Raw genomic sequence first — 52,250 nt, 5'->3', positions numbered from 1 at the left:
CTTCCGCAGCAGCTCCTTCGCCTCTTCCGCCGCGTTGGCGTTCGACTGCGTCTGGTCCTGCTGCTGAGCACTGGCCTGCGTCATCTGCCGACCGGTGGCCCACTGCGTGCGGTATGCCTCGCACTTCGCCAGCAGCGCGCCCAGGTCGTGCATGTTCTGCACCACGTAGCGCTCGTTGACGGTCAGGAACCACGCGGCCACCAGCGGGGCTTCGCCGTGGCCGAGGCGCTGCACGATTTGCCGGACGTTGCTGTTCACCTTGGCGTTGCGCACCGGTGCCACACCGTGGCGGTCACGGTAGGCACTGGCGTAGGCCGCCCAGGTAGCACGGCACGCAGCCTGTAGGTCGGTCTCGGAAACCACCTCCAGCGGCGCGGCCGGCAGGCCCGCCGGAAATGACGGTTCTCCTGACGGTTCATTGAGGGTTATATGACGGTTAGGCGGCACGGGGCGCACCCCTAGACCTGCGCCCGGTGCATCCCCCCCTGCATGGGGCGCATCCCCGCCTGCAGCGGGCGCACCCCCTGCATGGGGCGCAGCCCATGCGCCCGGTGCAGTACCTGCTTTTCCAGACTTACGGCCAGCCTTCGACGGCGCAGCGGCCTTGTCGAAGTTGGCCGGAGTGACCTTGTAGACCGTGCTGCTGTTGAACCGGCGGTCACGGGTCAGCAGGCCGACGGCCTCCAGGTGATCCATTGCCGTACGCACAGCGCGCGCCGACATGCAGCAGCGCGCGGCGATGGTTCCCACCGCCGGCCAGCACACACCGTCGTCGTTGGCCTGATCAGCCAGCGAGATCAGCACAGCCTTCTGCGTGACGCTCAGCCCCTGCAGCGGCCAGCACTGCGACATGATGATGGTCGACATGTCAAAGCCCCAGCGTCAGGTTCTCGCCCGGCGCAACCGGCCACCAGGTGCATGCGGGCTTGCCGGTGGTTGCGCACGGCGCGGTTGGGCCGCGCCAAATGCGTCCCTCGCGGGCCAGCTCAGGCAGTCGGCGACCCAACATGTGGCGATCAAGGCCAGTCAGCGTCGACAGGTGCAGGCTGCTCTGGCCAGGATGGCGGATCACCGCAGCCTCGGTCTTGGCATGCTGGACACGAAGCGCGCCGCTGGCGACGAGGTCGGCAGCGGCGGCATGGCTGGTGTGCGGATCGGTGGAGCGCGCGAGCGTGCTGCTCATCGGTACTACCTCGTGGAGTCTTCGGGACGTTTCAGGCCCTGAAAAGGGACAACTTCGCCGTTACTTCGCGGAAGCCGGTAGCGGCGCCCAAGTTCGCCTCGCGCCAGCTCTGTGGCTGCCTCTTCGGGGGTGATGCCGCGAGAGGCCGCGTATTGCTCAAGCTGCTTTTGCTGATCGCGCGACAGCTGGATTTCCATGGACCCTCCCCGGGGACTCGTTGGGTCCTTCAGGCCGCATCACGGTCGGGGCTACGCTGTTCCAACGCGGCGAGGCCGGCCAGCACCAGGTCGCGCACGAAAACCGCAGGCTGGCGACCGTTGAAGTTCGCCGCCGCATCGATCAATGCCTTTTCCGTGTCGTTGAACCGGACCTTGATCGGGTTGTCACGAAGGTTCGAAGGATCTGCGTACATATCCGTATGAGAAGTTCAGGAGGGAGTGGTGGAACGAACTGCTACAGCGCGCGGCACGTCAGGCCGCATCGACCGGGACAATGCGGTCGTGGTCGAAATCGGTGGGTGCTACGGGATCGGGTGGCTTGGCCTCGCCGCCGAGCAGGCGCTGGATCTGCGGGAGAGCAGGCAAGACGCTCTCCTCCGGCCAGCCCTCGACCTGCGCTGCGGGGAGCTGCAGCAAGGTCGCCAGGTGCTTGTCGCTTGCGAGGCCGAGTCGGGCGCGCAGCGCGCGCTTGCTCATGCGGCTGTCGATCTCCTCACGCATGGAATCCGCAGAAACTGCAATCGCCCGCGGCTTCATTGCGGCAAGGCGAAAAGCAGCGTCAGCGCGCGGAGAGCGCGTCCGGCCAGCCCTGATCTCGCGGACGGCGTTGGCAGTTACGCCCATCCCGGCGGCCAACTCATTCACCGTCGCGCCAGCGCTCAACAACTCTTCGATGTGAGATTTCCAGTCCATGGATAGCAAAACTACAGGATTCTGTTACGTGAATCAACAGCATTCTGCCACAGAATTCTGTGACCATGAGGGCATGGAGACAATCGGTGATCGCGTCAAGAAAGCGCGCCAGGCGGCCAACATGAGCCGCCATGAATTAGCCGCTGCGACCGGTGTGGGCTACAGCACCCTGTCGGAGCTGGAGCGCGGCGGCATGCGGACGAGCACCAAGCTGAGGCTCATCGCAGATGCACTGGCAGTTTCCCAGTCCTGGCTCGAGACTGGTCAAGGCGACCCTGGGAACATAGGCACCGCAGGTGCGGGACCGCACCCCAAATCAATCTCACAAGTCGCGGAGACTGAGACGACACCTGGCTATGTTCGCTTCGACCTGTTTGAAGGAGAGGCGGGGATGGGACCAGGGCTAGTCAACCAAGACTTTCCGGAAGTGGTCAAGACGATCGAAATCGCGGAATGGGAAGTCCGCCGCAAGCTGGGCTACCTCCCCAGGGCTGGCCGCATTCAGATCATCACGGGCCGAGGGCCGTCCATGCGCCCGAAGCTGGAGGATGGTGACATTGTCTGGATTGACACAGGATGCGACTACTTTGACGGCGACGACTACTACCTGATCAACATCGGCGGCGAGACGCAGATCAAGATGCTGCAAAAGCGCGGCGATGGCATGTATGTCGTGAGTATCAACACGGAGTTCCCGACTTACCGACCTGACCCTGGCGACGTAACCATCCTCGGCAAGGCGCTGATCCATGCAGGGCTGCGGCGTTTTTAACCATGGGCTGCCAACTTATCGGAGAACGGATGCGGATGAAGAAGAATCTAATGGTGCTGCTGGGGACGATTGCGCTGGCAGGTTGCGCGATGCCGACCAAACAACCAGTGGCGAGTGAGATAACCGAGGTCCCACGGGAGCGAGTGGAGAGGATCAACGAACAGGTGGCCCCACTCGGTCGCATCAGTGTCACGCGTGATGTTGGGCTTCTGGGGAGCGGTTGCTACCTTGGCCTTATGGTCGATGGCCAGCTCGCAGCCAAGCTCGATCCAGGTGAACGCTATTCCGTTGACTTGTCGGCCGGCCGACACCTGCTGACAGCAACATTCGTCAAGGGTCGCGGACTCTGCGGGATTGGTAGCGAGAAGCAGGCCGCCGCTCAGAGGCGAAGCACCGAGATTTTTGTCGACGCTGGGCAGAATCGCCCCTACCGAATCCGCACCGGCGAGACCGACGTGACGATTGAGCCAGCGTTCTAAGTGTCCAGGACCCGAAGCACCGATACCCCCGCACTGCGGGGGTTTTTTTTGGGGCGCCGGCCACTACGGCCAAAGAAATCACAGAATCCTGTTGACTGCGAAATACAGAATGCTGTAATTTTCTCCTGCCGCCAGTTGAGGCCCTATTTCGGGGCCGGGCGCAGGAGACCACGCAATGGCTACCCTTTCTCTTGGCGTCAGCAAGGCGCCGCCCACCGTCGTCGCGATGCCCTCCATCGGAGTGGTCGCCATCAAGGTGGGCGCTGCCAGCCTCTACATTGAACTGGAAGAGGCCGACCACCTCTCGGTGGAGATCCAGCACGCCGCACATCAGCTGCGCGGCGAAAGCCAGGACGCCGCCGCATGAGCGCCGTCGTCCTCCACTTCCCCATCGCCAGCCTGCGCGCCAACAGCGTCGCCGACGCCGTGCGCCTCGCAGCCCGACGCCTCGGCTACCACCAGCACAACGCAGACTTCGCCGCCAACCTCGCCCGCCAAGACTTCCTCTCTGGCCGATACAGCGCAGCGCGCGCCGTCAGCGAAATGGTCGACCAGCTCAGCACCGCCATGCGCCTGATGCGCGCACAAGGCGGTGCTGCATGAGCGCCAACAAGATGACCGTTCCCCTTCCCGTTCAAAGCACGGCTGGGTTGAACTCTTCACCCTCGAACCAATTATCACCACTCCGGCGCAGGACTCGCTTGACCTGCGAGTCCACGACACGAGCATTGAGCCCTGAAATCAACAGGGCCACCAGTGCAAGGCAACTGCCCCGGTCCGAGAAAGTCTCTTGTGCGTCGATTAACGTCACGCCGTCGAATGTGCGCAGGCGCCATCGCCAGCCAACAGTGCCAGTCAGTTGGGCCCATAACCCTGAGCGGCGGTACACCTCGACGTACATCCAAGCTCCTCAGGAGACGATCAGCACGCAATCGTACTGTCAAATTCGCGTGAAGCAACAGGCTGCCGAGGCTAAGGCAGGCCAACAACTGAATTACTCAAGGACCGCTGTCCGTGCGACGGCTCAGGGGGATCGCTGATGCGCCACCTGGCCCTGCCCTTCTACTGCGCCTTCGTCGTGTTCCTGCTGCTCGCCCTCCTGGCGCGCGCCATCTACACCGACGCCGGCTCCTTCCTGCCGCCCGTGCTGTTCGGCATCGGCTACTTCGCCTGGCGCGGCATCAAGGATGCCCGGCAGTCATGGCCGGAGTTCAAGGCCGATCGGCAGCGCGACGCAGACCGGCGCCGCCGCGAGGCACAGCGCAATCGCCATCCGATCACCGACACCGACTACTGACCCCCTGCCCTGCGCTCTCCCCCTGTAGCGCAGGGAACCCGCGCCGGCCGGGTTCCACCAGCCGGCAATCCCTTCCAGGAGTCCAGCGTGCGTAATCAGCTCGACATCTTCGATCACGACCCAGCCCGCATGGCCGCGGCAAACCGCGCCGCCGCCGAGCGCGCACTGAGCGATGTGCAGTTCACCGCCACCGTGCGGCAGGAACCCCACCAGTACTACCTGGGCGAAGCCGAACGCTGGGAACACCTCGCCGCGCACAGCGCGCGCTCCACCAACAGCAAGGACATGCAGGCATGAGCAACGACAACAAGACCCTGGCGGACGTGCAGCCTGGTGGGGGGGTGAGGCTGGGGGATGCGCGCGCACTGATTCAGCGGTACGACGCGGCGGGCGCAAAGTTCCGTGAATCCCTGATGGACGACCGCTACAGCGATGCGCAGCGCGTGGAACTGCGTCGTGAACTGACTGCGGTGCAGGACGAGCTGCTGACAGCCCTCGCCGCCCGCCAGCCGGTGGGGGAGCCGGTGGGTACGGTCCACTCCGGGAAGTACGCGAGTGGCATGCCGTGGTGCGAGGTTGAGTGGCACATCCCACAGCCTGCTGGAACCAAGCTCTACGCCGCTCAGCCCGCGCAGGCAGTGGACTTGGGTGAAATGCGTAAGTGTGCCGACGAGGCAGTGGAGTTCATCAACCACGGTTATGGCGGCCACGCCCGTCGCAAAATTCAGAAACTGCTGGCCCTGATCGACAGCCAGGCGGTGGGCAAATGATCCCCGCGCATCCATATGCTTCCCGACCGGAGGCAGCCACTCACACGTGGCTGACCCCTCCAGAGATCATCGCGGCACTCGGCGCGTTTGACCTGGACCCGTGCGCTGCGCCATCGCCGCGTCCGTGGCCGACCGCCATCCGACACATTGAACTGCCGGAAGATGGCCTGACTGCGGAGTGGCATGGCCGGGTGTGGTGCAACCCGCCGTTCGGGCGTCACACCGAGGCGTGGCTGGCGCGCATGGCGGACCACGGAAACGGGATCGCGCTGGCCTTCGCTCGAACCGAGACGGCCATGTTCCAGCGTTACGTGTGGCGTCGCGCCAGTGCCGTCCTGATGCTGGCGAACCGGCCTCATTTCCACCGGCCAGACGGCACCCGTGCACGTGGCAACAGCGGAGGCCCTATCTGCCTGATCGCATATGGCGAGGCAAACCGCCGAGCCTTGATCGGCAGCGGCCTGTCCGGCGCAGTCATAGTCGTGCATCACTTCCAGCAGAAGGACCAGCCCAATGGCTGAACAGCTGCTCACCACGGCTTCTACCGGCGCGCCGTCAGCGCTTGGGGGCGAGACCCGCCACGTGGCGCTCAACCGCTGCCATGCCGAGCTGCATAGCGTCGCCCTTGCTCCTGATCACGCCCTCCGATCGCAACTCGACTGCGATGCCGTCGACTTCGGCTGTGTACGAGAAAACGTCATCCACGCTGCTGGTGATGGTCAGCACGAAATGGTAGCCATCGTGGAAACCGCGCAGGGTTCGATGAAAGCCACGGGTAGTCATGGGCCGAGCGCGGTAGGGTACTTGCAGCACTGTACAGCTGAATGCGGCAAGGCGACAGCATCCAGTCTGGCGGCTGGGCCGCTCCCCATCGCCGCACCGACGCGCGCCGTCTCCAGCGCGCGCTTCATCACCTCTCCCGGCACCAGCGTGCTGGCAGCCCGATTCCAGTGCCTGCTGGACTGCGGTCACGTCGTCATCCGACCAGCTGAGCACGTCCGCGGCACGAGGTTCTCCCTGCGTGCCCCATTCACCGCCCCTTGCAACCAATGCCCGAAGGAACCCACCCGTGGCTGACGGCTCGCGCGCTTTCAACTTCCCCATGCCGCAGCGCTCCCGCCTGCGCCCCGGCGAGATCGTCGTGGATCTGTTCGCCGGCGGTGGCGGCGCATCGGAAGGGCTCAAGCAGGCCCTTGGCATCGATCCCGCCCTGGCCTACAACCACGACGAGCTGGCCATCGGCATGCACGCCGCCAACCACCCGCTGACCCAGCACCACCGCGAGGATATCTGGCACGCAGACCCACGCGTGGACGTGGCCGGCCGGCCCATCGGTTGGTTCCATGCCTCGCCGGACTGCACGCACTTCAGCCAAGCCAAGGGCGGCCAGCCGCGCAGCCGCAAGACCCGCGCATTGTCGTGGGTAGTGCTGAAGTGGGTTGGCCAGCTGCTGCGTGCTGATCGTCTGCACGGAACCAACACCGCGCCGCGCATCATCTCCATGGAGAACGTGTGGCAGATCCTGACCTGGGGTCCGCTGGTGGCAAAGCGATGCTCCAAGACCGGCCGGGTGATCACCCTAGACTTGGTCCAGGCCGTGCATCCGGAGTCGGGAAAGCCGCTGTTCCGGCGCGGCAAGCCGGTCATGGTCAACCGAGTCGCCGACAAGGGCGAGCGGGTGCCCGTCGAGCGCCAGGCTCTCGTCCCCCATAAACGCTACAGCGGCCGCACCTGGCGGCAGTTCGTCGCAGCACTGCGGGCACTGGGCTACGCGGTGGAGTGGCGGAAGCTGGTGGCCAGCGATTACGGCGCCGGCACCAGCCGCGAACGTCTGTTCCTGCTCGGCCGCCGCGATGGCCAGCCCATCGTGTGGCCTGAGCCGACCCATGGCACAGCTCCGGGACAGAAGCCGCGCGTGACTGCTGCTGACTGCCTGGACTTCTCGATTCCCTGCCCTTCCATCTTTACTCGGGACCGGCCGCTGGCCGACGCCACCATGCGCCGCATCGCCAAGGGCGTCATGCGGCACGTCATCAACTCGGCCGATCCCTTCATCGTCCCTGCAACGCACCAAGGCGGCGATCGCGTGCATAGCGTGCGCGACCCCATGCGCACCATCACCGCCGCCAATCGCGGCGAGCTGATGCTGGTGGCGCCCGAGCTGGCGCCGTTCCTCACCGAGCATGCCAACGCCAGCAATCAGCGCACGATGCCGGCTGATGAGCCGCTGCGCACCGTCTGCGCCGGGGTGAAGGGTGGGCACTTCTCGGTGGTATCCCCGACACTTGTCCAGACCGGCTATGGCGAGCGCGAGGGCCAGGCCCCTCGTGCGCTGGATCTGCAGCAGCCGCTGGGCACGATTGTCGCGGGTGGTGTGAAGCATGCCGTGGCCGCGCCGCACCTGGTGAAGTTCCGGGGCAACAGCATCGGCACGGCCGCCACCGAGCCGGTGCCGACGATCACTTCTGGTGCTGGTGCCGCACGGCCGGCCGGCGCCGCGCATGCCCTCGGCGTGGCCGCTGCGTCACTGATCACCCTGCGCAACAACATGGCGGGTGACGATGCGCGCGAGGCGATAGCGACCATCGCTGCCCAAGGCAACCACCATGGGTTAGCGACCGCATTTCTGGAACAGGCCAACGGCGGGTTCTATGACGGCGCCGGCAACGATGCTCGCGACCCGGTCAGCACCATCACTGCCAGCGGCAGCCAGCAGCGCCTGGTCGCTGCACACCTGACGGCGATGGCACAGAACGTGGTGGGGAACGATCTGCGGGTGCCTCTTCCGACCGTGCTCGCCGGTGCTACGCGCTTCGCGGAAGTGGAATGCACCCTGAGCCCCGAACAGGAAGCAGGCGCCCTGCGCGTCGCCGCCTTCTTGGTGAAGTATTACGGCAGCGGCATCGCCGTGGGGCTGCATGACCCCGTGGACACGGTCACCACCAAGGACCGCTTGGCGCTGGTCACCGTGGTCATCAAGGGCACACCCTACGTGATCGTGGATATCGGCCTGCGCATGCTCAAGCCGCATGAGCTGTTCCGCGCGCAGGGCTTCCCGCGGACCTACATCATCGACCGCACCGCCGACGGCACCGTTCTCAAGACCACGGCCCAGGTGCGCATGTGCGGGAACAGCGTCAGCCCCCCACCCATGTTCGCGATCGCTGAGGCGAACCTGGACCGGGTCCCGACGGACATGGCGGTGGCAGCATGACCGCACCACTGCCCGTTTCCCCGGCCACCGTTGTCGAGGCCAGCAAGGCATCGTCGCCTGTCGCAGCGGTCGTCACCACCATGCGCCGCCTGGGCGCTGCCGGCGCGCCAATCTCCGCCGATCAGGTCCGCGAGTGGAGCGACACCCTCCTGCAGGAGCTGTACTCGCAACCGCCCGTGCGCTGGGAGTACCGCAACAAGAACGACGTGGGGCCCGGGTGCTGGGTGACTGCCACCTCTGAGCACTTCTATCACGCCGCGAAGCGCGGCTGGGTCGTGCGAGCCCTCTGGGAAACCCCGCGTGTCATCCAGCCGGAGCGCGACCACGCGTTCAAGGCAGGCGTGTGCACCAGGTGCGGCGATCCCGAGGACTGGGCCGGCCCCGATTGTTCCCCGCTGGTCGAGAAGGTCGACCCGCGAACCCTGCTTCCGTTCGACCCGCAGTGGCTGGTCGAGCCGCTGGAATGGCTCAGGGACGCCCGCCCAACTCTCAATCCGTACGAACGCCGCAGGCGCGCCGAGCAAGCCGCCTTCCTGCTGGAAAAGCTGGTCCCCCACATCGAGGAGTGCAAGAAGCCATGACCCAGGAACATATCAGCCACCGGGAAGGGTTGCCGAACTGCGCCGCCGGCCACCGCGCGCGCCATATCCACGACAAGCGCTGTGCGTCCGCCGGCGGTGGCCACCTCGTGGAATGCGCCTGCAGGTCGACCAGCAAGCATGCCGACCCCGACAAGGCTATCGCGGCGTGGCGCCGGCTTAACCGGCCCGCGCGCAGCGCCCGGCCCGCAGCGGTGCCTGAGGCGAGCGACAACGTTCTGCAGTTCCAGCTCGGCCTAGCCGAGCGCAAACCAAAAGCCCAGCGCGCGGCGCTGGCGGCGAGCTGAAGGAGGACCCGATGGGAGCTGCTGAAAAGCTGGACATCGTCGGAAAGGACTGGCTGACCGTGGACGAGGCCGCGCACTACTGCGGGGTGTCACGAAGCCAGTTCGATTCGAACATCGCCGACTACGGCATCGAACCACGAAATTTCATGGGCAGGAAGCTCTACGAGAAGGCTGCCCTCTACTCTGCAATCTACGGCTCCAAGCAATGGTCAAGGTCACAATCTTCTGGCGCGATGGCGCCGCGTACCTCAACTGGCGGGAAGGCGGCAAGCGAAGCCGTGTCGCCATTGGTCGCGTCAGCCCACGCGAAGCTGAGGGCGTACGAGCAGCGAAAGAAGCGGAACTGACCCATGGAGTGCGAATCCTTCCCCGGCTGCCCACGGTCCGCGACTTCCTAGAGCCCTACCTGGAGTGGTACAAGGCCGAGCATCCCACCACGCACGGCAAGGCCAAAAGCGAGGTTCGGCTGTTCATGGCCCGCTTCGGCCACCGCCCCATCGATACGCTGCGCCCGATGGAAATGGAGTCCTATAAGACGGACCGCCTGACCAAGGACAAGGTGTCACCGGAGACTGTTGGGAAGGAAGTGCGCAGGCTGCAGGCCGCGTTCAGGCGTGGCGTGCAGTGGAAAGAACTGGACTTCAACCCGCTGGAGGAAACCCGGGCACCGCGAGGCGTTCGGAGCGTGGCGGTGCGGTTCTACGACCGGGCCGCGATGCGCAAGCTGTACCGGGCGAACCCTGCTCGGGCACCCCTGTGGTTGTTCATGGCCCACACGGGTCTGCGCCGCGGTGAGCTGGTTGGACTGGGCAAAGATTCGGTGGCAGGGAGCAGGCTCAGGGTCGAGAGCGAGCCAGACGAAGATGGCCAGGGGCGCACGAAGTCGGGCAAATGGCGCGAGGTGCCACTCAACCGGTATGCGCGCTGGGCGCTGCGCCACCTTCCCGATCCGCTGGTGGCCGTGCACAAGGACACCGTGTCTGACTGGTTCGCATCCGATGCTAAGCGGGCGGGGATCGGCGGCAGCCTCCACCGGCTACGGCACACCTTCTGCGCGCACATGGTGATGGCCGGAGTTCCGTTGCGAAGGGTGCAGATTCTGGCCGGGCACGCTGATTACGCCACGACCGAGAAGTTCTATGCCCACCTGACGCCCGAGGGCGACGATGGCGCCGTGGCAAAGCTCAGGTACTAGGCGGGACCGCTGGGACCACTGGGACCAAATCCTGTGGATATGCGGGAAACAGTGGGAAATCCAGCCCACTTAGCTTGCCTAAGTTATTGATTCTGGTGACCCCGGCCCGATTCGAACGGGCGACCTTCCCCTTAGGAGGGGGACGCTCTATCCAGCTGAGCTACGGGGCCATGCAGCCGGGAAGTTTACAGGCAACGTGCCCTGCCCTCCAAGCATTCATGTTCGGCCAGGCCTGACTGGCGCGTTGCACCATGGCCGGCCGGGGCGCTCTGCTACCATCGGCGATTCAGTTCATCGCGTCCCCCACCTGCCCGCGATGGCACCAAACAACGTAACGAAATACAGGAGTCTGCATGTCTTCCGAGCTGCTCAAGTCCCTTGGCCTGGACGCGATCAACGCTGGCACGTACCTGGGCAACGGGGAGTGGTCGAGCGCGACCAGCGGTGAGCTGATCACCCCGGTCAATCCGACCACCGGCGAGCCGATCGCGCAGGTCCGCGCGACCACCGAGGCCGAGTACGAGACCGTCGTGGCCCGCGCCCAGGAAGCCTTCAAGGTCTGGCGCACCACGCCGGCCCCGCGCCGCGGTGAAGCCGTGCGCCTGTGCGGTGAAGCACTGCGCAGGCACAAGGACGCCCTGGGTTCGCTGGTTGCGCTGGAAATGGGCAAGAGCAAGCCGGAAGGCGATGGCGAAGTGCAGGAGATGATCGACATCGCCGATTTCGCCGTGGGCCAGAGCCGCATGCTGTACGGCTACACCATGCATTCCGAGCGCCCCGGCCACCGCATGTACGAGCAGTACCACCCGCTGGGCCTGGTCGGCATCATCTCGGCCTTCAACTTCCCGGTCGCGGTGTGGAGCTGGAACTCGTTCCTGGCCGCCATCTGTGGCGACGTGTGCATCTGGAAGCCGTCCAACAAGACGCCGCTGACCGCCATCGCCTCGCTGAAGATCTGCAACGACGCCCTGCGCGAAGCCGGCTTCCCGGACATCTTCTTCCTGATCAACGATGCCGGCACCGCGCTGTCGGAAAAGATGGTCGATGACCGACGCGTGCCGCTGATCAGCTTCACCGGCTCGACCCAGGTCGGCCGCACCGTCAACGAGAAGGTCGCGCGCCGCCTCGGCCGCTGCCTGCTGGAACTCGGCGGCAACAACGCCATCATCCTGGACGAAACCGCCGACCTGAAGCTGGCCGTGCCGGGCATCGTGTTCGGCGCTGTCGGCACCGCCGGCCAGCGCTGCACCACCACCCGCCGCCTGATCGTGCACCGCTCGATCTACGCCGACGTGCTGGCCACCCTGGTCAAGGCCTACAAGCAGGTGGAAGGCAAGATCGGCGACCCGACCGATGCGGCCAACCTGATGGGCCCGCTGAACAGCGAAGGCGCCGTGCAGCAGTTCCTCGATGCGATCGCCCAGGCCAAGGCGGCCGGCGGCACCATCGAGACCGGTGGCAGCCGCATCGACCGCCCGGGCAACTTCGTGTTGCCGGCCATCGTCTCCGGCCTGAAGAACAGCGACGCCGTGGTCCAGCACGAGACCTTCGCGCCGATCCTGTACGTGATGCCGTACGACACCCTCGATGAAGCCATCGACATGCAGAACGGCGTGCCGCAGGGCCTGTCGTCCTCGATCTTCACCCAGAACCTGAAGACTGCCGAGAAGTTCCTGTCGGCCGCCGGCAGCGACTGCGGCATCGCCAACATCAACATCGGCACGTCCGGTGCGGAGATCGGCGGCGCCTTCGGTGGCGAGAAGGACACCGGCGGTGGCCGCGAGTCCGGTTCGGATGCGTGGAAGGTCTACATGCGCCGCCAGACCAACACCATCAACTATTCGGATTCGCTGCCGCTGGCCCAGGGCATCAAGTTCGACCTGTGATGGCAAACGACGCGGACACGTCCGTGGGCCAGAGCCCCTCCGGGGACCTGGCCCCAGCGAGGGGTCGGATCCCCGCAGGGGCTCCGACCCTCGATTTCAGCGGCCGCCGCGTGCTCATCGCCGGCGGCAGCAAGGGCATTGGCCGTGAAATGGCGCTGGCGTTTGCCGGCGCCGGCGCACAGGTCTCGGTCTGCGCCCGCGGCCAGGCCGGCCTGGATGCCCTGCGTGCCGATGCACGGGCGCAGGGCTTCGAACTGCACGCGTTTTCCACCGATCTGGCCGATCCCGGCCAGATCCAGGCCTGGCTGCAGGCCGCCGCCGACGCCCTCGGTGGCATCGATGTGTTGGTCAACAATGCCACCGGCTACGGCATGGCCGACGACGAGGACGGCTGGGCCGCCAGCCTGCAGATCGACCTGATGGCGGCCGTGCGTGCCTCGCGCCTGGCATTGCCATGGCTGCGTGCCTCCAGCGACGCCTGCATCCTCAATCTGTCGTCGATTGCCGCGCAGCAGCCGCGCCCCGGTGGCGCGCCGTACGCCGCGGCCAAAGCCGCGCTTTCGCACTACACCACGTCACAGGCGCTGGCGCTGGCCAAGGACCGGATCCGGGTCAATGCCATCGCCCCGGGCTCGATCGAGTTCGATGACGGCCTCTGGGACCGTCGCCGCGTCGAGGACCCCGCGCTGTACCACGGCACCCTGGCGAAGATTCCGTTCGGCCGCTTCGGCCACCCGCGCGAGATCGCCGACGCCGCGCTGTTCCTGTGCTCGCCGCTGGCGCGCTGGGTCACCGGTAGCGTGCTCAATGTGGATGGCGGCCAGGTGTTGATGGGCTGATACCGGCACTTCGGTAGCCGCCAACCCTGGTTGGCATGCCTTTCGTCGACCAAGGTCGACGCCTACCAGGGCCGAAATCCCTTCGTCGACCAAGCTCGACGCCTGCCAAGGCCGAAATCCCTTTCGTCGACCAAGGTCGACGCCTACCAGGGCTGAAATCCCTTTCGCCGGCCAGGGTCGACGCCTGCCATCGCATCCGCCGGGCATGGGATTGCCGGGGCAGAGGCACTATCATGTGCACACTGCCAAGGAGGACCCCGATGAGCGTGGCACCCCGACAGACAAGCGCCCTGGCCGTGGTCAGCCTGGTCATGGGCATCGCCAGCTGGACCGTCCTGCCCTTCGTGGCCAGCATCGTCGCCATCATCACCGGCCACATGGCCCGCGCCGAAATCCGCCGCCGCCCGCACGAACTGGAAGGCGATGGCCTGGCCGTCACCGGCCTGGTGCTGGGCTGGGTCATGGTCGGCGCGGCACTTGCCGCCATCGTGGTCTTCATCCTGTTCTTCGGCGGCCTGGCGTGGCTGGCGGCGGTGTCGAACTGACGCCATGACCGCCTCCGACAGCACTGAACGTTTCAGCAGCCGCGTCGCCGACTACGTCCGCTACCGGCCCGACTACCCACCCGCGCTGCTGGAGTGGCTGCATGGCCCGATGGGTGTCAGCCAGCAGGCGCGTGTGGCTGACATCGGCGCCGGTACCGGCATTTCCAGCCGCCTGTTCCTGGCCAGCGGCCATCCTGTTGTCGCGGTTGAGCCCAATGCGGCCATGCGGGGCGCGGCGGAAGAATGGCTGGCACCGCAGTACCCGCAGTTCCGTGCGGTGGACGGCCGCGCCGAGGCCACCGCACTGGACGATGCCAGCATCGATCTGGTCAGCGTCGCGCAGGCCTTCCATTGGTTCGACACCGTGGCGGTACGCGCCGAGTGGCAGCGCATCCTGCGCCCCGGCGGCCAGGCCCTCATCTACTGGAATTCTCGCCTGCTCGATGCGAGCCCGTTCCTGATCGGATACGAACAGCTGCTGCTGGACTACGGCACCGACTACACCGCCGTGGCCGAGCGCTACCAGGACGACGCCACCATGCAGGCCTGGTTCGGCGCTGGCCTGCGCGGCAGGGTGGAGCTGCCGAACGTGCAGCACCTGGACTTCGACGCCCTGCGCGGGCGCCTGCTGTCCTCCTCCTACGCCCCTCAACCCGGTCATCCGCGCCACGCACCGATGATCGACGCTCTGCAGCACCTGTTCGCCGCCCACGCGGTCGACGGCCAGGTTGCTTTTGAATATCGAACCCGAGCCTTCCTCGGCACGCTGGACTGAACCGACGCATGTATTCGCTTGCCCGCCCCTTCCTGTTCTCGCTCGACGCCGAGCGCGCCCACGGCCTCGGCCTGTCCGCACTGGACCTGGCCTATCGCACCGGCACCACGCCGCTGCTGGCCGCACGCATCGCGCCGATGCCCAGCACGGTGTTCGGGCTGACGTTCCCCAACCCGGTCGGCCTGGCCGCCGGCCTGGACAAGAACGGGGAGCACATCGATGCATTGTTCGCGCTCGGCTTCGGCTTCGTCGAAATCGGCACGATCACCCCGCGCCCGCAGGCCGGCAATCCGCAGCCGCGCCTGTTCCGCCTGCCGGAACACAACGCGATCATCAACCGCATGGGCTTCAACAATGCAGGCGTGGACGCACTGGTGCGCAACGTCGAGCGCGCGCGCAACCGCCGCGGCCTGCTCGGCATCAACATCGGCAAGAACAAGGACACCCCCAACGAACAGGCCGTGGACGATTACATCGCCTGCCTGGACAAGGTGTACGCGCTGGCCGACTACATCACTGTCAACATTTCCTCGCCCAACACCGCCGGCCTGCGTGAACTGCAGGAAGAAACCGCGCTGCGCCAGCTGGTCAGCCAGCTGCGTGACCGCCAGGAAGAGCTCGCGGCCCGCCACGGCCGCCGCGTACCGATGCTGGTGAAGGTGGCGCCGGACCTCAGCGAGCGCGACATCGATGCCGCCGCCCGCGTGCTGGGCGAGCTGCAGGTGGACGGCGTGATCGCCACCAACACCACCATCGACCACAGCAAGGTGGCCGGCGATCCGCTGGCCAACGAGGCCGGTGGCCTGTCCGGTGCGCCGGTGCTGGAGCAGTCCACGCTGGTGCTGCGCCGCCTGCGCTCGCGCCTGCCCGAGTCGGTGCCCTTGGTCGGCGTCGGCGGCATCCTGTCCGGTGCCGATGCCGTGGCCAAGATGGCGGCCGGTGCCGCGCTGGTGCAGTGCTACAGCGGCCTGATCTTCCGTGGACCGGCGCTGGTTTCCGAATGCGTGGAGGCGATCCGTCGCCGCCGCGAAGCGCCCAGCCGCGGCGCGGTGGCCCCACTGTGAGCGCGCCCATGGACACCATCGACGGCAACGCCCCGCTGCGCTGGACGCTCACCCAAAATGCGCCGCTGCAGGGACTGAACACCTTCCACGTGCAGGCCAATGCGGAACAGCTGCTGGAACTGCACGATGCCGCGCTGCTGCCGGAGGTGCTGGCACTGCCCGAGGTGGCCAACGGCCCACTGCTGGTGCTGGGTGCCGGCAGCAACGTCCTGATCGCCGAGGACCTGCCCGGTACCGTGCTGGTGTTCGGCAACCGCGACATCAGTTTCCTTGAACACCGCGCCGACCATGCCGTGATCCGCGCCGGCGCCGGCGTGCCCTGGCATGGCCTGGTGATGTGGTCGCTGCAGGAAGGCCTGTCGGGCCTGGAAAACCTGGCGCTGATTCCCGGCACCGCCGGTGCCGCACCGATCCAGAACATCGGCGCCTATGGCGCGCAGGTCGGCGAGTTCATCCAGGCGGTCGAAGCCTGGGACTGCCAGGAGCAGGCCTGGGTGCGCCTGGATAACGAACAGTGTGGTTTCGCCTACCGCGACAGCGTGTTCAAGCAACAGCCCGATCGCTACCTGATCACCGCCATCGAACTGAAACTGCCACTGCTGCACGATCTGCGCATGGACTACGCCGGCATCCGCGAAGAGCTGCAGGCGCAGGGCGTGGAGCTGCCGGGCGCGGTGGACGTGGCCAATGCGGTGATCGCGATCCGCCGCCGCAAGCTGCCCGACCCGGAGGTACTCGGCAATGCCGGCAGCTTCTTCAAGAACCCGGTGCTGCCGCTGGAGCAGGTCGACGTGCTGCTGCAGCATTTCCCCGACCTGCCGGTGTTCCCGGCCGAGCAGGACGACAAGCGCAAGGTCTCGGCGGCCTGGATGATCGAATCCTGCGGCTGGAAGGGCTTCCGCGACGGCGATGCCGGCGTGGCTCCCAGCCACGCGCTGGTGCTGGTCAACCACGGCAATGCCAGCGGCGCTGAACTGCTGGCGCTGGCGCGCCGCATCTCGGCCTCGGTGCTGGAGAAGTTCGGCGTGCCGATCGAACCGGAGCCCCGCCTGCTCGGCGCACAGTGGTGAACAGCCCCACCCTTTCCCCCAGCGCCACCCCGATGCGGGCGGCGCTGCTGATGCTCGGCAGCACGATGGCGTTCGGCCTGATGGCGGTAGCGATCCGCTATGCCACACGCTACGTTCCGACCCAGGAAGTGGCGTTCTTCCGCAATGCCTTCGGCCTGCTGGCGTTGCTGCCGATGCTGCTGCGGCCGGGCCGTGCGCCGCTGAAGACGCAGCAGCTGCCGCGCTATTTCGTGCGTAGTGCGATTGGCCTGGGCTCGATGCTGTGCGCGTTCTGGGCACTGGGCCACCTGCCGTTGGCGCAGGCGGTGTCGCTGTCGTACTCCACGCCGCTGTTCGTCACGATTGCCGCCGTGCTGTGGCTGGGTGAAACCGTGCGCGTGCGCCGCTGGGCCGCGGTCGTGGTCGGCTTCATCGGCGTGCTGGTGATCGTGCGTCCCGGCACCGCCGGCTTCACCGCCGGCAGCCTGGTCGCGGTGGGTGCGGCGGTACTCAGCTCGCTGGTGGCGATCCAGATCAAGCAGCTGACCCGCGTCGACAGTGCCGATACCGTGGTGCTCTATACCTACGTGTTCTGGGTGCCGCTGTCGCTGGTGCCGGCGCTGTTCGTCTGGGTCTGGCCGACCGGGTCGGCCTGGCTGTGGCTGCTGGCCACCGGCGTGCTTGGCACCGTCGGCCAACTGTTGTGGACCCGCGCGCTACGGCTGGGCGAAGTCTCCGCCCTGACCCCGATCAGCTTCCTGCAGCTGCCACTGGTAACGCTGTTCGGCTGGCTGCTGTTCAACGAAACGGTGGACCGCTGGACGATCATCGGTGCCGGCATCATCCTCGCCGCCAACGCCTACATCGCCCACCGTGAAGCCGTGCTGTCACGCCGCGCTGCAAGCGCGGCGGCCTCTGCAGCGGCCAAGCCCGCAGAGTAGATCCACACCCCGCGCAGACACCGCGGCCCCCTGTAGAGCCGAGCCATGCTCGACTCATCGCGCAGCATGAGGATTCATCGTGGAAATGCCATCCACGCATGGCGTGGATCTACAGCGCGCGATACACCCGCTCTGCCGCGTCGAATACATTGCCCGGTGCGAACTGCTCGCTCAGATAGTGCAGCGACTGCCGGCGCAGCTGCGGCGAACGATCCTCTCCATCGCTGCCCAGCAGGACCTGCTGGAACTCGATCAGGTCCTGCAGGATGCGCCAGTGCCGGTACCAGGCGATCCAGCGTGGATCGCCGCGGTCACTGCCATAGCCTTCCTCGAATCCCAACGGGTTCTCGCGCCCCCAGCGCCCACCGACCGCGCCACCGATGAACATCAGGTCGCGCTCGCGCGGGGCCAGCGACAGGCCATCCCAATCGATCAGGTGCAGGCTGCCGTCATTGCCCATCAGCAGATTGCCGGCATGCAGGTCGGTGTGGCACAGGTGCAGCCGCACCGGGACATCCTGCAACGCCGCGTGCAGCTGCAGTGCCTGCGCATGCAGCGCCGCGATGCGCGCATGCTGCTGGTCCCAGACGGATACGAAGGCGCGGCCCAGCCCATCCCTGGCGGCCGCCAGGCCCTCGCCGGCCAGCCATTGCCCGACCGTATCAAGCGCCGCGGTTTCCATCCGCAGGCTCGGCAGCGCCTCCTGCAGCGCCGGTGGCGGGCACGCCTCGTGCAGGTGCCGCACCACCTCGCCCAAGCGTTGCCACTGCGTGCGGCTCAACGCCGCCTCGAAGCCGGACTGGCCTTCCACATACGGGAACAGGGTGAACTGCAGGCCCCAGCGCTGCACTGACGCTCCACCGGTCAGGGCCGGCCAGGGCGCGACGATTTCCTCGATGCCCAGCGTGCCGCGCAGCCAATGCAGGGTGTCCCAGACGGCAGGGGCAACTTGGTAACTGCGGCACTTCAACCACCATTGCCCGCGCCGTGCATCGATGCGATACACACTGGCGTTGGCATCGGCGCCAACCGGGCGTGGCACCACGGCATTGGCGGTGATGCCATAGGACTGCTGAAGGACTTCGCCGAGATGCTGCGCCGAAGCGAATGACATGGATGCAAGCGGAGAGTATTACCTGCCGCCACTATCGCAGATGCGCGGGCCGCGACACAGACATGTCCGTCACAACATCGTGCCTGCGCGACCAAAGTGCTAGCCGGCGACGCGTCGCATCACCGCTTCCAATGGGCCCCGCGCGAACCGCCAGGACCACAGCCACGCCGCGCTCGTGGCCAGCATCAGGAACAACAATGCCCACAGCAGCACCGACGCGAGCGACGCGCTGCCATCAAGCAGGCCCAGGCCTTCCAGCGTGCCCATGCCCAGCAGGATATGGCCGACGTACAGGGTCAGGGTCATGCGCCCGGCCGCGGTGAACGGTTCCAGCCAGTCACCCGGTCGTACACGCGTCAGCCACAGGCAGGCTGCAATGACACTGCAGGCCGCGCCCGCGCCTGTGAGTACGTAGGCCGGTCCCGGTGGCATCGGCTGCGTTCCCAGCCACGCCTGCCAGGGCGTTCCCTGCGCAAGCTGCTGCACGCCATGTCCAGCCACGATCAGCATCAGGCCCAGCACCAGCAGCGCGCGCTGGACCCGCGGTTGCGACAGTTGCAGCCGCGCCAGCAGCATGCCCAGCAGGAAGAAGCACAGCCACGGCAGCAGCGGATGGAACCCATTGAACAGCAGGTTGCGGGCCGCGCCCGGCCATTGCCACAGACCGGCGTATTCCAGCGTCTGCCAGTTCCATCCCTGGCTGTAGTCCCAGTGCAGCAACGCCCAGAACGAACAGGCCGCGATCCCCACGATGCTGGCCAGCAACACCCGCGGCGAGGCCCGCAGCCACAGCACGGCCAGCGCGAAATACACCGCGTAGTAATGCAGGATATCGGCCGGGAACAGCGTCAGGTTGAGCAGGCCCAGCACCAGCAGGAACAGTGCGCGCCGCCAGGTCTGCACACTGGCCGGCCACCAACCCTGCCGATGCGTGCCCAGTACCAGGCCCAACCCGGCCAGCGTAACGAACGTCGCCGAAGCCTTGCCTTCCAGAAAGTGGAAGACGCCTGCCAACCATCCGGCGCCCTCTGCCGGCACGGCCATCGCCAGGCGGAAGTTGACCAGCACCATGCCGGCCAAGGCCAGGTAACGCGCCAGATCAACGCCGTGCAGTCGCCGGTCGACGGCGCTCATGCGCGTGCGCCCAGCAGCAGCGCAAGCAGGCCGAGATCCAGCGATGCCTCATCGGTGCCCCCGGCTTCGCCCAGCCCTCGGCGCAGGGCATCGCTTTCGATGGCATCCAGCAGCACCTGTGCCTGCAGTGCCGGGGCCAGCACGGGGCGCCGACGTTCGCGCCGTGCCACCTGCTGCAGGGCTTCGGCCAGCGTCGCCTGCAATTGCCTGCGATTGGCCGCAAATGCCTCGGCCACGGCCGGATTGCGTGCGCTCTCGGCCAGCACTTCGACGGCGAGCGTTGCCCACTCCGGTTGCTGGCACAGTGCGTGGAAGTCCTGAAGGAAAACCAGCACCCGTGCGCGCTCGCCATCGGACGCGGCCAGTCGCTGCAGCAACGGTGCCAGTTCCTCGCCTTCGGCCACGGCCACCGCAAGGATGATCGCCTCCTTGCCCGGGAAGTGGTTGTAGAGATTGCCGAGGCTGACGCCGGCCGCCTGCGCGATGTCACGCATGCTGGTCTGGTGGAAGCCCTTCACGAGAAAGCACTGCAGGGCGGCCTGCAGGATCTGCGCGATGCGTTGCTCGTTGCGGTCGGCTCGGTTCATGCCACAAATAGTGAACGAACGTTCGTCCACTTTTAAGGGCGCCCGGATCCGCCGGCAGGGCACCGTTCAGCCCTGCCTACGCTGCCCTCCGAGGTTTCAGAAGAACTCGTCGAGAAGACGGTAGAACGCCAGCCGCCGTTCGTCGGGCACAACGCCATAGCGCCGGAACAGCGGCGCGACCCAGCGCGTGTCGCCGAAGTTGTGGACCAGGCTGCGCGCGGCGAGCGCCAGATCCTGGTAGCGATCGGCCACACCCAGCCGGCCACAGTCGATGAAACCGCTGAAACGGCCTTCGGCTGCCAGCAGGTTCGGCAGGCAGGCGTCGCCGTGGCTGACCACCAGATCCTCGTGATTGGGCCGGGTAGCGCGCAGTTCGGCGAACACCTGCTGTGCGCTCTGCCCCAGGCGCTCGTCATCGAAGTCATCGGCGTCGACCAGGCCCGCCTCGACCCGTGCCTGCGCGGCCTGCAGGCGCGAGGCCAGCCGCTGGTCGAACGGACAGGCCGCCACAGGTATGGCATGCAGGCCCCGCAGCGCATCGGCCAGCAGTTCCACCAGGCGCTGGGGCGGAAGCTCAGGCGACGAGGCCAGGTCGCGGCCGGGCAGCGCGCTCATCAGCAACCAGCGCCGGCCCGCTTCTTCGGCGGTGGCAATTACCGTTGGTGCCGGCTGGCCCTGCGCCTGCAGCCAGCGCAGGCGCGCGATCTCATCGCCCAGCTCACTGAAGGCATCGATCACTTCCGATTTCAGGAAGGCATCAGCCTGTCCCGGGCGATGCACACGGGCGACGTCTGCGCGCGATACGCCGATCGACTGTCGCTCGATGCGCGCATCGGCCAATGTTTCCCGCCACGCCCACGGCAGCGGCATGCCATCAGTGAAAGGATCGGGTACTTCCATGCGGGGATGTTCCTGTTGCCGGTGACCCCACGGATTCTCGCTCATTGTGCACGGACCCCGGCCAACAGCATCGCGGAAAGGTACATGCCTGCGCCGAACACGCTGTGTGCCACCAGGCTGCGCAGCCGCGCCTTGCCAGGCGCCGGGGTCTTCGAAGCGGCAATGCCGGCGCCCATGCCCGGCTGCAGGATGAAGAACGGCGCGGCAACGCTGAGAATGCCGAAGGCCAGCGCCGGCCGCAGGGTCGGTGCCTGCACCCAACCGTTCCCGACCACGGCCAGCAACAACGCGGCGAAGACCACACCGATCACGTAATGCGCCGTCCACCCCAGCGCGCGCTCGCCGGCCACCGGCAGCGAACGACCAATGCCCTCATGGCGCAAGCGCCCACGCCGCAGGTGGCCGAGCCAGCGGCCGACCATCGCAAAATCCAGCGACGGAATGCCGAGCAGCCTGCGCTGCAGCAACGCCCACAGATCCATCAGCGCGGTCGCGCCCACCCCGATCACTACCGCATCGATCACCAATGTCGTCGCCCAGCCACTCATTCCGCCCACCCTCAATTATTTGCTTGAATGATGGAGCGATGCTAGCGTGCCCGGCATGAACGCTGCAACCGAGCTGCCACCGTCCCCGCTGGAAGCGCTGGCCGAGATCGCCCGCACCCTGGGCCACCCGCACCGCCTGGCCCTGCTGGAGCACATCGCCCAGGGCGAGCGTGCGGTCGAGCGCCTGGCCGAACTGAGCGGCCTGTCGGTGGCCAATACCTCCCAGCACCTGCAGCAGCTGCGTCGTGCCGGCCTGGTGCAGACCCGCCGTGACGGCAAGCGCATCCTCTACCGCAGCGCTGACGGCCCACTAGCCAACCTGCTGGCCGCGCTGCGCGACTATGCCGACCACCAGCGCAGCGAAATGCAGGGCGTCCTCACCGACAGCCTGCAGCGCCGCGATGCACTGGAAGGGCTGACCGTCGAGCAGCTGCTGGAGCAACGCGACAGCGTGGTACTGCTGGACGTGCGGCCGCGCGAGGAATTCGATCTGGGCCACCTGCCCGGCGCGCTGAACATTCCCGCTACGGAACTGCACGCGCGGATGGACGAACTGCCGCGCGCCGTCCACATTGTCGCGTACTGCCGCGGGCCCTACTGCGTGCTGTCCAACGATGCAGTGATGATGCTGCGCGAAGCCGGCCTCAGCGCGCAGCGACTGGCCGCCGGCTATCCCGAATGGAAGGCCGCAGGCCTGCAGGTTGAACTGCCCCGACACTGAGCGAACCGTTTGTCATGGATGATGCGATTTCCCCGTTGATCGATGCTGCCTGGCAGCGCGTGTTCGCCGGCCAGCGCACGTTGCAGCAGGGGCCGCAGCTGCACCTGGCGTGCAGCGATGATGTCGATGAGGGTGAGGACGGCATGCTGTTACAGCGGGTCGCGGGCCCCGCCCGAGCGCTGTTGCGTCCTGCCCTGGCCGCTCGCCTGCAACTGCGTGCGCAACCGCACTGGACACTGGCGCAGCTGCAACAGCGCTTGCAGCAGCTCGGCCAGCATACGCACGGCGCGGATCGTGTCTTCTACTTCCCCACCGCAACACTCGCCGCCCTCGCCGAACACCCTGCCCCACCACATATCCGCCGCCTCGGCGCGACCGACGCGGCAGCGTTCAACGCGTTCCAGGCCACCGCCAGCGAGGACGATCTCGATGCCGCATGGGTCGAGCTGGATCACTGGCAGGTGTTCGGTGCCTTCGACGGCGAGCGCCTGGTCGCTGCGGGAAGCATGTACCCCTGGAGCCTGGATCCAGCCTTCGCCGATATGGGCGTACTGACCCTGCCCGAGGCCCGCGGTCGCGGTCACGCGCGACAGCTGGTACACGCCATGGCCGTGTCCGCGCGGGCGTCCGGGCTGCAGCCGCAATACCGTTGCCAGCTCGACAACACCGCCTCGATCATCACCGCCGGACGCAGCGGCCTGCGCGCGTTCGCCGATTGGGACACCATTCTGGCGGCCGACTGAGGCCGCCGCAGCACAACAAGGAAGCCACATGAAATTGATGGTCATCGGCGCCAGCAGGGGCCTCGGTCGAGCGTTCGTCGAAGGCCTGTGCAGTGCGGGCGACACCGTCATCGGCGTTTCGCGCAGCCGCCCGCACGACCTCGAATGCCCCGAGGGCGTCACCCTGCAGTGGATCGAAGCGGATCTGTCCCAGCCCACCCTTGCTGCCAATCACATCGCAGCGCAGGCGCCGGCCGATCTGGATGTGCTCATCCACAACCTGGGCATCTGGGAAGAGACGGCCTTCAGCGACGAGTACGCCTTCCTCGACGAAAGCGATGCCGCGCTTGCCCAGCTGGTCGACGTCAACATCACCGCCACCCTGGTGCTGCTGCGGCGCCTGCTGCCGAGGGTACTGGGCGCAGCACGTCCACAGCTGGTGCTGACCGGCTCGACCTCGGCGCTGCCGCGCAGCGGCCGCCCGGAAGTGGCGTTCGGCGCATCCAAGTTCGCGCTCAACGGCATCGCCGATGCGCTGCGCGAAGGCTTCCGGGATCGGCGCCTGGCGGTAACCAGTCTGCAGCTGGGCTACCTCAACACCGACGATGCACTGTCAGTGCCGGTAGCGGACGCCGCAGCGCGCGGCGACGGCGCACTGGTGCCGGTCCATGATGTCGTGGCGATGGTACGCGCCCTGCTGCAGCTGTCACCGTCCTCCTTCGTGCGCGAACTGGTGCTGCCCGCCATCGCCGACCCGCGCTACTGACCGCAGGGACCTTGGCCTGCCCCTTGGTGGCCGCACAGGCGCCTGTGGTTTACCCTGCTCGTCACTGGCCGTCGGTCACAGGCGGGAACCTGCTATGGATGCGCTTTCACGGGTCTCGGCCCAGGTCCTGGACAGCGCCCTGCCCAGCCTGCCGCTGTACCTGCTGCAGGCCACGGCGGTGATCGGCATGATCGGCGTGCTGCTGATCGCCACCCGTCGCGCCGGGCACGCCATTGAAGGACGGCGCCTGTATGTCGGCATAGCGCTGGGCCTGATCTACCTGTTCAATTCCTGGTTCGTGGCCCGTTACACCCAGGGTGTGGTCAAGCTGCACCTCGGCTTCGACATCCTGCTGGTCAGTGGCCTGCTCGGTGGCTGGCGCGGCGGCTTGGCCTGCCTGGCCGCCGCCCTGCTCGCCCGCTACCAGTTCGTCGGCACCCAGTTCTTCCTGCCTGCCAGCCTCGAGGCCGTGTTGCAGATGGTGGCCGGCGTCTGGCTGCGCAGGCGCCTGCACCCGCGCATGCTCAACGAACTCTCGCCACGCATGATCCTGCAGGCGTGGTCCGTGCGTATCGGGATGACCGCTCTGGGCCTGGCGCTGGGTGTGGCGATCATTGGGGCCGATCAACTACCGGTGGCCGAACTGGCGATCCAGCGCGTGCTGGCACTGCCGGTCTCGCTGCTGGTACTCGGCGCAGTGTTCGCGCTGGTCTACAACGATGCCCAGATCGATGCGCAGCGCCAGCGCGAACAGGCGTGGCTGCGCATCGATCCGATCAGCGGCCTGCCCAACATGCGTGCGCTCGGTGAACGCCTGCAGCGGTACTGGCGCGACAACGACGGCATCGGCAAGGCCTGCCTGATCGTGGCCGAGATGGGCAACCTGCGCGATCTGCGCCTGCGCTACGGGCCATTGCAGGACAACGGCCTGTGGCAGCGCGATACACCGGCCGACGTCCACCGGTTGCTGCCATCGCTGGCGGTGGACGACGTGGAGGTCTACCAGTTCGGTGATGCCGCGCTGGCGATCCTGGTGCGCGGCATGACCTTGTCCGAACTGCGCATACAACCGCAGATCACCGAGCTGGCCAGCAACCTGGCCGATCGGGTCGGCCGCGATTGGCCTGGCTTCCGGCCACTGTTCCGTTGTGCGGTGGTTGAATTGAAGCCCCCCGTTGATGCCGACGAAGGACATCTTCCGTTCCGCGCGATCACCGTGGCACTGAGCGCGATCGAATCCGGCGTCGTGTTCTTCGACGACCCGATCCAGCGCGACGGCGAGATCGACGCCCTGATCGAATTCGCCCTCGAACGCTGGCTGCAGCAGGGCGACGCACCGCTGTGCTACCAGCCCAAGCATCGCCTGCAGGACCGCCAGCTGGTCGGCGCCGAAGCGCTGCTGCGCATGCGCGATGGCGAAGGCCGGCCGATCGCACCGATGCGGGTGATCTCGCTGCTGCGCCGGCAGGGCCGGCTGGCAGACCTGGAATGGGCCACGCTGCAGTCGGCGGTGCACTTCCTGCAGCACTGCCGGCAGGACGGCGCGGCGCTGACCATCGCAGTCAATGTGTCAGCCGAATCCCTGCGCCTGCCCGACTTCGGCCTGCGCCTGCAGGAACTGCTGCAGCTGCGCGACATCCCCGGCGCGATGCTGCGCCTGGAAATCGTCGAGTGGACCGAAATCGTCGAGCGCGATGTGGTCGATGCCAACATCGCACAGCTGATGGCCTCCGGAGTCACCCTGTCGCTGGATGATTTCGGCGCGGGCTATTCGACCCTGATCCTGCTTTCGCAGCTGGCCATCGCCGAGGTCAAGATCGAGCAGGCGTTGATCGCCACGCTGTCCGACGCCAAGTCGCAGTCGATCGTTCGCTTCATCGTCGAAGTCGCGCACCGCTGCGGCGCGATCGTGGTGGCCGAGGGTACCGAGACCCTGGCCCAGGAACAGAAGCTGCGCGCACTCGGGGTGGATGTCGGCCAGGGCTACCTGTACTCGGCGGCGCTGCCGGCCGACGAGTTCCGTCGCTTCGCCGCCAGCTAGACCGCGTAGAAACCCAGGAACATGGCCACCGCCGATTCGGCGACGCGTGCGCGTTCCTGCGCGGTCAATGGTGGCTGCCCCATCGTCACCTGCGGCCAGAACGCGAAGCTCTTCACCAGCCCATGCAGCTGGTGGCCGGCGAATTCCGGATCAACCTCTCGCAACCGGCCATCGGCGATCGCTGCGCGGATCCACGCACTCTCGCCACTTTCCTTCTCGCCCATGCGGCAGACGATGGCCTGCGCCCGCTCCGGTGAGTGGATGACCTCGGCCATCGCCACCCGTGCCAGGTCGATGAAGTTGGCATCGCTGAGCAGTTCCAGCTTCTGGCCCAGCAACTGCAGCAGCTGCGCCTGCAACGGCTGGTCCGCGCGATACGGCAGTGCGTCGCTGGCCACGCTGCGTTCCCACAGCTCCTCCAGGATCATAGAAAACAGCGCTTCCTTGCTCGGGAAGTGGTTGTAGACGGTGCGCTTGGAGACCCCGGCCACCTCGGCGATGCGGTCCATGCTGGTCGCCTCGTAGCCCGATGCACGGAACTCCTCCACCGCCGCGCGCACGATGGCCTCGCGTTTGCGGTCGGTCAGGCGTTGTGGGGCACGGGGCATGGCGGAGACCGGATAGCTGAACGGACGCCACCATTTTACACCCAGTAGTGTACTTTTGAAAAATGCGAAACTACACTGTGCAGTGTACCCAGCGGACGTCACCCATGAAGCGCCTGCTCCTTGTCCTCCTGCTTGGAATCCTCGCCGTGACCGCCTACACCTTCTGCAAGTCCTGGTCCCTCCCCGACTTCCCCGATTCGCCGCAGTACCGCGACGGCAAGTTCCGCAATGCCCTGCCCCGTCCGGCGATGGGCCTGCGCGACGGTGCGGAGATCTGGTGGACGTTCCTGTTCAACAAGCCCAAGGGCACCGTGCCAGCCCACCCGATTCCGGTGCAGCCGCTGGACCGCGCCTCCCTGGATGCTGCGCCGGATCGCAGCCTGTTCCGGCTTGGGCACTCCACGATCCTGCTGAAGCTGCGTGGCCAGTACTGGCTGACCGACCCGGTGTTCTCGGAGCGCGCCTCACCAGTGCAGTGGATGGGGCCGGCGCGCTTCCACGCACCGCCGATCAGCATCGACGAACTGCCGCCCATCGCCGGCGTGATCCTCTCGCACGACCACTATGACCATCTCGACCATGCCGCGGTAATGCAGCTGGCCGGCAAGACCGCGCGCTTCATCGCACCGCTCGGCGTCGGCGACCAGCTGATTGCATGGGGTGTGGACGCCAGCAAGGTGGAACAGCTGGACTGGTGGCAGTCGACTGAAGCCAGTGGCCTGCGCTTGACCGCGACCCCGGGCCAGCACTTCTCCGGCCGCGGGCTGGGTGACAGCGACCGCAGCCTGTGGGCGTCATGGGTGATCCAGGACGGCGACTTCCGCATCTTCTTCAGCGGCGACACCGGCTACTTCGATGGCTTCAAGGCCATCGGCGAGAAGTACGGACCGTTCGACCTGACCATGATCGAGACCGGCGCCTACGATCCGCGCTGGGCGTTCGTGCACATGCAACCGGAACAGACCCTGCAGGCGCACCTGGACCTGCGCGGAAAGTGGCTGCTGCCGATCCACAACGGCACCTTCGACCTGGCCCTGCACGCATGGCAGCAGCCGTTCGAGCGCATCACTGCATTGGCCGCCGCAAAGAATGTGCCGGTGGCCACGCCGATGATGGGCGAAGCACTGGACATGCAGGCGCCGCAGGCGGGTACGCGATGGTGGGAGACGGTGGAGCTTTAGCGGGGGATGCCGTTTGACCTGCCGGAAGCCATGTAGAGCCGAGCCATGCTCGGCTGCGTCAACCACGGAAGCGGCCTGCGGCGCTGCAGTGCGTCATGTAACCGATTACATCCCTTGCTAGCGTAGCGCTCGCCCGATTCCGGTCGAACCTGCGAGGCAGTCCGTAATGACGTTGCGCGCCGAACGCTCCAAGGTCTCCCGCTCAGCTATCCCATGGCGATCTGCCGCCGCCCTGCTGTTGGCCGCCCTGGCCTCCAGCGCACAGGCACAGACCCTCCCCCCGCGCAGCCAATGGCAGGCCAGCAGTTCCTCGCAGCAGGTACCGGCGATGGCGATCGGCCACCTGATCGACGGCGACCCGAAGACCGTGACCGGCGGCGCCTTCAGCCCCGGCCACTGGTTCCAGATCGATCTGGGCGCGCCCACCCTGCTGGCCGGTGCGCGCCTTACCTGGGATGTCTCCAACCCGGAAGGCTATTCACTGCAGACCTCGCTGGACGGCACGCAGTGGCAGACCGCGTACACGATGGCCGATTCGCTGGGCGACGTGGAAACGCTGTACTTCGCGCCGCGGCAGGCACGCTACCTGCGGCTGGCCAGCCCGCAGCGCACCTCCGATTGGGGCGTGTCGATCTTCGAGATGGAGCCACTGGACAGCACGCTCAGCGCACGCATCAGCGGTATCGATGCAACGCAGGCAGCGGCGCTCTGGCAAGGGGGCGGCACCGTCGCGATGCCGGCCGGGGCAAATGGATCCCATACGTTCGAGATCACGCTGCCGCGGGCCCAATCAACGGCTGGCCTGGTCGTCGACTGGGCCGATGGCGCGCGCGGCGCCGCGCGACTGCAGGTGCAGGATGCACAGGGCCGTTGGCAGGACCTCGCACACGATGCACAAGCGGCCAATCATCGACAAAGCTGGCTGGCCGCCACTGCAGCACAACCGTTACGTACATTCCGCCTGAGCGTGGACGGCGCTGCACCGCAGATCGCGCGCCTGCGCCTGCTCGGCCCGAAGGCCGTGATGACGCCGATGAAGCGCTACCAGATCGCTGCCAGCGGCGCGCAGCGTGCGCTGTTCCCGGCGTCGCTGCAGATGCAGCAGACTTATTGGACGGCCGTCGGTGTGCACGCAGGACGACAGAAATCGATCTTCGACGAGTACGGCAATCTTGAAGCCTTCAAGGGCGCGCCGTTGGTGCAGCCGATCTGGCGCAATGCCGATGGCCAAACCGCCGGCGCCGCCGCGCAGGCCATGCAGCATGCCCTGCGCGACGGCTGGAAGCCGATGCCCTCCGCTACGTGGTCACCGCAGCCCGGGCTGGAGTTGCGCAGCGAGGTATTCGCCATCGAGCGCAACGGCCAGCCGGTAACGTTCCTGCGTCATCGCCTGCACAACACCGGAAAAACCCGGATCGACGGCACGCTCAGCCTGGTCGTGCGCCCGATGCAGATGAACCCGCCATGGCAGAACGGCGGGCTGTCGCCGATCCGCGATGTGGCCATCGACAGGCAATCCGTGCGCATCAATGGCCGCACGCTGCTGCAGTCGCTCACGCCAGTGGCTGCGTCCGGCGCGGCGCCGTTCGGCAGGGATGGCGCCACGGAAATCACCGCGGACATCGCTGCCGGCCAACTGCCTTCCGCGCAACAGGCGCATGATGACCAGGGTCTTGCCTCGGCTGCGTTGGACTACCGCGTCTCGTTGGCGCCGGGAACCAGCGATGCCATCGTGGTCGCGTTCCCGTTGGGCACCGCCGCCGCGGATGCCAATGGCGTGCTGCCCGAAGCGCCTGCGTTGGATCTGGCCACGCTTCCCCGCGATGCCAATGCGGCGTTCGATTCACTGGCCACGCAGGCGTCCGCGGACTGGCAGGCACGGCTGGGCCAGGTCGGCCTGCGCCTGCCCGATCCATCACTGGTGGACATGCTGCGCGCGCAGGCCGCCTACATGCTGATCAACCAGACCGGCCCGGCGATGCAGCCCGGCCCGCGCAACTACAACCGCTCCTTCATCCGCGACGGCATGGCCACATCGGCCGTGCTGCTGCGCATGGGCGAGGCCAAGGTCGCGCGCGACTACCTGGCCTGGTACAGCGAACACGGCGTACATGCCAACGGCCTGGTCTCGCCGATCCTCAATGACGATGGCAGCGTCAACACCGGCTTCGGTTCGGACATCGAGTACGACAGCCAGGGCCAGTACGTGGCGCTGGTCGCCGACGTTGCACGGCTGGATGGCGGACCCGAGTCGGTGCGTGACTACCTGCCGAAGGTGAAGGCCGCGCTGCACTTCCTGCAGGAACTGCGCGAGCGCACGCTGGTGCCCGGATACAAGGCTGACCAGCCTGCCCCGGAACGCTTTGCGGGCATCCTTGCACCATCGATCAGCCATGAGGGCTATCCATCACCCACCCACAGCTACTGGGATGACTATTGGGGCCTGAAGGGGTGGCACGACGGCGCGTGGCTGGCCGAGGCACTGGGCGACCACGAAACCGCCCGTTGGGCGCGCGAGCAGTACAAAGCGCTGTACGACGCATTGCGTGCCTCGATCCGCGCAACGATGGCGTGGAAGGGCATCGACTTCATTCCGTCATCGGCCGATCTTGGCGATGGTGACCCCACGGGCGTGTCGATCGCCCTGGACCCGACCGGCGCGCAGAGCGTGTTGCCGGCAGATGCGTTGCGGACCACCTTCGCCCGCTACCTGGAAGACGTGCGCAAGCGCAGCCAGCCCGGTGCGCTGTATGCCTACACGCCGTACGAGATCCGCAACGTGCTGAGCTATGTGCACCTGGGCCAGCCAGACGTGGCTGACGAGCTGCTGCAGGGCCTGCTTCATGACCGGCGCCCGCTTGAATGGCAGGTGCTGGCCGAAGTAGTGCATTCACGGCTGCGCTTCCCGCGCTACCTCGGCGACATGCCGCATACCTGGATCGGCGCCGAATACGGCCGCACCCTGTTCGGCATGCTGATGCGCGAAGACGATGATGCGCTCTCGCTGCTGCCGGGCACACCGCCCTCGTGGGTGGCGGGGGATGGATTGGCGGTGGAACGCCTGCCGACGGCGTATGGCACGTTGCAGATGCAGGCGCGGCAGCGCGACGGGGTGCTGACGGTGGGGCTTGGCAAAGGGCTGCGCGGCGGAACGGCGGTGAAAGTCTGGTGGCCGGCGCGCACGATGCCGAAGACGGTGCGTGTGGACGGACGCAGCGTTTCCGACTTCGACGCCGAGGGCGTGCGCCTGGCGAAACCGTTCAGAACGCTGGAGGCGCGTTGGTAAAGCAGCCGAGCATGGCTCGGCTCTACAAAAGCGGAGGTCGCGCCGGGCCACGCCCGGTGTCATTGCAACGTCGGCAATCCCGGCGGGTTGGTCTGCGACTGCGGCACGGCTTCCTCGGCCACGTTCCACCGTTTCAGCGCCTGCGCGTAGGTGCCACTGGCGATCTGGGTGTTCAGCGCCTGCGTCACTGCATCAGCCAGGCCGCTGCCCTTGCGCGTGGTCACCGAGATCGCCGCAGCGTTCGGCCAGCCACCGGGGAACAGGCCGACGCGCCGCACCTTACCGTCGCGTGCGGAATAGGCGCCGGTGGCGTTGGGCTCGAACGACACATCGGCGCGGCCGGTGATCACCGCCAGCCGCCCGACCACGGCGTCATCGAAGTACTGGTACTCCACCGGTTTCAATCCCGCCGCGATGTTCTGCTGGTCCCACTGCCGCAGGATCTGGTCCTGGTTGGTGCTGGCACCCACCACCACCTTCAGCCCGGCCACATCGGCCGGCTTCTCGATCTTCTGGATCGGCCCGTCTGCGCGCGTGTAGATGCCCAGCAGGTCGAAACGGTAGCTGGAGAAATCGAACTTCTTCTTGCGCTCTTCGGTAACCGTCACGTTCGACAGCACCGCATCGTACTTGCCTGATTCCAGACCCAGCGGCCAGTCGGCCCAGGCCACCGGCACGATCACCAGCTTCAGGCCCAGCGCATCGGCGATCAGGCGCGCGATGTCGGGCTCGATGCCCACAACGTCCTTGCTGTCGGCCCCGTAGTCGGCCAGCGGCAGCTGCCCTGGATGGGTGGCCACGGTGAACGACCCGGGCGTGACGAAGCGATACCCCTTGGGGATCAATGACTGCGCCTCTGGATCGAACGTGCCTTTCAACACCGCCGTGTTCGCACCGGCCAGGCTGGTCGCGGCCACGGTGCCGGCATCTGGTGCCTGCCGCACGCGCGAATAGACGATACCGGTGATGCCGATGACCAGCACGCCCACGATCGACAGGGTGCTGCGTGAGGGACGACGCGGTGCTGCAGGGCTCATGGTGTTCCTTTCTCGGTTACAGGGTCTTGGCCAGGAAATCGGCGGTGCGCTGCTGGCGCGGGCGTTCGAACAGCACCTCGGGCGTGCCCTGCTCGATCACCCGGCCCTGGTCCATCATCACCACGTGGTCGGCCACGCGGCGGGCGAAGCTCAGCTCATGGGTGACGATCACCAGCGTGGTGCCGGAGCGGGCCAGCTCCTCGATCACGCTCAGCACCTCGGCCACCAGTTCCGGGTCCAGCGCCGAGGTCGGTTCGTCGAACAGCAGCACCTTCGGCTGCAGGGCCAGCGCGCGGGCAATCGCGATGCGCTGCTGCTGGCCACCGGACAGCTGGCGCGGGAAGGCATCGGCCTTGTCGGCCAGGCCGACCCGTTCCAGCAGCGTGCGCGCCTGCTGCTCGGCCTGCGCGCGCGGCACGCCACGCACCGCGATCGGTGCCTCGATGATGTTCTCCAGCGCGGTCAGGTGCGGGAACAGGTTGAAGCCCTGGAACACCATGCCCACTTCTGCACGGCGGCGTCGGATCTCGCGCTCGGGCAGCTCGTACAGGGTGTCGCCCTCGCGGCGGTAGCCGATCAGCTGGCCGCCGACAGTCACGTAACCGCCGTCGGCGCGTTCCAGGTGGTTGATCAGCCGCAGCAGCGTGGACTTGCCGGCGCCCGAAGGGCCGATCAGCACGGTCACGCTGCCGGCGCGCAGGTCCAGGTTCACGTCTTCCAGCACCGGCTGGTCGCCAAACACCTTGCCTACGCCATGCAGCGACACCGCCGCGCCCTCGCCCGCTTCAACCTGGGTGGCGATACGCGGGCGGCTTGCTACGCGCGGTGCGGCTTCGCCCTGCACACGCGGGGGCGATGACACCCGCGACACCGAGCGCTCGCGCTGCAGCTGGCCGCGCGCGAAGCGTTGCTCCACGCGCCGCTGCAACAGCGACAGCACGGTAAGGATCACCAGGTACCAGACCGTGGCCACCATCAGCAGCGGCACCACTTCCAGATTGCGGCGGTAGATCACCTGCACGGTGTAGAACAGCTCCGGCAGCGCCAGCACGTAGACCACCGAGGTGCTCTTGGCCAGGCCGATCACATCGTTGAACGCGGCCGGCAGGATCGAACGCATCGCCTGCGGCAGGATGATGCGGCGCACCTGGCGGCCACGCGGCAGGCCAAGTGCCGCTGCCGCCTCGTACTGGCCATGGTCGACCGAGAGGATGCCACCACGGATCACTTCGGCCGAGAACGCGGCCTGATTCAAGGTGAGGCCCAGCACTGCGGCGGTGAACACGCCGATCAGCTGCGTGGTCGGGTACGAGAACAGGCTGATGCCGGTGAACGGCACGCCCAGCTCGATGGTGCTGTACAGGTAGCCCAGGTTGTTCAGCAGCAGCAACAGCACCAGCAGCGGGATCGAACGGAACAGCCATACATAGCCCCACGACACCGCCGACAGCAGCGGCGAGCCGGACACGCGGGCCAACGCCAGCAAGGTGCCCAGCGCGAAACCGAGGCCAGTGCCGAGTGCGGTCAGCAGCAGCGTGCGACCCAGGCCTTCCAGCACCGGGCGCGCGAAGAACCACTCGGCGAACGTGCCCCAGCCCCAGCGCGGATTGCCCAGCACCGATTGCAGCCCGATCAGGATCAACGCCAACGCCAGAAGGGTTCCGACCACCTGCAGCGGATGCCGGGCCGGCACGATCTTCAACGCCGGTGCTGGCGCGGGGGGTGCGGCAATGCCATCCAGCGCAGTCGAAGGCGTGCTCATGCGTGGGCTCCGTGCAGCACGGTCTGCGACGGCGAAAGCACTGGCGCCGGCGCACGTAGATGCTTCTCGAACGGCAGGTGCGCGATGGTTTCCGGGTCGGCCTGCAGGTCGAACAGCGCGGTATAGCCGTGGCTGAGGTACAGGCCGACGGCTTCAGGCTGGCGGAAGCCGGTGGTCAGGAACACCCGACGGTACCCTTGCCGCGCCGCCTGGTCTTCCAGTTCCTGAAGCACGCGACGCGCGATGCCCTGCCTGCGCAGCCCGGGCAGCGTCCAGATGCGTTTGAATTCGGCGGTGTCCGGATCGCGGTGCGGCATGAAGGCGCCGCCGGAGATCGCCACACCATCGCGCAGCAGCAGCACGAACGCGCCTACCGGCGCCGCGAAGGCCTGCGCCGGATAGCGTTGCAGCTCCTCGCGGGCGCTGCCGCCGATGCGTCGGCGCACGTCGGCGTAGCGGCTGTCGTACTCCTGCTCCAGGCCATCGAACAGCGGCCGCGCCAATGGATCATCCACCGAGGTATAGAGGAAGCGTTCGTTGCTGCTCATGCCACGTCCTTCACCAGATAGTCTTCGGCCAGTCGCGCCCACAGGCTGGCGGCCGGTGCGATGGCCGCGTCGTTGAACACATAGCGCGGGCTGTGCAACGGCGCGCTGTCGCCGTTGCCGACGAACACGAAACTCCCGGGCCGCGCCTGCAACAGGAAAGCGAAGTCCTCGCTGGCGGTGCGCGGCGCGAACTCCGGCACCACCTGTTCGTGGCCGAAGCCCTGCACGGCCACGTCGCGGATGTAGGCGGTCTGCTGCGGGTGGTTGATCACGCTGGGGAAGCCACGCGGGAACTCGATTTCAGCGCGTGCCCCGAAAGCGGCAGCGGTCTGCTCGGCAATCCCGGTCACCCGGCGGCGCAGCGTGTCGCGCAACTCGGGCAGGTAGGCGCGCACGGTCAGCTTCAGCTCGACCACGTCCGGAATCACATTGGCGGCCTGCCCACCGTGGATCGAACCGACGGTGACCACGCCCATCTGCCGCGGGTCGACATTGCGCGACACCACACTCTGCAATGAAGTGATGATGTGCGCGGCGACCAGGATCGGGTCCACGCTGCCCTGCGGCTCGGCACCGTGGCCGCCCTTGCCGATCACCTTCAGCCGCGCCCAGTCGACCGACGCCATCGCCGGGCCGTCGACGAAGCCGAAGTGGCCGACCGGTACGCCGGGCCAGTTGTGCAGCCCATAGATCGCATCCACCGGGAAGCGCTCGAACAGGCCGTCGGCAATCATCTTCGATGCACCCGAGCCGGTTTCCTCGGCTGGCTGGAACACCAGCTGCAAGGTGCCGTCGATAGTGCCGTGATGGGCCAGGTAATGCGCGGCAGACAGCAGGATGGCGGTGTGACCATCATGGCCGCAGGCATGCATCAGGCCGTCGGTCTGGCTGGCGTAGGCCAGCCCCGAGTCTTCGTGGATCGGCAAGGCATCGATGTCCGCACGCAGCCCCAGCCGACGGCTGCCCTGCCCACGCTGCAACGTGCCGACCACGCCGGTGCCGCCGAGACCGGTGGTCACCTCATAGCCCCACTGCTGCAGCAACTCGGCCACACGGGCGCTGGTGCGGTGCTCCTCGAAGGCCAGCTCCGGGTGGCGGTGCAGGTCATGGCGGATCGCGATGGTGGCCTCGGCGCGTGCCGCGATCTCGGGCAATATGCCCGTCGATTGGGAAATCCGCCGGGCATGCCCCGGTGCTACCGCAGTGTCTCCGCTCATTGCCCTACCCCGCCTTCCGCGCCGGCTCGGCATCGGTCGAATGACGGCTGGCCTTGTACGGCAGGCCCAGATGTTCGCGCAGGGTCTGCCCCTCCAGCTCGCGCTGGTGGTAGCCGCGCGCCTGCAGGATCGGCAGCACCTGGGTCACGAAATCGTCCAGGCCTTCGCGCTGCGCCGCGAAACCGAGGATGAAGCCGTCGCTGGCACCGGCATCGAACCAGCGGATCAACTCATCGGCCACGTGCTCCGGCGTGCCGATGAAGTTCGGTCGTGGACTCACGGCTTCCAGTGCCACCTGGCGCAGGCTCAGCCCCTTCTCCCGCGCATCCTGCTTGATGCGATCGGTGGTGGAACGGAACGAGTTGCTGCCGATCTCACCCAGCTCCGGGAACGGCGCGTCCGGATCGTACTGGCTGAAATCGTGGTGATCGAAGAAGCGTCCCAGGTACGCCAGTGCATCCTCCAGCGTGGCCAGTGCGGCGATTGCCTGGTACTTGGCTTCGGCCTCCTCTGCGGTACGGCCGACGATGGGGCCGATGCCCGGGAAGATCTTCACGTCGTTGCCGCTGCGGCCATGCGCGATCGCCGAGTTCTTCACCTTCTGGGTGAACGCGCGGGTTTCTTCCAGCGACGGCGAATGGGTGAACACCGCATCGGCGTACTTGCCGGCCAGCGCGATGCCATCGTCGGACGAACCGGCCTGGAAGATCACCGGCTGGCCCTGTGGCGAACGCTGGATGTTGAGCGGGCCTTCCACCTGGAAGAAGCGGCCCTTGTGGTCGAGGCGGCGGAACTTTTCCGGCGCGAAGAACGTACCGCTGTCGCGCTCGCGCACGAAGGCATCGTCATCCCAGGAATCCCACAGCCCCTGCACCACCTCCAGGTACTCGTCGGCGATCTGGTAGCGCAGTGCATGCTCGGGATGTGGGCGGCCATAATTGCGACCCGAGCCCTCCAACGGCGACGTCACCACGTTCCAGCCGGCGCGGCCGCCGCTGAGCAGATCCAGCGAGGCGAATTGACGGGCGACGGTGAATGGGTCGCTGTAGGACGTCGACAGCGTGCCGGCCAGGCCGATCTTCTTCGTGGCCGTGGCCAGCGCCGACAGCAGCGAGATCGACTCGAAGCGGTTGAGGAAATGCGGGATCGACTTCTCGTTGATGTACAGGCCGTCGGCCACGAAGCCGAAGGCGATGCCATTGTCTTCGGCGGTGCGAGCGATGTCGATGTAGAACTGCAGGTTGACGCTGGCATCGGCCGGGTTGGACGGGTGCTTCCAGGCATGCATGTGGCTGCCGGGGCCCTGCAGCATGATGCCGAACGGAACGTGGCGCGGGGTCGTGCTCATGGGAAACGCTCCTGCAGGTCAGGCCACCGCCGCGCGCGGCGCGGGCGACAGCAGTTCAAGGGATGTCAGGCGTGCGTCGAGGTCGGCCACCGGCGCATCGAGGATGAACTCGCCCACGCCGAAACGCCGGTGCAGCGCATCCAGTTCGCCGCGCACGTGCTGCGCATCACCGGACAGCACGCTGGGGCGCGTTTCCTCGATGCGGAAGTCGGCCACCCCCACCTGGCGCGCGTACTCGGCAGCTGCCTCGGCGCTGGGCAGGTTCACCGCCTGCCCGGGACCGAGGTGCAGCTTGTAGACGCGCAGCGCACCGATATGACGCGAAGCGGCTTCCGCAGTCGGTGCGGCGAAGGCCACCGTGGCCAGCAGCGGCGGCTGCGAGGCGACGCTGCGGTAGGCGTCGAACGCGGCCTCGATGTGCTTCGGGTCACCATCGAAGTGCGCGGCGTAGACGAAGCGCCAGCCCAGTTCGGCCGCCTGCTTTGCACTCTGTGGACTTGCGCCGAGCAGGAAACGCTCCGGCGCCTGCTGCGGAAGCGGCCGCGCCAGCGCCTCGCTTTCGGCGCCGGCCAGATAACCCTCCAGGTCGCGCAGTTGCTGGTCGAAATCAGCGAACGGCGGACGCCCGGCTGCCAGCGCGGCAGTCGAGGCCGGCAGGCCGCCGGGGGCCTTGCCCACGCCCAGATCCACGCGCCCCGGCGCCAGCGCCGCCAGCAGGTTGAAGTTCTCCGCCACCTTGTACGGCGCGTAGTGGCGCAGCATCACCCCGCCACTGCCGATGCGGATGCGCCGGGTCTGCGCCAGCACCCAGGCCGCCAGCACTTCCGGTGCCGGGCTGGCCAACGTCGGTGCGGCATGGTGCTCGGCAAACCAGTAGCGGTGATAGCCCAGCTGTTCGGCGCGCTGCGCCAGCTGCAGGCTGTTGCGCAGCGCCTGCTCCGGCGAAGCGCCCTCGGCTACCGGGCTCTTGTCCAGCACGCTGATCTGATAGCTCACGGTCGCGTCCTCGCTCAGGGGTGGGCCACGGGAATGCCGAGCAATCCGTTCAGTGCGGCCAGGATCGGTTCGGCACCGGAGATGTACTGCCGGTCCTGGTGCGCGCCACTGGCCAGGTCGCTGCGTACGCCCTGCGGCAGCACCAGCTTGGGCAACGACTGGTCCTGCTCGCCGATCTCGGCGATCACCTCGCGGCGCGGCCGCGCGAAGCCGATGCGACGTACGTCCAGCTGCGCATCAAGGCCGTCGATGCTCGACAGTGCACCTTCCAGTAACAGGCTGTGCCGGCAGAAGAAGCGCTGGCCGGGAATCTGGCCGTCCTCGAACTCGCGATCGAGCAGGAACAGGATGGGTTTGCTTGCTGCGTCGAGCTTCACTGGGGGGGTCCTCATCTGGGCCGGCAATGCGATGCCGCTTCGATATCGATGCTAGAGATGCCTGCGGCTGCGGCAGCGACGCCTGGCGACAATCGGCGGTCAGATCCGGCCATGCAGATGCAGCGTGGCCATAAGCAAAGCGCCGCCGGTTATGGCGTCAGGCGATGCGTCGCAGCGGCGCCGCTACCGCCAGCGCCTGCGTCGCCAGGTGGCCGGCCGCACGCTCGGCTGCCAGCGCGATGCGTGCCTGCAAGGCAGCACTGTTGATGTGCTCGCCGTCGAAGTCGGCAGGCGTGGCATACACCCCGATCGGCAGCGTGTGCGCCTGCAGGAAACTGAACAACGGCCGCAACTGGTGGTCGATCACCAGCGCATGGCGCTCGCTGCCACCGGTCGCCGCCAGCAGCACCGGCGTATCCACCAGCGCCTCCAGCCCGACGAAGTCGACCAGGTGCTTGAACAACCCGGGATACGAGCCGCGATAGACCGGCGCGGCCACCACCAGCAGCTCTGCGGCCTCGATGCTCTGCAGCGCCTGCTCCACCTCCGGCCCCGCCTCATCGCGCGACAACGACTGGCCCAGCGAGCGCGCGATCGGCGCCAGCTCCACCAGCTCCACGCTGGCATGCACGCGTTGCTGCAGCGACGCCAGCAGATGCCGCACCAGCAGCAACGTGCGCGATGTCGCCGAACTGGTCGGTGACCCCACCAATGCAACCACCTTCAATGCAGAAGACATGAACTGCTCCTCGATAATGCCGAACTACCTCCGGCCGCACTTCGTCTTTTGTAGAGCCGAGCCATGCTCGGCTGCTTCCCGCCTTTGTAGAGCCGAGCCATGCTCGGCTGCCCCAGATCAGAACCGGTAACTGATCCGCCCATACCAATACGCCCCGACGTTGCCCAACACGTCGCCGTTGTCCCAGGTCGTCTCGATGCTGGCCACATCGGTAGCACTGCGCGCGTACTCCGGCACCTTGCGCGTGCGCTTGTCGAACACATTGTTGATCCCCAGCGCCGCGCTCCAGCCCGCCCCCAGCTCCACGCCGCCGGACAGGTTGGTCACCAGCACCGGCGGCTGTTTGTACTCCACGCCGTTGTTCAGGCGCTTGATCGGGCCGTAGTAGGTGAAATCGACGTTCGAGCGCCAGCGCCCGTTCTGCCAGCCCAGCCCGGCTACCTGGGTGTAGCTGGGCGTGCGGAAGCGCAGCGCGTATTCGCTGCTCTTGGTCAGCAGGTTGATGTTCGGCAGCCCCTGCAGCGCCGCCGGAATGTCGCTCACCTTCTGGATGGTGGTACGGCCGACGTTGGCCGCGTAGCTCCAGCGCAGCTTGCCCCACGCAGTGTCCTGGTTGGCTTCCAGGGTCAGCTCGACACCGCGCGTGCGGGTATTGCCCACATTGGTGAAGTAGCTGGCGTAGAACGCATCACCCGGCAGGATGCTGATGCCGGCGGAACCCAGCAGCGCATCGATGGTGTTCTTCTGCGCCGCGCTCAGCACCGTACCGCTGTTGTCGGTGATGCGCGCCGGATCCTGCGCGTTGTAGCCGATCTGGCTGGACTGGCCCAGCTGGCCACGGATGTCGATCTGGTACGCATCCACGGCCAGATGGAATGCGGGGCTCGGGTCCCAGGTCACGCCCAGGCTGTAGTTGGTGGCTTTCTCGGGCTTCAGCGGCGTAGCACCCAGCGCAACCGCCGCCGGTGAAGACACCTGCGCCACCAGCGTGGTCCCGCAAGGGCAGCTGCCCGTGGCCTGGTAGAACTGTGCGCCCAGGCTGGGCGCATGGAAGCCGTTGCTGACCGTCGCGCGTACACCCAACGCGTCGGTGAAGTCGAAGCGCGTGGTCAGGCGGCCAGTGGAGACACTGCCGAAGTCGGAATGATCTTCCCAGCGCGCCGCTGCATCCAGATACCAGCGCGAGGTGATGTTGCTGGCCGCGCCCACATAGACCGCCTTGCTGTTGCGCGTCGCCTTCACCGCATCGGCGGTGGAGTAGCCCACGAACGCGGCTGCACCGAAGCCGGTGTACGACTCCCACTGCCCGGCCCCGCGTTCGTACTGTTCGTGCTGGTACTCGGCGCCTGCGCTCACTTCCAGCGGCGACGCAAAGGCCGCCACCTCGAAGCCACGGCGCAGGTCGAGGTTGGCGATCCCCTGCTGGTAGTCCAGCTTGCCGTCATAGAAGTCAGTGGGCGAACCGGGATACGGCAGCGAGTAGTTCACCGAATTGCGGGTATAGGTGCGCACCGTGCTGCGGTTGCCGGTCAGGCTGGCGTCGTAATCCCAGCCCGCGATCTGCCCCTTCACGCCCGCAGTGCCGGTGTACTGCTTTTCCTTCGTCTCCAGCACCGGCAGGAAGCCATCGGGAAACACGCTCAGCACGCCGGGTGCCTTGTAGGTGGTGAAGATGGTCGCCGGCAGGCGGAAGTTCTGGATCGCCTGCGCGGTGCGGTCACTGGCCGTGGCGTTGGCGTAGAACTGCGCGCTCTCGCCCAGGCCATGGCCTGCATTCACTGCGAAAGCCTTCAACGCGTACGACGGCGAACTGAGGATGGTGTTGGCCTCGGCATCGCGGTTGGCCTCGGCCGGGTTCGGCGATGCACCCGTCGGCAAGCGATTGTTCGGGCGCAGTGCGACCCGGTTGCCGTTGGCATCTACTGCCGGATAGCTCAGGTAGCCATCGATGTAGCGACGGGTGCGGATCGCGTGGTGCTGCCGCGTGTTCTCGCCGGACAGGTTGACGAAGCCATCCTGGCCCCACGGCAGGCCGACATTGGCGCGCACGCTGGTACGCGAACCATCACCATCGATGCTCTGCCCGCTCTCCACCGACACATCGCCACCGTGCGCCTGCGATTTCAGGATCACGTTGACCACGCCGGTGATCGCGTCCGAGCCATAGATGGCCGACGCACCATCACGCAGCACTTCCACGTGGTCGATGGCCGACACCGGAATCAACGCCAGGTCCGCCCACGCATGGCCTGGGAAGCCGCCCCCATTGGCACCGCTCACATAGGCGCTGGCATTGCGGCGCTTGCCGTTCACCAGCACCAGCGTGTAGCCCGGTGACAGGTTGCGCAGCTGGTAGCCACGGATCAGGCTCTCCTGGTCGCTCTGGTAGCCGCCGATCTGGCTCAGCGACGGCAGGCTGCGCTGCAGCGCTTCCAGCAGGTTGCCCTGCCCGGTGGCGGCGAGGTCCTCTGCAGAGATCACATCGATGGGCGTGGAACTGTTCTTCACCGTGCGCGTGCTGGTGCGTGAGCCGGTGACCACCACCGCATCCAGCGTGGACGCGGCCACGTTGGCCGTCGCGGCGGTGGCAGCAGGATCTGCGTCTGCTTCAGCCGCATGGCTGGGCGAGGCGGCAAGGATGGCTGTGATCAGAACAGCGAGAGTGCTCAGGACAGGGGCGTGGGCGGCAGGCATGGGGGCTCGTGGGGGTGGGCCGGAAACACGCTTCCATTCAAGGGCCTGTTCACCTGGTGCGACAGGCGCGATCGCGTCACCCAGCCGTAACATCCGGCCACCCACATGACCGCTGGTAATGACGTTAGGCGGCGCACACGCACGGGGTCCCCCACGGAGTCGGATCCCTTTCCATAGGAAAGGGCTCTGACCTCACGCACGCCTCCCCACCACGGGGTCAGAGCCCTTCCTGCGGAAGGGATCCGACCCCGGTTCCCATATGCCCGCCCGGCATCACCTCATGCCCGCGCATCACGCAACGCCACGCACCGCCACCCGTAGCATCAGGCCATGCCCAGCCCACCCGCCGATCCCACCGCGCCGCTCGTTGCCATCGTCGCCTGCCACGGCCAGGGGCTGTTCGAATTCGGCTGCGCGGTCGGCCTGTTCGCGCCGGTGCGGCCGGAACTCGGCGTGGCCTGGTACCGCACCCAGCTGTGCGCGGGCGAACCCGGTGCGCTGCGCATGCTCGGCAATGCGCAGGTGCAGCTTCCCTACGATCTCAGCGCGGTTGATGACGCCGACATCATCGTCATCCCCGGTTGGCGCGAACCCAGCGAGCGCCCACCGCAGGCACTGCTCGATGCACTGATCCGTGCCCACGCACGTGGCGCGCGCATCGCCTCGATCTGCTCCGGTGCCTTCGTGCTGGCCTGGGCCGGGCTGCTCGATGGCCGCCAGGCCACCACCCACTGGCGCCTCACCGAAGCGCTGGCACGCGAGTTCCCACGCATCGATGTGCGCGAGGATGCGCTGTACGTGGATACCGGCAGCATCATCACTTCGGCCGGCTCGGCCACCGGCATGGACATGATGCTGCACATGGTGCGCAAGGATTACGGCGCGCGCGTGGCCAACCTGGTGGCCGAACGGCTGGTCCTGGCACCGTGGCGTGATGCCGGGCGCAGCCAGCGCGTCAGCCGCGCCATTCCCCACGGCGAGCCCACCCGCTTGGCAAAGCTGATGGAATGGATGCGCCGCAACCTGCGCGAGCCCCACTCACTGGGCAGCCTCGCCGAGCAGGCCGCGCTCAGCCAACGCACGCTGCAGCGGCAGTTCCTGGACGCCACCGGCCTGTCGCCGATCGACTGGCTGATCCGCGAACGCGTGGCTTTCGCGCGCGAGCTGCTGGAAACCACTGACCGACCGCTGCAGTGGATTGCAGAACAGGCCGGCTTTGGTTCGCAGGAATCGTTCCGTCGGCACTTCCGCGGTCAGGTCGACGCGAGCCCTACCGAGTACCGCAGCCAGCATCGCGGCGGTCTCGGTGCCGACCGGTTGGTGGGCTGTTGATCCAGTGCGCGGAGCCAGGCGTGGCGTGAGCAAAGCCTCACGACGGTCCGGGCTTGCGTGCGTATAGTGACGTGCGTCACAAGAAGCCCCTTCCATGCTCCATGCATTTGCTTACTCCAGCCGCATGTCGGCTGGGCTGTCCAATCAAGCCCTCCACCAGATCGTCTCGCAATCTGCCACGTTCAATCGCCGGGTGGACGTTACCGGTGCGCTGATCGTCGACGGGCAGCGGTTTTTCCAGTACATCGAAGGTCCGCCCGACGCCCTGGAAGCAGTCAAGCGCCGCATCCATGACAGCCGCTCGCATGCTGCCGTCGTGCCGGTACTGGACATGGCCATCAGCGCGCGTGCCGTTCCGTACTGGGCAATGACCCACATCGAGACCGGGCAGATCGTGGTGTCCGGCCTGGTGAATGCGCGCTGGGACGAGTTCGGCCACTCCATTCCGGGCATGGACCAGCTCGTCGGCCTGCTGCGTCCGCATTTTCCACGCGTCGGCACCGTCGGCGCGCCACGCGCAGCCGCCTGATAGACACTGAACCATCGCCTTGCACGCGCACGCCGACGCGGCCGCGCGTTGCGTCCAGGCGTCATCATCCAGATCTCCTTTCCCATCGTCTTCGCCACGCTCATCGCATGCCCGTACCCGCCCACCCTGTAACGGAAACACGCGCATCGCCTGCCGACCTGTTCGAGATCGTCGTCGTGCGTGCAGGCACCGTCCTGTTCGCCATCGACATCCAGGCAGCGGTCGAAATCCGCGGTCCGGAGGCATTCGGCCCTGCAGACCGCAACGGCAGGCCGACCCTGGAAGTTCGTGGACAGCCATTACCCGTCGTCGACCTGCGCCGCATGAGCGGCCAACCGGCATTCGAGGGTGGCAGCCCGGCCATGCTGTTGATCAACGCCGGCACCGCAACCCTGGCGCTGGCCGTGGACGAAGTGCTGGAGATCGAGACGCCGGACGCGAGCGCGAACACCCCCGAGCCTGCAGCGGGCCAATCGTTCTGCTTCTGCAGCCGGCACATTCAACTCGATCCGGCGCGCTCGGCTGCACTGATCGAACCGGCGGCACTGCTGGGCGCACTTGCCGCGCCGGGGTGACCGGCGGCGTCTCAGGATCGTCCTGCCAAACCACGGTTTCGCAGCCTCCAGCACTGCGCGGCAAAGCCGATCACGAACACCACCAGGCAGGCCAGCAGCGTGTGCAGCACCACCGGGGCCATCGGTGCCGCCGCAATCGGATGCGCCGCCGGCAGGCGGGTCAGCGTTTCGTTGACGCCGGGCACCAACGAGAGCAGGAAGCTGAACGACAGTGCGAAGGTCGACAGGTAACGCGCGGCGCGCCCCAGCCAGCGCAGCCGCGCGGCCAGCACGCCGCCGAATGCCACCAGCAGCACGATCACCCCGAATGCGTGGCCGGGGTTGATCCCGCCCGTGCTGGACACGGTGAACGAGGTGGCCACCGACAGCACCAGCCCCACCAGGTACAGCTTGCCCGCGCGCGTGGCGGGATCGATTGCGCGATGGCGAATGAAGGCATACAGGCCACTCAACACCGGGATCAGGCTGACAGCGGTATGGATCACGCCAAGTGTGGACAGAGGGTGGGACATGGGACATCTCCAAGGACAGAATGAACCTACTAGTAGGTAGGCATTGAGTTCAAAAAGAAGGCCCGCGTCGCCGCAGGCCCACCACACATCTCTCAGGACGCCGCGCTCACCCGCGCAATCGCCAACCGCGCCAGTGCCGCGAAGGTCGCCGCATCACCGAAACCGCGCGCGGCCAGCATCGCGCCGTGCACCGATGACATGAACGCCTTGGCCTCATCGGCCGCCGAGCCCTGCAACTGCAGTTGGCCCATCGAAACGCCCTTCTCCAGCGTCACTGCCAGCCAACCGCTCAGGTCCTCGAAATGGCCGCGCACTTCCTCAGCGATCTCTGCCGGGATCATCGGCGCTTCGGCGGCCAGCATCGCGCAGATGCAGAACGAGGACGTGCCCCCTGCAATGCAGCTGGACCAGTAATCCACATAGGCGTTGAGCTCCTGCAGCGGGTCGGCCAACTGCCGGTCCAGCAACGCCAGGCCTTCGCGCGCCTCGGCCCGGTACAGCTCGACCACCGTGCGCACCAGATCCGCCTTGCTGGGGAAGTGGTGATGGATGCTGGCCTTGCTGATGTTCACCCGCGCCGACACGTCGGCGTAGCTGAAGCCGTTGTAGCCACCGGCTTCCAGCAGCGCACGGGCATGGGCCAGGATTTCCTGGGCCTTGGGCGAGAGAGATTCCTTCATGGCAATAAACCTACTAGTAGGTAGACATCCTGTCAACCCCTCTCTGCTGCACCCGCCAGGCATCATTCCCGGCAGAGCCGGCCGCTGGCCGGCTTGCTGGCAACGTGACCTTTGATTGCCCCTCAATGCGAAGATACGTACACCGCATCGGCTGGCGGAGGTGGCAGCGCGAAACTGCGCCGCATCCGCGCGACCTCGGCCGCCGGCGGCAACGCGAACAGGCGCTTGAACTCACGGTTGAACTGCGATGGGCTGGCATACCCCACCGCCAGCGATGCCGCTTCGGCAGTCATCCCCTGCCGCAGCATCAGCAACCGTGCCTGGTGCAGGCGGGTCGACTTCACGTACTGCATCGGCGACGTGCCGGTAATCGCGCGGAAGTGGTCGTGGAAGGTCGCCACACTCATGCCCGCTTCGGTGGCCAGTTGCCCCACGTCCAGGGTGGTGGCATATCCGGCATGGATCGTCCGCAGCACTCTGCCGATGCTGCCGAAGCGCCCGCGCATGGCCAGCGCCTCGCGCATTGCGCCGCCCTGTGCACCCGTCAGCACGCGGAAGTACACCTCACGCACCAACGCAGGGCCGAGCACGGCAGCCTCCAACGGTTCAGCCAGTGCCTCCAGCAGGCGCAGCACCGTGGCCTGCATCGGCGCCTGCATCGGGCTGGACATCATGCTCTGCGCCGGTGTCGCCGGGGTGCCCTCCTGTTCACCCAGTTCGATCAGCAGATCCGCCGCCAGCTGCAGATCCAGGTGCAGGTAGATCGCCAGCAGCGGCGCCTGGGCCGACGCATCGGTTTCCATCGTGAACGGCACCGGCACCGACACTGCCAGGTAGTGCTGGGCGTCGTACTGGTAGACCTGCCCGCCCAGATAGCCACGCTTCACCCCCTGGCAGACGATCACGATGCCGGGGTCGTACAACACCGGCGTGCGCGCCAGTGGCCGGTCCGATCGCAGCAACCGCACCCCCGGCAGGCGCGTGAGCGTATAGCCCTCCTCCACCGCCAGCGTCTTCAGCAGGCCGACCATGCGCGCCTGCACCTGCCGTTGCAGGGAATCGACCACAGGCACAGGCACTCCAGAGGAATTGGCAAGAATGGCCGAATCCTAGGCCTGTGACCCCGGTCGTTCAAGAACTAACGTGCAAGCCCTGCCCACCACCAACGCCCCCTCATGCCCCCTTCCCGCTTTCTCCTCATCACCGGTGTCAGCAGTGGATTCGGCCGCGCCCTTGCCCAGCAGGCCCTGCTGGCCGGCCACCGCGTGATCGGCACCGTGCGCAACGAAACTGACCGCCAGGTACTCGAAGCGCTCGCTCCCGGCCGCGCATTCGGTCGCCTGCTGGACGTAACCGATACCGCCGCCATCAATGCGCTCGTCGCCGATATCGAAACCAACATCGGAAGCATCGACGTGCTGGTCAACAACGCTGGCTACGGCCACGAAGGCATCCTCGAAGAATCCACGCTCGCCGAGCTGCGGCAACAATTCGAGGTGAACGTGTTCGCTCCGGCCGCGCTGATCAAGGCCGTGCTGCCGCACATGCGCGCCCGGCGCCGCGGCCATATCCTCAACATCACCTCCATGGGCGGTTTCATCACGATGCCGGGCATCGCGTGGTACTGCGGCAGCAAGTTCGCGCTGGAGGGCATCAGTGAAGTGCTTGGCAAGGAAGTCGCGCCGTTTGGTATCCACGTCACGGCCGTCGCGCCGGGTTCTTTCCGCACCGACTGGGCAGGCCGCTCGATGGTGCGGGCACCGCGCAGCATTGACGACTACGACGCATTGTTCGATCCCATCCGCAGCGCGCGTGAGGCGAAGAGTGGCCACCAGCCCGGTGATCCAGTGAAGGCTGCGCAGGCCATGCTGCAGGTCATCGACAGCGACGCTCCTCCCCGCCACTTGCTGCTGGGCAGTGATGCACTGCAGCTGGTGAGGGCAAAGCTGGCATCGATGGCCGGTAGCATCGACGCGTGGGAACAGCTGAGCCGTTCGACCGACGGCGTAGCGTGAGATCTTGAGGCCGCCGATGCCCTCACCGGCGGCGTCCCCCTGCCCGCTCAGTCTTCCTGCACCAGCTTGAACTCGCGCAGCAGGCCACCGATCTGGGTCTTGTCCAGCTTGTTCATCAGCAGATTGCGCAGGAACGCAGGCCCGGGAATATCCAGTTCCTTGCCATCGCGCAGGCGACCGGTGGCGGCCAGCAGCGAGCGCACGTCATACGTGGAATTGAACACCTCCGGCACGCCGCGCTCGATCCCCAGCAGGGTGTACACCGCTTCCATCGGCGTGCGCACCGAATATTCGGTGGTGAAGATGCAGTCGCGCTGCTTCGATTCGGCAAACTGGCCGATGAAGGCGAAGTTCACCGCGCCGTCCGGCACCACGTCCGGGCGGTCACCGGCCTGGCGTGGCATGAAGAACGCCGTGATGTACGGCATCATCACCGGCACCGTCTTCGCACCGGTCGCGGCCAGCGCATCAATCTCTTCCACCGGCACGCCCAGGTGGTACAGCCACTCGCGGGTGATCTCCTCGCCGGTGCACTCCTGCATCGGCTTTTTCACGTAGTCGCCCGGCGTATCCACAAACAGCGAGTACACCCAGACCACGATCTGGTCCCTGGGCTGGTTCTTGAAATGCGGCTGGCGGTTCACCGTCCAGCTCATCAGCCAGCGCGAGTCGCGCACGCTGACGATGCCGCCGGTCACCACCTTGCCACTGAACGGGTCGCGCTTGGCGATCTTCTGGATGTAGGCCGGAATGCGTCCATCCAGCGTGGTGACCGTGGCCGATTCCCACTTGGTCTGCGGGATATGCGCGCCGAACACGTCCGGGCGACCGAACGCCGCATCCTTCGCGGCGAGGCGACGCCACAGGTCCCAGGCCGGCGCCGGTCCTTCGTTCAAACGCGCCGCGGTGTGGTGATCGCCATTATCCGAGTTTTCGGTCAGCGAACCGATCGTCATGAAAACAAGATCATCCGCGCCCAGATCCACGCCATCGGCTACACCATCACGCATCCAGTGGATACGCGTGGCCTGCTTGCGGCCCGGCTGCAGATCGAAGTCGACGTCGGTCACCTCGGTGCCGTACTGGAACACCACGCCCTGGTCCTGCAACCACTTCACCAGCGGCAGCACCAGCGATTCATACTGGTTGTACCGGGTGAACTTCAACGCCGAGAAATCCGGCAGGCCGCCGATGTGGTGGATGAAGCGATGCAGGTACAGCTTCATCTCCAGCGCCGAATGCCATTCCTCGAACGCGAACATGGTGCGCCAGTACAGCCAGAAGTTGCTGTCCAGGAAGTCGCGGCCCAGCACCTCGTCGATCCGCTTGTTCTCCATCTCCTTCCGGGTGGCCAGGAACAGCGCGATGATGTCCTTCTGGGCCTGCTCGGTCAGCGTGAACAGGCCATCGGTGTGCGCATCTTCGCCGCGATTGATGGTGGCGCGCTGCAGCGAATAGTTCGGGTCGTCCTTGTTCAACCAGTAGAACTCGTCCAGCACGCTGGCATCTTCGATTTCCAGCGACGGAATCGAGCGGAACAGGTCCCACAGGCACTCGAAGTGGTCTTCCATCTCGCGGCCGCCGCGGATCACGAAGCCCTTCTCTGGCACCTTCAGGCCATCCAGCGCGCCGCCGGGAATCTGCTGCTGCTCGAGAATGGTGATGCGCTCACCGGCCATGCGGCCGTCGCGCACCAGGAACGCGGCGCCGGCCAGCGAGGCCAGGCCCGAGCCCACAAACCAGGCGCGCTTGCCATCCACACCGGCCGGCTTGCGCGGGCGCGCGAAGGCTTCGTAGTTGCCACTGCTGTAATACATGCGTTGCACCTTCCTGGAGGGGGGTCATCAGGAACCGGCAGCGGAATGACACAGCCATCCGATGCAAGTCATGCCCCTACTCTAGCGCCGAACCGATGTATCGTTTCCTGCACGCAGGCTGCGACGCTCTGACGCAGCCGCGTCAGAGCGTCCTTCCCAGCAGCATGCCTGGCCAGCCGTCCACGTTGAACGGCGCGATGCGCGTATACCCGCAGGATTCATAGAAGCGCACTAGGTCGCCGCTGCCTCCGGCGTAGCAGTCCACACGCAGATGGTCGACACCGGCAGCGCGCGCCTGCTCGTCGGCAAACGCCATCAGGCGGCGGCCGATGCCACGCACGCGCACATCACGCGAGGCCACCAGAACCCGCACATACAGCTCCGGCCCGGTGGGCGCCGGCACATAGGGCATCGACTCGCCCAGTGCAAGGAACGCCCGCACGTCGCCCTGCTCGTTCTGCGCCACCCATGCGCCTGGCAGTGCACACGCCTCGGTGACCTGGGCAATCCGGCGCGGCATCGTCGACCACGGTTCGCTGCCCCATTGCTGCACATTGCCGATCGACACGAACCACTCGATCACCTCGTCAAAGAGCCCCAACACTGCGGGGGCATCGGCCGCGCTGGCGCGGCGGATGTTCAAGGCGTCCTTTCCAATTTCAGTCATGCGTTCCGCTCCTGTCATACCACGCTCCCCAACCCTGGAAAACAGGGGAGCGTCGGCCGGTTCAACCAGTCTAGCGCGTGCCCCAGCGTGGCTACCTGTACCGGACCAAAGCAGTCGGAAGTCCATGTGACTTCCAGCGCGCCGCCAGGAATCTGCTGCTGTTCCCAGTGTCGCAGGTGCGTACAGACTCGATGCTTCATCAACCGCGTGGAGCATCCCCTCCGGTAGTGAACCAGCGCTGGAACCCCTCGATCGCATCCGGCATCAGGGCGCGGGCGCGTTCACGCACCAACACTTCGGCGTCGCGCATCGCGCTGATCGCATCCGGCCGCGCGCACAACGCCATCGCCACATCCGACGCGTCCAGCATCGCCAGGTTCACGCCCACGCCCACCGGCGGCATCAGATGCGCCGCATCGCCGATCAAGGTCACGCCATCGCGCGGAGTCCAGCAAAAATCCGCTGGCAGGCTGTAGATCGGCCGCCGCACGAAGTCCGTGCAGGCCTCCAGCAGGCGCCGAAGGTTCGGGGCCCACCCGGTATAGCAGCCTGTCACCAGCGTCCGTATGCCCTGCTGCGCGATCTGCGCATCAAGCCACTCGGAAGAGCGCTTCAGCGCCGCATACACGCAGAGCCGATCGCGGCTGTTGCGTTGCACGAACAGGGCCTCCTCGCCGCCAAAGCAGAACAGGCTGCCCTGCCCGACCATCGCTGCGATGTCCGCAGCAGGCTGTGCGATCCAACCTTCGAAGAAGGTAATGCCGGTGGGCACCGGCTGGCACGTACTCAAGGCCGCGCGCACTTTCGACCACGCACCATCGGCACCAATCACGATGTCCGCCTCGCGCTGCACGCCGTTGGCGAATCGCAGGCCGTGGCCGTTCGCCTGTGCAGATACCAGCGCGGTCAGGCTGTGGCCCCACTGCACCGTGTCCGCCGGCAGCGCGTCGAGCAGCAGCTGGCGCAGGTCGCCGCGGTCGATCTCCGGCTTGTCCTTGCTCCCTTCCGGCCCGAACCCGCCGGTGGTGATCTCCCCGGACCACGGGTCGCCCATCCGCGCCTCCTGCCCCTCATGCCGCGCCACCGCACGGAAGGCCTCCAGCAGGCCCGCGCGCTGCAGCGCCACCTGCCCGGAATCGTCGTGCAGATCCAGCGTGCCGCCCTGTGTGCGCTGCTGCCCGGATGCTTCGCCCTCGTACACGCTCACGGGGTGACCGCCCCGATGCAGGATGAGCGCAGCGGTGAGGCCAGCGGGGCCTGCGCCGATGACGGCAATACGGGGAGGGTGCTGCATGGCGCGATCCAGGTTAGTTGATACGTCAACCGTATGCCGCGAGGGTTGACATGTCAACCATTGCCCGGCAACGTTCGGCCATGACCTCCCCCAGCATCACACCCGACGAATGGGCCACTTGGCGCGGCTTCCGGCGCATGGCAGAAATCACCTCCGGCCGCATCGTCCAGGACATCACCCGCAGCACCGGGCTCTCAAGGGCCGACTTCATCGTGCTGATGGAGCTGAACCAGTCCAAGGATCGCTGCCGCCGCCAGCGCGAACTGCTGGACTACCTGGAATGGGACAAGACGCGCCTCTCGCACCAGCTGACCCGCATGGCGGGCCGTGGCCTGATCGAACGCGATACCGACAGCGAAAACGTCGTAGTGATCCGCATGACCACAGAAGGGCACGCGCAGCTGCGCGCGGCACGGCCGGTACACGCCGCCGGTGTCCGCCGGTATTTTCTCGACCATCTCTCCGCGGATGATCGTGCCGCACTGCAGCGGATCACCGACAAACTGCATGCCGCCCTTCAGGACGGCGAGAACTGAAGCATCGCCCCGGTAGTGCCGGCCGCTGGCCGGCAACTGCACGCACCCAACGCCACCGGGATGCCGGCCAGCGGCCGGCACTACCACGCCCGGGCGTTCGTGGCGGGGTTTGACATGCAGGCATTTACCTGCATATAGTCCACTCAAGGGCGGCGCCTGCC

General features: G+C 66.7%; 59 protein-coding genes and 1 tRNA gene (1 of these 60 only partly in view). 32 read left to right on the top strand and 28 right to left on the bottom strand.

The annotated features are described in order from the left end of the window. The 5 genes in view from AC5P7A_RS17185 to AC5P7A_RS17165 are tightly spaced (at most 58 nt apart) and all read right to left on the bottom strand, a layout consistent with a single transcriptional unit that may run on beyond the window. Nucleotides 1-867: the 5' portion of a helix-turn-helix domain-containing protein gene (locus AC5P7A_RS17185; RefSeq protein ID WP_495220382.1), read on the bottom strand. 27 nt of this gene lie to the left of the window's left edge; 867 of the gene's 894 nt are visible here — the first part of the coding sequence; the start codon lies at nucleotides 865-867; the stop codon falls past the left edge of the window. 1 nt (nucleotide 868) lies between these two features. After that, complete coding sequence (locus AC5P7A_RS17180; protein WP_164166363.1) at nucleotides 869-1,183, bottom strand: winged helix-turn-helix domain-containing protein; 315 nt, start codon at nucleotides 1,181-1,183, stop codon at nucleotides 869-871. A gap of 5 nt (nucleotides 1,184-1,188) precedes the next feature. Then, nucleotides 1,189-1,380, bottom strand: a complete 192-nt coding sequence (locus AC5P7A_RS17175) for a hypothetical protein (protein ID WP_088476175.1) — start codon at nucleotides 1,378-1,380, stop codon at nucleotides 1,189-1,191. A gap of 29 nt (nucleotides 1,381-1,409) precedes the next feature. Continuing rightward, a complete protein-coding gene (locus tag AC5P7A_RS17170) occupies nucleotides 1,410-1,595 on the bottom strand; it encodes a hypothetical protein (RefSeq protein WP_005418752.1) in 186 nt (61 codons plus the stop codon). A gap of 58 nt (nucleotides 1,596-1,653) precedes the next feature. Further along, on the bottom strand, nucleotides 1,654-2,094 hold the full coding sequence (locus tag AC5P7A_RS17165; protein ID WP_495220381.1) for a hypothetical protein: 441 nt from the start codon (nucleotides 2,092-2,094) through the stop codon (nucleotides 1,654-1,656). A gap of 28 nt (nucleotides 2,095-2,122) precedes the next feature. On the opposite strand from AC5P7A_RS17165, the gene AC5P7A_RS17160 reads away from it, so the two are divergent. From AC5P7A_RS17160 to AC5P7A_RS17145, 4 genes are all read left to right on the top strand, one after another. Then, nucleotides 2,123-2,866, top strand: coding sequence for an XRE family transcriptional regulator (locus AC5P7A_RS17160; protein ID WP_495220380.1), 744 nt, complete (start codon nucleotides 2,123-2,125; stop codon nucleotides 2,864-2,866). Between the two features lie 35 nt (nucleotides 2,867-2,901). Continuing rightward, complete coding sequence (locus tag AC5P7A_RS17155; RefSeq protein WP_495220379.1) at nucleotides 2,902-3,345, top strand: hypothetical protein; 444 nt, start codon at nucleotides 2,902-2,904, stop codon at nucleotides 3,343-3,345. A gap of 175 nt (nucleotides 3,346-3,520) precedes the next feature. Then, the gene (locus AC5P7A_RS17150) at nucleotides 3,521-3,712 is read left to right on the top strand and encodes a hypothetical protein (protein WP_329767954.1); all 192 of its coding nucleotides are present in this window, start codon (nucleotides 3,521-3,523) and stop codon (nucleotides 3,710-3,712) included. After that, entirely contained in the window at nucleotides 3,709-3,948 is a 240-nt protein-coding gene (locus AC5P7A_RS17145; RefSeq protein WP_495220378.1) for a hypothetical protein, read from the top strand. Before AC5P7A_RS17150 ends, AC5P7A_RS17145 begins: the two co-directional genes overlap by 4 nt. Nucleotides 3,949-3,979: 31 nt before the next feature. On the opposite strand, the gene AC5P7A_RS17140 is transcribed toward AC5P7A_RS17145, so the two are convergent. Beyond that, the gene (locus tag AC5P7A_RS17140; RefSeq protein WP_197644094.1) at nucleotides 3,980-4,246 is read right to left on the bottom strand and encodes a hypothetical protein; all 267 of its coding nucleotides are present in this window, start codon (nucleotides 4,244-4,246) and stop codon (nucleotides 3,980-3,982) included. 138 nt (nucleotides 4,247-4,384) lie between these two features. Between AC5P7A_RS17140 and AC5P7A_RS17135 the strand changes: the two genes are divergently transcribed. The 10 genes from AC5P7A_RS17135 (at nucleotide 4,385) to AC5P7A_RS17090 (ending at nucleotide 10,707) form a co-directional block, all read left to right on the top strand. Next, complete coding sequence (locus tag AC5P7A_RS17135) at nucleotides 4,385-4,642, top strand: hypothetical protein (protein ID WP_495220377.1); 258 nt, start codon at nucleotides 4,385-4,387, stop codon at nucleotides 4,640-4,642. An 87-nt stretch (nucleotides 4,643-4,729) separates the two neighbouring features. After that, complete coding sequence (locus tag AC5P7A_RS17130; protein ID WP_495220376.1) at nucleotides 4,730-4,939, top strand: hypothetical protein; 210 nt, start codon at nucleotides 4,730-4,732, stop codon at nucleotides 4,937-4,939. Further along, nucleotides 4,936-5,412 carry a hypothetical protein gene (locus AC5P7A_RS17125; protein WP_495220375.1) on the top strand — a complete coding sequence of 159 codons (477 nt, stop codon included), beginning with the start codon at nucleotides 4,936-4,938 and terminating at the stop codon, nucleotides 5,410-5,412. Before AC5P7A_RS17130 ends, AC5P7A_RS17125 begins: the two co-directional genes overlap by 4 nt. Next, nucleotides 5,409-5,933, top strand: coding sequence for a methyltransferase domain-containing protein (locus tag AC5P7A_RS17120; RefSeq protein ID WP_495220374.1), 525 nt, complete (start codon nucleotides 5,409-5,411; stop codon nucleotides 5,931-5,933). Before AC5P7A_RS17125 ends, AC5P7A_RS17120 begins: the two co-directional genes overlap by 4 nt. Next, entirely contained in the window at nucleotides 5,926-6,489 is a 564-nt protein-coding gene (locus tag AC5P7A_RS17115) for a hypothetical protein (RefSeq protein ID WP_495220373.1), read from the top strand. The genes AC5P7A_RS17120 and AC5P7A_RS17115 overlap by 8 nt, the downstream gene beginning before the upstream one ends. Continuing rightward, a complete protein-coding gene (locus AC5P7A_RS17110; RefSeq protein ID WP_495220372.1) occupies nucleotides 6,482-8,626 on the top strand; it encodes a DNA cytosine methyltransferase in 2,145 nt (714 codons plus the stop codon). The genes AC5P7A_RS17115 and AC5P7A_RS17110 overlap by 8 nt, the downstream gene beginning before the upstream one ends. Further along, entirely contained in the window at nucleotides 8,623-9,207 is a 585-nt protein-coding gene (locus AC5P7A_RS17105; protein ID WP_495220371.1) for a hypothetical protein, read from the top strand. Before AC5P7A_RS17110 ends, AC5P7A_RS17105 begins: the two co-directional genes overlap by 4 nt. Beyond that, complete coding sequence (locus AC5P7A_RS17100; protein ID WP_495220370.1) at nucleotides 9,204-9,512, top strand: hypothetical protein; 309 nt, start codon at nucleotides 9,204-9,206, stop codon at nucleotides 9,510-9,512. The genes AC5P7A_RS17105 and AC5P7A_RS17100 overlap by 4 nt, the downstream gene beginning before the upstream one ends. A gap of 11 nt (nucleotides 9,513-9,523) precedes the next feature. Beyond that, nucleotides 9,524-9,859, top strand: a complete 336-nt coding sequence (locus AC5P7A_RS17095; RefSeq protein WP_312559396.1) for a hypothetical protein — start codon at nucleotides 9,524-9,526, stop codon at nucleotides 9,857-9,859. A gap of 8 nt (nucleotides 9,860-9,867) precedes the next feature. Beyond that, entirely contained in the window at nucleotides 9,868-10,707 is an 840-nt protein-coding gene (locus AC5P7A_RS17090) for a tyrosine-type recombinase/integrase (RefSeq protein ID WP_240458967.1), read from the top strand. A gap of 93 nt (nucleotides 10,708-10,800) precedes the next feature. On the opposite strand, the gene AC5P7A_RS17085 is transcribed toward AC5P7A_RS17090, so the two are convergent. Beyond that, a tRNA-Arg gene (locus tag AC5P7A_RS17085) sits at nucleotides 10,801-10,877 on the bottom strand. A gap of 183 nt (nucleotides 10,878-11,060) precedes the next feature. Here AC5P7A_RS17085 and amaB point away from each other — a divergent pair. From amaB to AC5P7A_RS17050, 7 genes are all read left to right on the top strand, one after another. Then, on the top strand, nucleotides 11,061-12,593 hold the full coding sequence (gene amaB, locus AC5P7A_RS17080) for an L-piperidine-6-carboxylate dehydrogenase (protein WP_014646923.1): 1,533 nt from the start codon (nucleotides 11,061-11,063) through the stop codon (nucleotides 12,591-12,593). After that, nucleotides 12,593-13,432 carry an SDR family NAD(P)-dependent oxidoreductase gene (locus AC5P7A_RS17075; protein ID WP_041863358.1) on the top strand — a complete coding sequence of 280 codons (840 nt, stop codon included), beginning with the start codon at nucleotides 12,593-12,595 and terminating at the stop codon, nucleotides 13,430-13,432. Before amaB ends, AC5P7A_RS17075 begins: the two co-directional genes overlap by 1 nt. Before the next feature lie 260 nt (nucleotides 13,433-13,692). Continuing rightward, on the top strand, nucleotides 13,693-13,977 hold the full coding sequence (locus tag AC5P7A_RS17070; protein WP_014646921.1) for a DUF4190 domain-containing protein: 285 nt from the start codon (nucleotides 13,693-13,695) through the stop codon (nucleotides 13,975-13,977). A gap of 4 nt (nucleotides 13,978-13,981) precedes the next feature. Beyond that, entirely contained in the window at nucleotides 13,982-14,752 is a 771-nt protein-coding gene (locus AC5P7A_RS17065) for a class I SAM-dependent methyltransferase (protein WP_014646920.1), read from the top strand. An 8-nt stretch (nucleotides 14,753-14,760) separates the two neighbouring features. Then, on the top strand, nucleotides 14,761-15,816 hold the full coding sequence (locus AC5P7A_RS17060; protein ID WP_032962331.1) for a quinone-dependent dihydroorotate dehydrogenase: 1,056 nt from the start codon (nucleotides 14,761-14,763) through the stop codon (nucleotides 15,814-15,816). 8 nt (nucleotides 15,817-15,824) lie between these two features. Further along, entirely contained in the window at nucleotides 15,825-16,886 is a 1,062-nt protein-coding gene (gene murB / locus AC5P7A_RS17055) for a UDP-N-acetylmuramate dehydrogenase (RefSeq protein ID WP_069117045.1), read from the top strand. Nucleotides 16,887-16,918: 32 nt separating this feature from the next. Further along, on the top strand, nucleotides 16,919-17,806 hold the full coding sequence (locus tag AC5P7A_RS17050; protein ID WP_053494447.1) for a DMT family transporter: 888 nt from the start codon (nucleotides 16,919-16,921) through the stop codon (nucleotides 17,804-17,806). 109 nt (nucleotides 17,807-17,915) lie between these two features. Here the strand turns inward: AC5P7A_RS17050 and AC5P7A_RS17045 are convergent, their stop codons facing one another. The 5 genes from AC5P7A_RS17045 to AC5P7A_RS17025 form a co-directional block, all read right to left on the bottom strand. After that, nucleotides 17,916-18,920 (bottom strand): phosphotransferase, encoded by a 1,005-nt coding sequence (locus tag AC5P7A_RS17045; RefSeq protein WP_495220369.1) that lies wholly within the window; start codon nucleotides 18,918-18,920, stop codon nucleotides 17,916-17,918. Nucleotides 18,921-19,019: 99 nt separating this feature from the next. Continuing rightward, a complete protein-coding gene (locus AC5P7A_RS17040; RefSeq protein ID WP_111206791.1) occupies nucleotides 19,020-20,054 on the bottom strand; it encodes a DUF418 domain-containing protein in 1,035 nt (344 codons plus the stop codon). Beyond that, nucleotides 20,051-20,641, bottom strand: coding sequence for a TetR/AcrR family transcriptional regulator (locus tag AC5P7A_RS17035; RefSeq protein ID WP_197605078.1), 591 nt, complete (start codon nucleotides 20,639-20,641; stop codon nucleotides 20,051-20,053). The genes AC5P7A_RS17040 and AC5P7A_RS17035 overlap by 4 nt, the downstream gene beginning before the upstream one ends. 96 nt (nucleotides 20,642-20,737) lie before the next feature. Next, on the bottom strand, nucleotides 20,738-21,541 hold the full coding sequence (locus AC5P7A_RS17030; protein ID WP_142234634.1) for an APH(3')-II family aminoglycoside O-phosphotransferase: 804 nt from the start codon (nucleotides 21,539-21,541) through the stop codon (nucleotides 20,738-20,740). A gap of 41 nt (nucleotides 21,542-21,582) precedes the next feature. Next, entirely contained in the window at nucleotides 21,583-22,089 is a 507-nt protein-coding gene (locus AC5P7A_RS17025; protein WP_495220368.1) for a DUF2938 domain-containing protein, read from the bottom strand. Between the two features lie 55 nt (nucleotides 22,090-22,144). Here AC5P7A_RS17025 and AC5P7A_RS17020 point away from each other — a divergent pair, with 55 nt between their 5' ends. The 4 genes from AC5P7A_RS17020 to AC5P7A_RS17005 all read left to right on the top strand — a co-directional run bounded on the left by AC5P7A_RS17020 (nucleotide 22,145) and on the right by AC5P7A_RS17005 (nucleotide 26,339). Then, nucleotides 22,145-22,810 (top strand): ArsR/SmtB family transcription factor, encoded by a 666-nt coding sequence (locus AC5P7A_RS17020; RefSeq protein WP_032959997.1) that lies wholly within the window; start codon nucleotides 22,145-22,147, stop codon nucleotides 22,808-22,810. Nucleotides 22,811-22,824: 14 nt separating this feature from the next. Beyond that, nucleotides 22,825-23,553 carry a GNAT family N-acetyltransferase gene (locus AC5P7A_RS17015; protein WP_495220367.1) on the top strand — a complete coding sequence of 243 codons (729 nt, stop codon included), beginning with the start codon at nucleotides 22,825-22,827 and terminating at the stop codon, nucleotides 23,551-23,553. Between the two features lie 28 nt (nucleotides 23,554-23,581). Beyond that, nucleotides 23,582-24,298, top strand: coding sequence for an SDR family NAD(P)-dependent oxidoreductase (locus AC5P7A_RS17010; RefSeq protein ID WP_049406437.1), 717 nt, complete (start codon nucleotides 23,582-23,584; stop codon nucleotides 24,296-24,298). Nucleotides 24,299-24,392: 94 nt separating this feature from the next. Further along, nucleotides 24,393-26,339 (top strand): EAL domain-containing protein, encoded by a 1,947-nt coding sequence (locus tag AC5P7A_RS17005; protein WP_481453488.1) that lies wholly within the window; start codon nucleotides 24,393-24,395, stop codon nucleotides 26,337-26,339. Here the strand turns inward: AC5P7A_RS17005 and AC5P7A_RS17000 are convergent. After that, nucleotides 26,336-26,947, bottom strand: a complete 612-nt coding sequence (locus AC5P7A_RS17000) for a TetR/AcrR family transcriptional regulator (protein ID WP_014646907.1) — start codon at nucleotides 26,945-26,947, stop codon at nucleotides 26,336-26,338. The two genes, AC5P7A_RS17005 and AC5P7A_RS17000, sit on opposite strands and share 4 nt — an antisense overlap. Before the next feature lie 104 nt (nucleotides 26,948-27,051). Between AC5P7A_RS17000 and AC5P7A_RS16995 the strand changes: the two genes are divergently transcribed. Together AC5P7A_RS16995 and AC5P7A_RS16990 are read left to right on the top strand one after the other, a co-directional pair. Next, nucleotides 27,052-28,128: an MBL fold metallo-hydrolase gene (locus tag AC5P7A_RS16995; protein ID WP_197574372.1), complete on the top strand. Its 1,077-nt coding sequence runs from the start codon at nucleotides 27,052-27,054 to the stop codon at nucleotides 28,126-28,128. A 166-nt stretch (nucleotides 28,129-28,294) separates the two neighbouring features. Then, nucleotides 28,295-31,414: a galactose-binding domain-containing protein gene (locus tag AC5P7A_RS16990; protein WP_495220366.1), complete on the top strand. Its 3,120-nt coding sequence runs from the start codon at nucleotides 28,295-28,297 to the stop codon at nucleotides 31,412-31,414. 59 nt (nucleotides 31,415-31,473) lie between these two features. On the opposite strand, the gene AC5P7A_RS16985 is transcribed toward AC5P7A_RS16990, so the two are convergent. The 9 genes from AC5P7A_RS16985 to AC5P7A_RS16945 form a co-directional block, all read right to left on the bottom strand. Further along, complete coding sequence (locus tag AC5P7A_RS16985; protein WP_495220365.1) at nucleotides 31,474-32,451, bottom strand: ABC transporter substrate-binding protein; 978 nt, start codon at nucleotides 32,449-32,451, stop codon at nucleotides 31,474-31,476. Nucleotides 32,452-32,467: 16 nt separating this feature from the next. Beyond that, nucleotides 32,468-34,213, bottom strand: a complete 1,746-nt coding sequence (locus tag AC5P7A_RS16980) for an amino acid ABC transporter permease/ATP-binding protein (protein ID WP_111206782.1) — start codon at nucleotides 34,211-34,213, stop codon at nucleotides 32,468-32,470. Then, on the bottom strand, nucleotides 34,210-34,761 hold the full coding sequence (locus AC5P7A_RS16975; protein ID WP_014646902.1) for a GNAT family N-acetyltransferase: 552 nt from the start codon (nucleotides 34,759-34,761) through the stop codon (nucleotides 34,210-34,212). The genes AC5P7A_RS16980 and AC5P7A_RS16975 overlap by 4 nt, the downstream gene beginning before the upstream one ends. Then, the gene (locus AC5P7A_RS16970; protein WP_197605070.1) at nucleotides 34,758-35,978 is read right to left on the bottom strand and encodes an amidohydrolase; all 1,221 of its coding nucleotides are present in this window, start codon (nucleotides 35,976-35,978) and stop codon (nucleotides 34,758-34,760) included. The genes AC5P7A_RS16975 and AC5P7A_RS16970 overlap by 4 nt, the downstream gene beginning before the upstream one ends. Nucleotides 35,979-35,982: 4 nt before the next feature. Continuing rightward, nucleotides 35,983-37,326: an LLM class flavin-dependent oxidoreductase gene (locus AC5P7A_RS16965; RefSeq protein WP_495220364.1), complete on the bottom strand. Its 1,344-nt coding sequence runs from the start codon at nucleotides 37,324-37,326 to the stop codon at nucleotides 35,983-35,985. Between the two features lie 18 nt (nucleotides 37,327-37,344). Further along, a complete protein-coding gene (locus AC5P7A_RS16960; protein ID WP_197574369.1) occupies nucleotides 37,345-38,322 on the bottom strand; it encodes an MsnO8 family LLM class oxidoreductase in 978 nt (325 codons plus the stop codon). Between the two features lie 14 nt (nucleotides 38,323-38,336). Then, complete coding sequence (locus tag AC5P7A_RS16955; protein ID WP_197574368.1) at nucleotides 38,337-38,699, bottom strand: DUF3088 family protein; 363 nt, start codon at nucleotides 38,697-38,699, stop codon at nucleotides 38,337-38,339. 157 nt (nucleotides 38,700-38,856) lie between these two features. Further along, on the bottom strand, nucleotides 38,857-39,438 hold the full coding sequence (msuE, locus tag AC5P7A_RS16950) for an FMN reductase (protein WP_032960012.1): 582 nt from the start codon (nucleotides 39,436-39,438) through the stop codon (nucleotides 38,857-38,859). Nucleotides 39,439-39,555: 117 nt separating this feature from the next. Next, entirely contained in the window at nucleotides 39,556-42,132 is a 2,577-nt protein-coding gene (locus AC5P7A_RS16945; protein ID WP_142234626.1) for a TonB-dependent receptor plug domain-containing protein, read from the bottom strand. Nucleotides 42,133-42,462: 330 nt separating this feature from the next. On the opposite strand from AC5P7A_RS16945, the gene ftrA reads away from it, so the two are divergent. From ftrA to AC5P7A_RS16930, 3 genes are all read left to right on the top strand, one after another. Beyond that, entirely contained in the window at nucleotides 42,463-43,464 is a 1,002-nt protein-coding gene (gene ftrA / locus AC5P7A_RS16940) for a transcriptional regulator FtrA (protein ID WP_014646895.1), read from the top strand. 94 nt (nucleotides 43,465-43,558) lie between these two features. After that, entirely contained in the window at nucleotides 43,559-43,993 is a 435-nt protein-coding gene (locus tag AC5P7A_RS16935; RefSeq protein WP_053494832.1) for a BLUF domain-containing protein, read from the top strand. 107 nt (nucleotides 43,994-44,100) lie between these two features. Next, nucleotides 44,101-44,568 (top strand): chemotaxis protein CheW, encoded by a 468-nt coding sequence (locus tag AC5P7A_RS16930; protein WP_049440767.1) that lies wholly within the window; start codon nucleotides 44,101-44,103, stop codon nucleotides 44,566-44,568. Between the two features lie 11 nt (nucleotides 44,569-44,579). On the opposite strand, the gene AC5P7A_RS16925 is transcribed toward AC5P7A_RS16930, so the two are convergent. The 3 genes from AC5P7A_RS16925 to AC5P7A_RS16915 all read right to left on the bottom strand — a co-directional run bounded on the left by AC5P7A_RS16925 (nucleotide 44,580) and on the right by AC5P7A_RS16915 (nucleotide 46,827). After that, a complete protein-coding gene (locus AC5P7A_RS16925) occupies nucleotides 44,580-45,080 on the bottom strand; it encodes a hypothetical protein (protein ID WP_126412004.1) in 501 nt (166 codons plus the stop codon). 92 nt (nucleotides 45,081-45,172) lie between these two features. Next, nucleotides 45,173-45,760: a TetR/AcrR family transcriptional regulator gene (locus tag AC5P7A_RS16920; protein ID WP_049440761.1), complete on the bottom strand. Its 588-nt coding sequence runs from the start codon at nucleotides 45,758-45,760 to the stop codon at nucleotides 45,173-45,175. Nucleotides 45,761-45,882: 122 nt separating this feature from the next. After that, complete coding sequence (locus AC5P7A_RS16915; protein WP_014646890.1) at nucleotides 45,883-46,827, bottom strand: AraC family transcriptional regulator; 945 nt, start codon at nucleotides 46,825-46,827, stop codon at nucleotides 45,883-45,885. Nucleotides 46,828-46,935: 108 nt separating this feature from the next. On the opposite strand from AC5P7A_RS16915, the gene AC5P7A_RS16910 reads away from it, so the two are divergent. After that, nucleotides 46,936-47,775, top strand: a complete 840-nt coding sequence (locus AC5P7A_RS16910; protein ID WP_262224672.1) for an oxidoreductase — start codon at nucleotides 46,936-46,938, stop codon at nucleotides 47,773-47,775. Between the two features lie 47 nt (nucleotides 47,776-47,822). Here the strand turns inward: AC5P7A_RS16910 and AC5P7A_RS16905 are convergent, their stop codons facing one another. The 3 genes from AC5P7A_RS16905 to AC5P7A_RS16895 form a co-directional block, all read right to left on the bottom strand. Continuing rightward, nucleotides 47,823-49,592 (bottom strand): oleate hydratase, encoded by a 1,770-nt coding sequence (locus tag AC5P7A_RS16905; protein WP_262224671.1) that lies wholly within the window; start codon nucleotides 49,590-49,592, stop codon nucleotides 47,823-47,825. A 142-nt stretch (nucleotides 49,593-49,734) separates the two neighbouring features. Further along, entirely contained in the window at nucleotides 49,735-50,259 is a 525-nt protein-coding gene (locus AC5P7A_RS16900; RefSeq protein ID WP_136191655.1) for a GNAT family N-acetyltransferase, read from the bottom strand. A gap of 199 nt (nucleotides 50,260-50,458) precedes the next feature. Further along, nucleotides 50,459-51,553: an FAD-dependent oxidoreductase gene (locus AC5P7A_RS16895; protein ID WP_136191656.1), complete on the bottom strand. Its 1,095-nt coding sequence runs from the start codon at nucleotides 51,551-51,553 to the stop codon at nucleotides 50,459-50,461. 80 nt (nucleotides 51,554-51,633) lie between these two features. On the opposite strand from AC5P7A_RS16895, the gene AC5P7A_RS16890 reads away from it, so the two are divergent. After that, nucleotides 51,634-52,089 (top strand): MarR family winged helix-turn-helix transcriptional regulator, encoded by a 456-nt coding sequence (locus AC5P7A_RS16890; RefSeq protein WP_032958112.1) that lies wholly within the window; start codon nucleotides 51,634-51,636, stop codon nucleotides 52,087-52,089. Nucleotides 52,090-52,250 lie beyond the last annotated feature (161 nt).

Source organism: Stenotrophomonas sp. YJH_SMC_65, from assembly GCF_059369475.1.
This window is presented reverse-complemented; position numbering and strand designations above follow the sequence as displayed.

Excerpts from the sequence above, each read along its gene's own strand:
- AC5P7A_RS17180 (WP_164166363.1), bottom strand. The coding sequence starts at position 1,183 with ATGAGCAGCACGCTCGCGCGCTCCACCGATCCGCACACCAGCCATGCC.
- AC5P7A_RS17175 (WP_088476175.1), bottom strand. The coding sequence starts at position 1,380 with ATGGAAATCCAGCTGTCGCGCGATCAGCAAAAGCAGCTTGAGCAATAC.
- AC5P7A_RS17170 (WP_005418752.1), bottom strand. The coding sequence starts at position 1,595 with ATGTACGCAGATCCTTCGAACCTTCGTGACAACCCGATCAAGGTCCGG.
- AC5P7A_RS17165 (WP_495220381.1), bottom strand. The coding sequence starts at position 2,094 with ATGGACTGGAAATCTCACATCGAAGAGTTGTTGAGCGCTGGCGCGACG.
- AC5P7A_RS17155 (WP_495220379.1), top strand. The coding sequence starts at position 2,902 with ATGAAGAAGAATCTAATGGTGCTGCTGGGGACGATTGCGCTGGCAGGT.
- AC5P7A_RS17150 (WP_329767954.1), top strand. The coding sequence starts at position 3,521 with ATGGCTACCCTTTCTCTTGGCGTCAGCAAGGCGCCGCCCACCGTCGTC.
- AC5P7A_RS17145 (WP_495220378.1), top strand. The coding sequence starts at position 3,709 with ATGAGCGCCGTCGTCCTCCACTTCCCCATCGCCAGCCTGCGCGCCAAC.
- AC5P7A_RS17140 (WP_197644094.1), bottom strand. The coding sequence starts at position 4,246 with ATGTACGTCGAGGTGTACCGCCGCTCAGGGTTATGGGCCCAACTGACT.
- AC5P7A_RS17135 (WP_495220377.1), top strand. The coding sequence starts at position 4,385 with ATGCGCCACCTGGCCCTGCCCTTCTACTGCGCCTTCGTCGTGTTCCTG.
- AC5P7A_RS17125 (WP_495220375.1), top strand. The coding sequence starts at position 4,936 with ATGAGCAACGACAACAAGACCCTGGCGGACGTGCAGCCTGGTGGGGGG.
- AC5P7A_RS17120 (WP_495220374.1), top strand. The coding sequence starts at position 5,409 with ATGATCCCCGCGCATCCATATGCTTCCCGACCGGAGGCAGCCACTCAC.
- AC5P7A_RS17115 (WP_495220373.1), top strand. The coding sequence starts at position 5,926 with ATGGCTGAACAGCTGCTCACCACGGCTTCTACCGGCGCGCCGTCAGCG.
- AC5P7A_RS17105 (WP_495220371.1), top strand. The coding sequence starts at position 8,623 with ATGACCGCACCACTGCCCGTTTCCCCGGCCACCGTTGTCGAGGCCAGC.
- AC5P7A_RS17100 (WP_495220370.1), top strand. The coding sequence starts at position 9,204 with ATGACCCAGGAACATATCAGCCACCGGGAAGGGTTGCCGAACTGCGCC.
- AC5P7A_RS17095 (WP_312559396.1), top strand. The coding sequence starts at position 9,524 with ATGGGAGCTGCTGAAAAGCTGGACATCGTCGGAAAGGACTGGCTGACC.
- amaB (WP_014646923.1), top strand. The coding sequence starts at position 11,061 with ATGTCTTCCGAGCTGCTCAAGTCCCTTGGCCTGGACGCGATCAACGCT.
- AC5P7A_RS17075 (WP_041863358.1), top strand. The coding sequence starts at position 12,593 with ATGGCAAACGACGCGGACACGTCCGTGGGCCAGAGCCCCTCCGGGGAC.
- AC5P7A_RS17070 (WP_014646921.1), top strand. The coding sequence starts at position 13,693 with ATGAGCGTGGCACCCCGACAGACAAGCGCCCTGGCCGTGGTCAGCCTG.
- AC5P7A_RS17065 (WP_014646920.1), top strand. The coding sequence starts at position 13,982 with ATGACCGCCTCCGACAGCACTGAACGTTTCAGCAGCCGCGTCGCCGAC.
- AC5P7A_RS17060 (WP_032962331.1), top strand. The coding sequence starts at position 14,761 with ATGTATTCGCTTGCCCGCCCCTTCCTGTTCTCGCTCGACGCCGAGCGC.
- murB (WP_069117045.1), top strand. The coding sequence starts at position 15,825 with ATGGACACCATCGACGGCAACGCCCCGCTGCGCTGGACGCTCACCCAA.
- AC5P7A_RS17050 (WP_053494447.1), top strand. The coding sequence starts at position 16,919 with ATGCGGGCGGCGCTGCTGATGCTCGGCAGCACGATGGCGTTCGGCCTG.
- AC5P7A_RS17045 (WP_495220369.1), bottom strand. The coding sequence starts at position 18,920 with ATGTCATTCGCTTCGGCGCAGCATCTCGGCGAAGTCCTTCAGCAGTCC.
- AC5P7A_RS17040 (WP_111206791.1), bottom strand. The coding sequence starts at position 20,054 with ATGAGCGCCGTCGACCGGCGACTGCACGGCGTTGATCTGGCGCGTTAC.
- AC5P7A_RS17035 (WP_197605078.1), bottom strand. The coding sequence starts at position 20,641 with ATGAACCGAGCCGACCGCAACGAGCAACGCATCGCGCAGATCCTGCAG.
- AC5P7A_RS17030 (WP_142234634.1), bottom strand. The coding sequence starts at position 21,541 with ATGGAAGTACCCGATCCTTTCACTGATGGCATGCCGCTGCCGTGGGCG.
- AC5P7A_RS17025 (WP_495220368.1), bottom strand. The coding sequence starts at position 22,089 with ATGAGTGGCTGGGCGACGACATTGGTGATCGATGCGGTAGTGATCGGG.
- AC5P7A_RS17020 (WP_032959997.1), top strand. The coding sequence starts at position 22,145 with ATGAACGCTGCAACCGAGCTGCCACCGTCCCCGCTGGAAGCGCTGGCC.
- AC5P7A_RS17015 (WP_495220367.1), top strand. The coding sequence starts at position 22,825 with ATGGATGATGCGATTTCCCCGTTGATCGATGCTGCCTGGCAGCGCGTG.
- AC5P7A_RS17010 (WP_049406437.1), top strand. The coding sequence starts at position 23,582 with ATGAAATTGATGGTCATCGGCGCCAGCAGGGGCCTCGGTCGAGCGTTC.
- AC5P7A_RS17005 (WP_481453488.1), top strand. The coding sequence starts at position 24,393 with ATGGATGCGCTTTCACGGGTCTCGGCCCAGGTCCTGGACAGCGCCCTG.
- AC5P7A_RS17000 (WP_014646907.1), bottom strand. The coding sequence starts at position 26,947 with ATGCCCCGTGCCCCACAACGCCTGACCGACCGCAAACGCGAGGCCATC.
- AC5P7A_RS16995 (WP_197574372.1), top strand. The coding sequence starts at position 27,052 with ATGAAGCGCCTGCTCCTTGTCCTCCTGCTTGGAATCCTCGCCGTGACC.
- AC5P7A_RS16990 (WP_495220366.1), top strand. The coding sequence starts at position 28,295 with ATGACGTTGCGCGCCGAACGCTCCAAGGTCTCCCGCTCAGCTATCCCA.
- AC5P7A_RS16985 (WP_495220365.1), bottom strand. The coding sequence starts at position 32,451 with ATGAGCCCTGCAGCACCGCGTCGTCCCTCACGCAGCACCCTGTCGATC.
- AC5P7A_RS16980 (WP_111206782.1), bottom strand. The coding sequence starts at position 34,213 with ATGAGCACGCCTTCGACTGCGCTGGATGGCATTGCCGCACCCCCCGCG.
- AC5P7A_RS16975 (WP_014646902.1), bottom strand. The coding sequence starts at position 34,761 with ATGAGCAGCAACGAACGCTTCCTCTATACCTCGGTGGATGATCCATTG.
- AC5P7A_RS16970 (WP_197605070.1), bottom strand. The coding sequence starts at position 35,978 with ATGAGCGGAGACACTGCGGTAGCACCGGGGCATGCCCGGCGGATTTCC.
- AC5P7A_RS16965 (WP_495220364.1), bottom strand. The coding sequence starts at position 37,326 with ATGAGCACGACCCCGCGCCACGTTCCGTTCGGCATCATGCTGCAGGGC.
- msuE (WP_032960012.1), bottom strand. The coding sequence starts at position 39,438 with ATGTCTTCTGCATTGAAGGTGGTTGCATTGGTGGGGTCACCGACCAGT.
- AC5P7A_RS16945 (WP_142234626.1), bottom strand. The coding sequence starts at position 42,132 with ATGCCTGCCGCCCACGCCCCTGTCCTGAGCACTCTCGCTGTTCTGATC.
- ftrA (WP_014646895.1), top strand. The coding sequence starts at position 42,463 with ATGCCCAGCCCACCCGCCGATCCCACCGCGCCGCTCGTTGCCATCGTC.
- AC5P7A_RS16935 (WP_053494832.1), top strand. The coding sequence starts at position 43,559 with ATGCTCCATGCATTTGCTTACTCCAGCCGCATGTCGGCTGGGCTGTCC.
- AC5P7A_RS16930 (WP_049440767.1), top strand. The coding sequence starts at position 44,101 with ATGCCCGTACCCGCCCACCCTGTAACGGAAACACGCGCATCGCCTGCC.
- AC5P7A_RS16925 (WP_126412004.1), bottom strand. The coding sequence starts at position 45,080 with ATGTCCCACCCTCTGTCCACACTTGGCGTGATCCATACCGCTGTCAGC.
- AC5P7A_RS16920 (WP_049440761.1), bottom strand. The coding sequence starts at position 45,760 with ATGAAGGAATCTCTCTCGCCCAAGGCCCAGGAAATCCTGGCCCATGCC.
- AC5P7A_RS16910 (WP_262224672.1), top strand. The coding sequence starts at position 46,936 with ATGCCCCCTTCCCGCTTTCTCCTCATCACCGGTGTCAGCAGTGGATTC.
- AC5P7A_RS16905 (WP_262224671.1), bottom strand. The coding sequence starts at position 49,592 with ATGTATTACAGCAGTGGCAACTACGAAGCCTTCGCGCGCCCGCGCAAG.
- AC5P7A_RS16900 (WP_136191655.1), bottom strand. The coding sequence starts at position 50,259 with ATGACTGAAATTGGAAAGGACGCCTTGAACATCCGCCGCGCCAGCGCG.
- AC5P7A_RS16895 (WP_136191656.1), bottom strand. The coding sequence starts at position 51,553 with ATGCAGCACCCTCCCCGTATTGCCGTCATCGGCGCAGGCCCCGCTGGC.
- AC5P7A_RS16890 (WP_032958112.1), top strand. The coding sequence starts at position 51,634 with ATGACCTCCCCCAGCATCACACCCGACGAATGGGCCACTTGGCGCGGC.